Below are 57,671 nucleotides of genomic sequence, written 5' to 3'. Positions count from 1 at the left end.
TTTTAACTGGTGTGTAATTAAAATTATTCATTGAACACCAATCATATTGTTTTTGAATTTCCTGACTAATCATCATACTCACTGACTCAACAGGCCATTTTTTAAGCCATTTTTTATGAACCATTCTCTTAATGTACCAATCAGAAATTGCCTCTACTGTTTTTCCAGGCGTTGTTCTATTAATAGTTAAAAGTCTTTCAACAACTGCCTTATAAGGATTGTCGTTGTTTTCTGGATTAATATTAAAAAGAACGTTCAAATATATTTTATCCGGAAACTTTAATACTAGATCAAAAGCTTCCTGAAAAGTTTTATAACAGTGTCCGCAGCTTGGGCTTAGTATAATAGAAAGCTTTACGGCTGCATTTTTATTTCCAAAGTTCAACCCTCTTAAATCTTCAAATCCTTTTGTGTATTTTACTTTCTTAGACAAGAAGTTTAATAAAGAATAATTTCTTTTAAACTTTTTAAGTTCTTTTAATGAACTTTCATTATCGAGCATTTTTCTAATCATCACTTTAACTGCTGCCCAAATCGGGATTAAAAGCAATAAAGAAAATACATAAGGAAAAATAGCACTTAAACTAAAGCTCAATGTAAATAGGTCTGATGAAAACCATAAAACACTTTGAACTACAATTAAAAATGATACTGCTAAACACATAACACACCATTTTTGAATTTCAAATTTCTGAATCCAAATAGAACAAACTACTACTGGAATTGCCAACAGACTTAAAAACCCAACAAAAACTGCTGAACTCAATGGCTGTACCAAAATTGCAATAATGCTTGAACTAAAGAAAAGCAATGGTAAATCTGAAAAACTCAACCATCTATTTGCTATATCGTCATTAAAACTAATTACTGAGTGACAAGAAGAGTTAGAACTTAAATTACAAAATTTTGAAATTACAGTGTTTTTAACACCCCATTTCTCCTGAACAATAAATATGCTCACGATTAAACCCAATATTGATGTTACTAAAAAAATAGTACTAAATAAATCAAAGCCGTTATAGAAAAAAGATAATCCTGTAAGAAGGGCAAGAGGCAGAAAATATTTTAACCAATTATATTCTACTTTTAAATTATCTCTCGAAACTACATTATTTGGCTCAATAGCAACAATTACTCCATTCCAGTCCAAAAGAAATTTATCATAAGATAACTTTTGAGTTCCTTTTTTGTTAGTCGTAATTCGAACACCACTTTTAGTCTTTTCAACCAATATCAATTCATCTTTAAAATACGCCAAAAAATTAGACGGTAAATCTACAATTTGCTCTTTCGAAACTCTTACTGCTGCATTCTCTACAGAAAGCAAATCGAATGAATCTGTAATCGCAAATAAACTCGGATAATTGGGATGAGACAAAAACAGATCCTTGAACTCATTTTTTATATCTGAGTATCGATTAATTTGTAGAAATTTTTGGACCAGTTTCAACATCGCTTTTGATCGTTTTTAAATCATAATTACACTGCAAATATTGTAGTTTTTATTGATAAAAATCGCATGCATATATACAATTTATTAATTATACCACATACAATTTATAAATTATACCAAGTATAGTACACAACATAAATTACTGTAAAACAATATATTATGATTGATTATCTAGTATAAAAAGCTCAGAAAGGCTATTTTCGATTAACGGCTTTACTTTTTGCCTAGTTTTGGAAAAGCAATAATCTAAATACCGAAAAACATGAAAAACATGGTATCAAAATCGAATGGTTTTGAAGAAGAAAAAACAAAATAGAAGAGATTAAAATGACTCAAAAAAAGTCTAAAATCAACCTCAAATTCGCAGCAAAAATCCCCCCAAAAAAGCAATGCTTAAAAATAATTTGACAAGATTTAACTTATAAATAAAGTTCAATTTTATTGTTTTTTTTAAGTAAAATAACAACCCAAAATTCTTAACGTAAACCAATTTTTAGCGCTTTTTCATCGCAATATGACAAAATTGCTTAAAAATTTTATGAAAGATTAATCGTATTAAATTTAAATCCAAAAAAATTAAAAGACATGAAAAATTCAGCATTCACATTAGAAAATTTTGAAACAGAAACAATTTCTAAACAACAACAGCAAGCTATTAAAGGCGGAGGTAATGACAGCCAAACACCACCACCTACTGACACAAACAATCCTGTAAAAGGTACTGGAGGAAACGGAAATGGTTAATTCTTTCTACAAAATTAAAATACATAGTAAATAGTATAAAAAGCAATCCAAAAAAAAAGAAACATGAAAAATAATTCACTGAAAATCAAAGATTTTGAAATAGAAAAAATAAGCACAGAAGCTCAAAAAGTTATAAAAGGCGGTGATGGAGAAGATGTGGATCCGCAGAACAATCCAGCTAAAGGTACTGGAGGAAACGGAAATGGTTAACTCTCATTTATAATAGTGTAAATAATAATTAAAAAACATACGACATGAAAAATATAAAATTGGCAATTAAAGATTTTCAATTAGAAAAAATAAATAAAGAAGCTCAAAAAGTTATAAAAGGCGGTGATGGAGAAGATGTCGATCCGCAGAACAATCCAGCTAAAGGTACTGGAGGAAACGGAAATGGTTAACCCTCATTTATAATAGTGTAAATAATAATTAAAAAACATACGACATGAAAAATATAAAATTGACATTTGAAGACTTTCAATTAGAAAAAATAAATAAAGAAGCTCAAAAAGTTATCCGAGGCGGTGATGGAGAAGATGTTGATCCAAAAAACAATCCTGCTAAAGGTACTGGAGGAAACGGAAATGGTTAATAGTACAGCTTTAAATATTGTTCGCAAATTGAGCTGGAGATACTCCAGTTCTTTTGCGAAACGATTTTGCAAATGAAACCGCATTCTTAAACCCAACACTTTCTGCAATTGCCTGTGTTGAATATTTACGATATAAGTGGTTTGTAATCATTTGATTAATAACATAATTAATTTTTAACTCATTAGAATATTCTCCAAAAGATTTACCAAATCGTTTATTTACAACATAAGACAAATAAGTTGTATTAGTTTTGATTTTTTTGGCAACATAAGACAATGTAAAATCAGGATTTAGGTATTCTAATTTTTCTTCTAGTGCCAATAATTTTTCTACAATTTTATTTTCTTTAGCTTCATCAATACTAAGGTTTGCATTTTCCTTTTTAAGTAATGTATCTTCTAGTTCTGGAGTTTCAACAAGTATATTTTGTTCTGCAGCTGCTTTTTCGATTTCAGCTTTTTCAATTTCTTTTTTCTCCAGATTAGCTTTAAATTCTTCAATTAAAGCATTCATTTTTTTCTGTGCTTTATTTTTGTCGCGAATATTTTTAATTAGGAAAAACACAATTCCAACAACCAAAATAACATATAAAACTTTAAGGGCTTTATTCCATAAAACCTCGTACTTATACTTTTCTTGAATGCTTATCATCTCATCGCTAAGATTCGCCGTACCCAGTTTGTAATTGACTTCTAAAGCTTCTTCTCTTAATTCTCCTTCGTACTTTTCATAAGAATCTAAATACATTTTAGAATATTTGAAAGCTAATTCGGGTTCATTTTTTGCACTATAAATTTTAGCCTGAAGATAATTGGACTGAAAAGAAATTCTATCTGTTTTTTTTTCTTTAACAGACATAGAATCAACCTTCTTTAAAAATACCAAAGCTTTATCATAATTTTTTAATGAATGATAAAGGTCTCCTAAATTATAATTTGCAATCCTATAATAATAATCATCATTATTTTGCTTAGCATACATCGAAATATCGAAGTAGGTTCTTTCTGCATTTTTAAAATCTTTTTTGTATAGATAAATATTTCCTAAACTAAGAGTAGAAGTAATTTTATTGTCTAAATAATTTTGCGAATAATTGATTGCTCTTTTATAAAAGTATTCGGCAGAATCTAATAAAAATAATTTACCTCGAGCTTTCATGAAATAGCCTTCATAGACATTTCCTAAATTGGTATAAATATTACTTTTACTATTTTGAAATTGATCTTTTTCGTATAGACTTTCATTTTTATCTAAAAAAATACTATTCTGCCTTAGATTTCTAATAGCAAGTTCATAATTCCCTACTTCTTCATTAACTAAAGCTATATTGCTTTTAAACTTAACGATCTGTATAACATCCAATGTTTTGGTAGAAAGTTTTATTCCTTCCTGGTAATTACTTAAAGCATTACTGAAATTTTTTCTTTTCCATTCCGTTAATCCTCTATAATTATATAAGTAGGCGCGAAGATTTATTTTTTGAACAGATTCGGGAATTCTATTATAATATTCTAGTGCTTTTTTATACCATTCATCACACTTAGCTCTATTGTTCTTTAGTTGATATAAATAAGATCCTGATCCATAAGCAAAAGCTAAATGTTCATTATTACTAGATTTTTGTAATTCAGCAGCATACTTAAGTCCTTCATCAAAATTACCGTTCATGCTGAAACGAATTTTATCCTGCAATTCTAAATACTCTTGTTCAGTAAGCTCTTTTTTAGGTTGAGCCACAGTAGTATTAAGTATCAATAAAAATAAAAAAGAGATGATCAGCCTCATTTAATTAGTTTTTGGTATTCAAAAATAGTCTATAAATTATCAATAAACTACAATTAATTTGCCAAATTCCTATTAATTTTATTTTTGCCTTAAAAAAATATAACAATTTAAGCGTTATTTGTTATATTTTTATTACGTAAATTTGTTTAAGTAAAATTAAAAAACATGAAACCAGACTTATTTCAATCTCCAGATTATTATAACCTAGATGATTTACTAACCGACGAACATAAATTAGTTCGAGAATCTGCTCGTGCATGGGTAAAAAAGGAAGTTTCTCCTATAATAGAAGAATATGCTCAAAAAGCAGAATTTCCTAAACAAATTATTAAAGGACTTGGAGAAATTGGCGGTTTCGGACCTTATATTCCTGTAGAATATGGCGGAGCGGGATTAGATCAAATCTCCTACGGCTTAATCATGCAGGAAATTGAAAGAGGCGATTCTGGCGTAAGATCTACCTCATCTGTTCAATCTTCTTTAGTAATGTATCCAATTTGGAAATATGGTAATGAAGAACAGCGAATGAAATACCTTCCGAAGCTGGCAACTGGTGAATTTATAGGATGTTTTGGTTTGACCGAACCAGATCACGGTTCTGATCCTGGAAGTATGATTACCAATTTTAAAGACATGGGAGATCATTATCTTTTAAATGGTGCCAAAATGTGGATCTCAAATGCGCCTTTTGCTGATATTGCTATTGTTTGGGCAAAAAATGAAGAAGGAAGAATTCATGGTTTAATTGTAGAACGAGGAATGGAAGGTTTTACAACTCCAGAAACGCATAATAAATGGTCGCTTCGTGCATCTGCAACTGGAGAGTTGATTTTTGATAACGTAAAAGTTCCTAAAGAAAATCTTTTACCTAATAAATCTGGTTTAGGAGCTCCGCTTGGCTGTTTAGATTCAGCTCGTTACGGAATTGCCTGGGGAGCAATAGGAGCGGCGATGGACTGTTACGATACGGCATTAAGATATTCTAAAGAAAGAATTCAGTTTGGAAAACCAATTGGAGGTACTCAATTACAGCAAAAGAAATTAGCCGAAATGATTACTGAAATCACAAAAGCGCAATTATTAACCTGGCGTTTAGGTGTTTTAAGAAATGAAGGAAAAGCTACTACAGCACAAATTTCGATGGCAAAACGTAATAATGTAAACATGGCAATTACCATTGCAAGAGAAGCTAGACAAATGCTTGGAGGTATGGGAATCACTGGCGAATACTCTATTATGCGTCACATGATGAACCTTGAAAGTGTAATTACTTATGAAGGAACTCATGACATCCATTTACTAATAACTGGAATGGATGTGACTGGAATTCCAGCATTTAAATAGTAGACAACTATTAAAATATATACAAAATCGATCTAAAAAGCTTCTTCTAACAAAGAAGCTTTTTATCTTTGCACCAAAATTTTTTCCAAAAATGAATATTGAAGCAATAAACAAAAGCATACAACCACAAAAAGACCAACTGTTAAAACATTCTTTATATAATAAGATTCAGAACATAGATGACTTACATAGTTTTTTAGAAAGTCATGTTTTTGCTGTTTGGGATTTTATGTCGTTATTGAAAGCTTTACAAGCCAAACTTACCTGCACAACAACTCCTTGGTTTGCTACTAAAAATCCAGAAACTCGTTATTTAATTAATGAAATTGTTCTTGCCGAAGAAACAGATTTAACGCTTGACGGAAGAAGACAAAGTCACTACGAAATGTATTTGGAAGCAATGGAAGCTTGTGGCGCTGACACAACTGGTATTTTAAATTTCCTATCAGAAGTAAGTTCGCTTCACAATATATTTGTTGCTATTAAACAAAGTCAGCTGCACCCGAATGTGAAAGCTTTCTTAGATTTTACTTTTAGAGTTATTGAAGAAGGAAAACCACACCAAATTGCCGCTGCATTTACTTTTGGAAGAGAAGATTTGATTCCGAGTATGTTTACTGAAATCCTAAAAAATTTCCAAAAGAATCTTCCCGAAGTTGATTTGACAAAATTGCTTTACTATTTTGAAAGACATATCGAATTGGATGCCGACGAACACGGACCAATGGCCATGCAGATGATTACAGAATTATGCGAAGATGATGCTCAAAAATGGAAAGAAGTAGAAGAAGTTTCTATTCTAGCCCTAGAAAGACGTATCGGACTTTGGAATGCAATCGAAGAAGATATTGTGATGAAAACCGAAATGGTTTAATAAATCCAAACCCGCATATTTAACGTAACTATTTGTTTAAAACGACCTCAAGATTTAAACTTAAACAAATTATGAAACCACATTTTAAACAAATAGTTACCATTATACTTTCAGTATTTCTTCTGAGCTGCAGCTCATCAGAAGAATCTGCCCCTATCACAACTACACCGCCAGTTGTAAACCCTCCCAAAACCCCAGAACCACCAATTGCTAGTTCGATCAATTATTTAGCATTAGGTGACAGTTACACAATCGGGCAGAGTGTTTGTGCTACATGTCGTTTTCCAGAACAATTAAAGACCAGTTTAAACGCGATGTATTCCAGTACAATTTCGCTAAAAATAATTGCTACAACAGGCTGGACAACATCCAATTTACTTTCAGCAATAAACACACAAAATCCAGAAGCCAATTACGATTTGGTGACGCTTTTAATTGGTGTAAACAATCAATATCAACACAGAAATTTTTCGGTTTACGAAAAAGAATTTCCAGAATTGGTAACCAAAGCAATCATGCTTGCCAAAGGTGACCGAAAAAATGTTGTAGTCATTTCTATTCCAGATTATGCTTACACGCCTTACGGAAAAAGTCTCGCCGGTGATCAAACCTCAACGATTTCTGCCGAAATTGACCAATACAATTCTTTTGCCGAGAAATATTGTGCCAATAATCAAGTGGCTTTTGTTTCCATTACAGACATTACACGACAAGGACTCAACAGTCCCAATCTTGTTGCTTCAGATGGTTTACACCCTTCAGAATCAGCCTATAAATTATTTGTGGACAAAATGATGCCGGAGGTAAAAAAAGCTTTGCAGAATTAATATTTTTATTTCCAGAAGCAGAAAATTCATTTTCATTACACCTTTAGTCCCGCTATTCACTATATCTTTTGCGGCGAACCCCGCCGCAAAGGATATCGTTTCTATCGGGGCTAGATTAGATAATAAAAGTTTTTCAAGAAAAATATCCCTAATTTTGCTAAACTCATAATTACTTGCAAAATGACATTTCAATTTGCATTCAAATCAATTAGAGTTATGCAGGTTTCGCCATCAAAAGAATTATCACCTTATATCAAACATTATCTGTTTTTAGATAATGCAGAAACTGCTGTCCAAAAGTTTCGTTTGTTTTCTGATGGTAATACTGGTATTGTATTTTCTGTAAAAAGTAAACTCATTTCTGAAATCGGCGAAGTAAAAGATTATTTACCAGCTTCATTTTTGTATGGACAGCTTAACTGTTTTAAAGATCTATATTCTGAGAATAAAATAACATTAATAATTGTCGTTTTCCAACCCAACGGAATTCATCAATTATTAGGAATTCCTGCCCATGAATTTCACGATTCTATTATTCCGGTAGAAGATGTGTTTGACCAAAAAATTATTGAGCTCCAAGAAAAATTATTAGAACAAAATAATCAGGCTCGTGTTAATCTTTTAAATCATTTCTTCAGATCAATCATTGCTTCTAAACCGTCTTCAAATCAGTTCCTAATAAATGGTTCCCTAAATTTTATCATTGACAAAAAAGGTATCTTTTCTATAAAACAATTGGTAGAATACACTGGGTATACCGAAAGACATTTGGAAAGAAAATTCAAAGAATGCATTGGATTAAATCCAAAGAAATTTGGGAATGTTATACGAATCCATCATTTTTTGAAATTATTAAAAAACAAACCTGACGACACCAATCTAACCACAATTTGTTATGATGCTGGATTTTCAGATCAGTCGCATTTAATAAAAGAATTTAGAAAACATACTGGAATTACTCCAACAGAATATGTCTGCACCACGGGAAAACTAACCAATAATCTTATAAAAAGATTTCCCGCATCAACATTCTAAAATGTCGGTTTTATACAATTTATAACGTATTGCTCACACTAATTTTGACCCTAATTAATAGTGACCAATATGAAAAATCTAAAAATAGCTACAGCTCAATTTGAAAACAAAAGCGGCAATAAAAACTATAATTTATCTGTAATTGAAAAGCTTTCGAAAAAGGCATCTGAAGAAGGCTGCGATGTAATTTCGTTTCACGAATGTTCAATAACAGGATATACATTCGCAAGAAATCTATCCAAAGAGCAAATGCTAGACTTGGCAGAATTAATTCCGAGCGGGGAAAGTATTTTAAAATTGACTCAAATTGCTAAAAACAACAACATTGTAATATTGGCAGGGCTTTTTGAGAAAGATGAAAATGATAATTTATTCAAAGCCTATGTATGTGTTGATAAAAATGGTCTAGTTGCCAAATATCGAAAATTACATCCTTTTATAAATCCATATTTAACCGCTGGAGATCGTTATTGTGTTTTTGAAATTGCAGGATGGAAATGCGGTATCTTAATTTGTTACGACAATAATATTATAGAAAATGTCCGCGCCACAAAGCTTCTAGGAGCCGATATTATTTTTATGCCTCATGTAACAATGTGCACACCTTCTACCCGACCGGGCGCTGGTTTTGTTGCTCCGCAGCTTTGGGAAAACCGAGAAGCTGATCCAACATCGTTACGATTAGAATTTGATGGGATGAAAGGCCGTGACTGGCTTATGAAATGGCTTCCGGCAAGAGCTTATGACAATGCGGTTTATACCATATTTTCAAACCCGATTGGTATGGATGACGACCAGCTCAAAAATGGCTGTTCTATGATTATTGATCCGTTTGGAGATATATTGGCAGAATGCAGAACTTTTGATGATTCTTTTGCAGCAGCTATAATTACTCCCGAAAAATGCATTCAAGCAGGAGGAAATCGTTATATAAAAGCTAGAAGACCAGAATTGTACAAAGAAATTATTGGACAAGATCACAATTCTGAACAAAATGTCGTTTGGTTAAACCCTGATAAAAAAAGCATAAATTAAACATTTCACCCGTATAAAGCTGTTGAAAGATTTATCTTTGAAGATTCATTAATTTACAGAATTAGCCCAATAATGGAATTTTTTAAAACTACAACTCAAGATATCGACGCTGTTTTCGATATTTACAATCAAGCTACATCGTATCAAAAAACAGTCAATAATAAAAGCTGGAGAGGTTTTGAAAGAGCATTAATAGAAAAAGAAATTGCCGAAAATCGTCATTTTGTAATCAAAGAAGGAGATGAAGTTGCTTGTACATTTGTAATTACTTTTAATGATGAAATTATTTGGAAAGAAGCTAGCAAAGATCCTGCGGTATATTTGCATCGTATTGCTACGAATCCAAAATTCAGAGGGCAGTCGTATGTTAAAAAAATTATAGAATGGACTAAGGAATATGCCAAAGAAAATGGTAAAGAATACATTCGTCTTGACACACACAGCGGAAACGAAAGAATAAATAAGTATTACACCAGCTGTGGTTTTACATACAAAGGAATCAGCACCATAGAATGGACCAATGAATTACCAGAACATTACAAAGAAGGTTCTTTTAGTTTGTTTGAGATTAAGGTTTAAATTTATTTTTTAGATTTCCAGATAAATCCATCCAGCAGATAATGCGTAAACTGCGGAACACTCAACAACGGAACTAATAAAATCTGCCAACTCGAAAAATCAAAATTGGTTATGTTTATGTTTTCATTCCAAACAAAAAGTTCCCAAAGAAATTCTTCTGAAAAGGCAATTAAAACTAAGATACCAACGTAAACAAGAATGCCTTTATATTGTTTTAAAAAAGACAGACGACCTAATTCTGAATCTGATTTGCCGTCAATTTCCTTAAAATAAACTAGTGCCATATACGGAATTCCGTGCGAAACGACATTTAGTAAAGTAAAAATCAAATCGTCATTAAAATACACAATTCCGAAATACCAAGAAAGTGCTGTTCCTAGAATAATGCTGTTTTTCGGAATATTAAAAAAGTGATTTCGAATTGATTTTATGGCAGTATAAAAGACATACAAAATCAAAATTCCGATATAAATCCAAAATAGGATTTCTAAGATTGTTTGGCTTTCAAACCTAAAAAATTCATTTTCTACAAACCAGTTAAACTTTCGCTTAGACGAAAAAAACCAATACAACATTGGATATCCAGTTGAAGCATAAATTGCCAGATTATCAATCCAAACCGATATTTTAGTTTTGGTTTCTTTTCTGGCGTACAATCTCATAAAACCATACTGCTGTCTGATAAAATGAAAGACAGCAACATAAGCCAAAAACGACCAAAAAATTAAACTGCCAAGAGAAAAAAGTACAATTCCTGTAACAAAACAAATAATCGGTAAAAGAATCAATCTTTGTTTTTGTTTCTTGAATTCATCGGCAACAAAATAGGTTTTGAATAATGTTGCATAAACGTGTGCTACATCAATAAAAACAATTAAAAAAAGCCAAGTATAAAAAGAATAATTTTCTTCAATTCTCGTAATATAACCTTGAAAAATAAAAATTATGGCCAGCACAAAAAATGACGGACCTATAATGAATGCTAAATCTGTTTTTGCTTTATGAATCCACGGTTGTTCCATCTAAAATCTCATTTACAACATTAATTCCTTGGTGAAAAGCTTCTTCAAAAATCGAAATTCCCGATAAATCGCTATGTGCAAAATAAACAGCATTCTGAATATTCTGTTTGGCTAGTTTCTTCGATTCTCCAAAAATAAACCCCGGCGCAGGCGAAATCATGCCGTGCCCTAATAGAAAAACTTCAATGTCTTCTGTATATTCTTCAATATCAGGATGCGCAATTTTTAAATCATTCAAAACAAACTGTTTCCAATATTCTTTGTCTTTTTTATACAGCTCTTTTCTCGTTTTTCTTAAATCTGCAGAAGAAAAACTAAAGTAATACGTAATTACTTTTTTCTCCTGAACCTGATTTAAATTCTGATGCTGATCGTAAACATAACCCAAACCTTTGGAACCGTAAATTACATTATCCCAAGCCAGTGGAAAACTGAAATCATCGGGCAAATCCTCTACAACCAAAGTTGCTAAAAGCCAAGGCGTGTAATGAAAATCTTTGGTAAACGTTTTTCTGTCCTTGATCAAATATTGATTTACAAATTGCGGAGAAGCCATTATTACTTTATTGGCAATGATTTCAACAGCTGTTTTGCTGACATCATCAAAAGCTTTTGCAATTACTTTGTTGTTTTCGATTTTTACTTCATAAACCAAATGGCTTTTTAAAGCTTTATCGTTTGTATACTTTTTTAAATGATTGGCAAGACGCGAATTTCCCTCGGGCCAAGTTAAAACGCTGTCGTGTTTTTCGGCTGTGCTGTCTTGTTTTCTTCCTGCAAAATAATGAATCCCTGCCCAAGCCGAAACAAATTCAATTCCTAAACCAAAGTCATCTTTACAGCAGTAATCGATATAATTGAATAAAGGTTCAGAGGTAAAATGATTATCTTTAAACCATTTCTTCATTGTAATTTTATCTAAAGCTCTCGTCTTTTCATCTGACGATGAAAGATAAAGCGGAATATCAAATAAGTATTTCTGATCTTCTCCTTTTGCTGTTCTAAAAACATCCATTTTTTTGAAGAATTTCTGAAACTCCAAATCATCAGAAGCCGTGTTTCCGTCTTTTGGAACAACGCCTTCCTGCCAATTATTTTTGTAAAACAAACGCTCGTCTGGTGCAAAAGTCAATTGTAATTCATCGAAAACAGGAAAACCTTTTGGATCGTAACCCAGAATTATTTTTTCTTCTTCGAGAAAACCAAGCAATTCTTTATCTTGAAAATTAGGGAGTGGCAGATAATGCGCACCCAAAGGATATTTGGAATATTTGTTTTCTCCGTTTGAAGAATTTCCTCCCAAATGATTATCTAATTCTACGATTAAAAAATTTGTTATTCCTCTTTTTTGAAATTGGCGTGCTGCACTTAAGCCAGAAATACCTCCTCCGACAATTAGATACGGAATCTCAACTTGTCTGGTTGGTTTAGGAAAATCTTTGATCCACAAACGATGTCCGAGCAAATGTTTGGTGCCGGATAAACGAATCATTAGTACCGCAATTTTATCAGAACAAAACTGCAGAAACGGAATCAGCAGCAACGAAGCGCCGACACCTTTTATAAAATTCCTTCTGGATTTATTGCAGTCTTCCCCACTCTTCATCAAAATAGCGTACTAAAATCTGGTTATCTAAACGATTGATTTCGATTTGATTTGAAATCATATCGTTGGTAAAATAATTAAAACGGTCAAACTGATAATTGTAAAATTTCAATCCGTCAGCTTTTCGGTTTACGGTATTAAAAGTTGTTCCAAAACCATTTATAGCGATGGTATAACCCCACTCTCCAAACGACGGAACATAGGCATGATACGCATCGACCTGCGGAAAAACCTGCATTACCGTTTTATTGATACACCAAAAAGATTTTGGCGCAAAATAAGGCGAAGTAGTTTGTATAACAACCGCAGCGTCTGGCTGCAAAATGGTTTTTATAGTTTGATAAAAATTAAGCGAATACAATTTCCCTAAACTATAATTGGACGGATCTGGAAAATCGATTATCGCAACATCATATTTCTCTTTACAGCTTTTCGCCCAAATATAAGCATCGGTATTAATAACGGTAACTTTAGGGTTATTAAGCGAATTTTTATTGAAATTGGTCAATACCGTATTGGTTTTAAACAGTTTTGTCATTCCCTCATCTAAATCAACCAAAGTCACTTTTTGCACTTCTTTGTATTTCAATATCTCGCGAACTGCCAAACCGTCTCCGCCCCCCAAAACCAAAACGTTTTTTACACTTTTTGCCATCGACATAACCGGATGAACCAAAGCTTCGTGATAACGATATTCGTCTGCCGAACTGAATTGCAGGTTATTATTTAAATAAAGCCTATAATCGCTTTTATTGTGCGTTAAAACAATACGCTGATAAGGTGTCGAATTGGTATAAATAATATTTTCTCCGTACAATTTCCCTTCTGAATAAGCTAGAATATCATTCGAAAAAACAAAAACAGTCAGCAATAATAAAAATGAAAAAACGGCTTTTGCACGCAGTAAAGCGGGTTTCTTTAGTTCTCTTTTCAATAAAAAACATAAAGCAATAGCAATACTTACATTAATCATTCCGAAGAAAAGAGAGGTTCCCATAATTCCCAATTTTGGCACTAAAACCAACGGAAATAAAATTGAAGCTAATAATGCTCCGATATAATCAAATGTAAAAACATTCGAAACCAAATCTTTAAACTCGACTCTGTCTTTTAAAATATTCATTAAAAGCGGAATCTCTAAACCAACCAAAAATCCGGTTACGAAAACAAATAAATATAAGATGAATTGAAAAGAGCCCACACTTTCAAACAGTAAAAACAAAACTACCGAACTCAGACCTCCAATAAGTCCAACCAGTATTTCTATTTCTACAAAAGTGTTAAGCAGATTCTTGTGAAAAAACTTTGAAAAAAAAGAACCTATACCCATAGAAAACAGGTACACGCCAATAATAAATGAAAACTGTTTTACCGAATCGCCTAATAAATAACTCGCCAGAGTTCCTGCAACCAACTCATAAATAAGTCCGCAAGTGGCAATTATAAATACGGCAAAGAGTAAAAGAAATTCAAACCTAAGAAACTTTTTACCCATGAATTGCGGCGCTAATAATCATTGAAATTCCAATGATAAATGCTGCTAAAACAATGGCAACAGCAATATTATTCTTTTCTACAACTTCTTTCCAAGTATTTTCTGGAGTAAGTTTCTCAATAATATAATAACCGATTAATAAAATGATAATGCCTAAAAAAGAATAAATAATTGAATTTACTATTGGCTGCGCGTGAATTAATTCCATATTGTTTGAGTTTTTATTTGTGGTAAAAATGATTATAAGAGGAACGGCTTCCTGTCGGTTTGTAATTTTCTGTGGTTTCACAATCGCAGATTCTGTTTCCTGCTAGAGCAAAATAAATATAAACTCCAAAGCAAAAGAATCCAATTGCTAATGGCGCCCAATTATTGATAAAGAAATCTGAAATTCTTTTCATATTATTATTCGTAAGTCGAGTAGGAACTGTCTGACCATCTCTGTTTTTCAAATTGATTTTTAAAATATCGTATTACGAAATAAATCACAACCATACCGATGATAACCAGCCATAGATTTCTATTCGAAGGCTGATTCCAAACCACATTAACATTCATTTCACTATTATTAGCATCTTCAGGAGCTTTCATTGGTGTTATTAGAAGATGGTATTTACCTGCTTTTACGCCACAGATATTAAACTTCTCAGACTGACTCCCTTCTGTCCAAGATTCTCCATCAGAATAACCGTAATAGTATTCTATATCTTTGTTGGCATAAATCTCGTCGCCATTATCTTCATTAATTAAAGCAACATTCAAATTTGCCCATGAATTATTAACCCCTGTTGAAACCTTAATCGTCATAGGAGCAGAAGCACCATTGAGCACAAAAGATGGACTGGTAATTTCTTTATTATCAAATTCGCTAAATTTAATAGCACTATTGAAAACATTTTGCTCCACCTGATCTTTATAAATATACCAGTTTGCCATTATAATCAATAAGGCGAAAAGACAGAAAATAATGGCTGTATTTCTAAGGTCAAAGCGAGATGGCTGAATCATATTAACACCAGACTGATATGGCATTGTTCTTTTTGGAAAAGCTTTCTGAATGACACTTTTGCTCACATATTCACCATAATATGCCGTTTGTACGTTATTCATCTTTTCAACAGAAATGATATTAGGCGGATTTATAAATTCAGCAAGATGAATTAATTTGTTTTGAGGAAGTTCAAAATCAAAAAAACCTTGTGCATCTATAATCTCAGCATCCGAATGTTCAAACAGATCATAATCTACATCATCATGCTTTAGAACTTTAACACCTTTTTTTAGTTCTTCAATACTTTCCATTTCGGTAAGCATCATCCAATGTCCATTAGAAACAGAAAGATATAGAAATTCTTTAGCGTCATTCTGTAGAATAAACTCTGTCCATGTATAATTAGGATGTACATTTTTCCTTAATAAGCCTGTAACTTTGTATTCACTCCCTTTCAGAAATCCTACATCACCAATTTCTAGCGGATAATCTCTGAGAACGTTTCTATATTTGGATCTTCTTCGAAACTTTCCCTCTTTGTCAATAGCATATAAACTCTGACATTTCGGACAGACAAAATTGATTACTTCAAAACCAACCTCTAATTCGGTTTCTGTATTACAATCGTAACAAGGAATCTTCATATCTTATCGGTTAATTTCAAAATCTTTAATAATTTCTGCATCAAAATAGGCAATATAGTCGGCCATTACAGCACGTACTTTCTGTGAATTGTCCTGAAGATAATTGCATAAATAAACATCCAAAGTAAGCTGCTTGTATTCTGGCCAGGTGTGTATACAAATATGAGATTCTTTAAGGCAGAATGAAATTGTAAAACTTTCGTTTTCAAAATCATGCACTACAACACCAACCTTTTCAAGTTCATATTTTTCTAAAATAGAATTGGTAACCGCAACAAAACCGCTGCTATTGGTAAGCTTAGAAATTTCGTCGACATGTAAAGTAACCAGTTTATGCAAACCTGGCGAATAAGGAGGTAAATCCATCAAATTATTTATATTACACAGCAGCCAAATATATAATAATTTCTGTAATAAAATAATCTAAAGAAAAGCATTTTTAGCATAACTTATCAGGACTATGTGTTGCTGTTTTTTGTTTTTTTGAAAGGCGAAGTTTTGTTTCGTAAGGCACAAAAAAAATCCGCAATTTCATTTTATGAAACTACGGACCTTAACTTTTAGCAGAGAGGAAGGGATTCGAACCCTCGATACAGTTACCCATATACTAGCTTTCCAGGCTAGCTCCTTCAACCACTCGGACACCTCTCTTTATTGGTTTGCAAAGAACACAAAAAAATCTGAGTTACAAAAACAAAATGCAAGTTTACTTTAAATGCTTTTTTTAAATTCTTCCATAAATAGTTTAACAGCTTTCTTTTGGTAACTCCCAAGCGTTAGCATATACGAATCTCGTTTAGTGACAACTCCTGTAATTTGAATAGCTTTCAGATCGTCCCAATCTTTTAGAGCCATCTCGGCAACAATTGTTGCCCAATCGCTATTTTCTACCATTTGCAATAATGCGTGAATGGACTGGAGCTCTATTGAAATTTTAGGTTTCATATTAAACTTTTTAAATAGTTCTTCGACATATTCTCGCGAATTGGATCCTTTCCCTGGCAATATCAGCGGAATCTCTTCTATTTTCTTAAAAGCGATCTTATCTAAATGTGCTAAAGCATGATTTTTAGAAACCACCATAACCATATTTGAAGTAAATAATGGTACTTTCTGAATCGGCATTTCAATTTCGTGTGACGAAATAACGAATACTAAATCTAATTCGTTATCAAGTAATTTCTGTTCTAAAACCTCGGTAGTTCCATACTCGACAATAATTTTGAGATTTTGGTATTTCTTAGCAAATGCATTTACAACAGGCAGAATCAATAATCCGAAGATATAGGTTACGCCAATTCGGAGTTCGCCGCCAATCATTTCGTTTAAATCCTCAATTGCCTGTTTTCCATTTTCTACGTTTTCTACCACTTTTTTAGCATGAATTAAGAAAACAGCTCCAGCTTCTGTCAATTGTACTTTTTTCCCAATTCTTTTAAACAAAGGCATTCCGAGCTCTTCTTCCAGCTTTTTAATTTGTTGCGAAAGTCCCGATTGTGTTACAAAGCACAATTCGGCAGCTTTGGTAAAGTGCAAAACCTCAGCTGTTTTGATAAAATACTGCAGTTGATAAATTTCCATATTGATAAGTTTTACTACTTATTATAAGTAAAATTATTAATTTTTCTAATGAAATCATAATCCCGACCTTTGTATCAAATATTTCAAGGTTATGTTTAAAGCGTTAAAATCAAAAAATTTCAAGTTATTCTTTTATGGTCAATCTGTTTCCGTAATTGGAACCTGGCTGCAAAAAACCGCCGTAAGCTGGATGGTTTACAGTATAACAGGATCTGTTTTTCTATTGGGATTAGCGACTTTTTTAAGTATGATTCCTTCACTGTTTTTAGCTCCTTTGGCAGGAAGCATGATCGGACGTTACGATAAACACCGCGCCATGATTGTTTTACAGTCTCTTGCAATGCTTCAGGCTGGAACTTTAGCTTTGCTTATTTACCTGAAAATTTACAATATCAACTTTATTCTGGCTTTGAGTCTTGTTCAGGGAATAATCAATGCTTTTGACATGACCTGCCGTCAAACGATGATGATCGATATTGTCGACAAAAGAGAAGATCTTCCAAATGCCGTTGCGCTTAACTCTACAATGAACAACTTTGCCCGTATTGCCGGACCTGCACTTGCGGGAATTATTCTGCACCAATATGGAGAAGACATTTGTTTTATCGGGAACTTCATTAGTTATGTTCCGGTTTTGATTTCATTGCTGATGATGAAAATTACTCCGCACATTAAAGCCGAAAATAAGTTAAATATGCTCGACGATCTTATTGAAGGTTTAGATTATGTAAAAAAAGAAACCGAAATGGCGAGAATGCTTCTTATGCTTACCTGCAGCAGTTTGTTTGTAATTTCTTTTAATACTTTGATGCCAGTTTTTGCCAAAGATATTTTTAGCGGAAATGCACAAACTTTCAGCTGGTTTGAAAGTGCTGCCGGAATTGGCTCGGTTTTATCTGCCATCTATTTAGCCAATTTAAAATCGGCTGAAAACATGAATAAATTGATGATCGCAGCAAGCTTACTTCTTGGTTTCAGTATTATTATTTTGGCAGTTTCTAGCAGTTTGACGATTGCCTTAATCTGTATGACCTTAAGCGGAGTGGGAATGATGGGACAAACTTCTTCTATCAACATTTATATCCAGACGCAGAGTACAGTCAATATGCGTTCTAGAAGCATCAGCTATTACATGATGGCTTATCAAGGAATGATTCCTGTGGGAAGTTTAATTATTGGTTACGTTTCTCACTTTATCGGAACTCGAAATACTGTTGTTATTCAAGGAATTATCTGTATTATTTCTGTAATTGTGTATGTCTATTACAAAAATCACAAGGCTTCAGAAGATTTGGAAACTTGTCCGGTTCCTTATCAAAATTCCAAAAATTAAAATTCCAAATTCCAATTTTAGAGAGAAGTTCCAATATAAAAATTCCAAATTCCAATTTTGAGATTCACTCAGTTTGGAATTTGGAATTTTTTATTTTGGAATTTTCATCTACGATATCTCCCCGCGTAAAGCAGTTTCAAAAATATCTTTAAATTCGTTTTGTGGAATATTATGACCAAGCAGATACATTAATTTTGTAATTGCTGCTTCGGTAGTAATGTCTTTTCCTGAAATAACTCCAAGCGATTTTAAAGCTGTACTAGTTTCGTATTGTCCCATGTTTACGCTTCCGCCTGAGCATTGTGTAACATTTACAATATGTAATCCTGATTGAATTGCTTTTTCAATTAAATTTAAAAACCAATCTTCTGTTGGAGCATTTCCTGAGCCGTAGGTTTCTAAAACAATTCCTCTTAAATCTGGAATAGCAAGAATTGAAGCCAAAACTACTTCGCTCATTCCTGGAAACATTTTGATTATCGCTACATGATTATTCAGATTTTTGTGAACGATCAAATCGGCGTTTTTATTTATAGGAAGAAATAAATGTCTGTTTAGTTTTAAGTGAACACCAGATTCTACTAATTCAGGATAATTTGGTGCTGTAAAAGCTCTAAAATGTTCTGCATTTACTTTAGAAGTTCGGTTGCCACGGTACAATTTGTATTCAAAATACAAGCAGACTTCGGTAATAACTGGTTTTCCGTTTTCTTGAAGTGAAGCAATCTGAATCGCTGTAATCAGGTTTTCTTTTGCATCGGTACGTAAATCTCCAATAGGAAGCTGAGAACCTGTAAACACAACTGGTTTAGCTAAATTCTCCAGCATAAAACTCAATGCAGAAGCCGAATATGACATTGTATCTGATCCGTGAAGCACCACGAATCCGTCATAAGCAGCGTAATTTTCCTCGATAATTGTGGCAATTTTTGTCCACATTTCGGGATTCATATTAGAAGAATCAATTGGGTGCTCGAATGAAATAGATTCGATTTCACAGTCCAACTGCTTAATTTCTGGAATCTTTTGTATTAATTTACCAAAATTGAAGGCTTTAAGTGCCCCTGTTTCAAAGTCTTTGCTCATACCGATTGTTCCTCCGGTATAAATCAATAATATTTTAGCTTTAGATGACATCTTGGTATTTTAATTTATTGACAACAGGATTGGCATACATTGCCAAAAATCCTTGTCTGGTAACAGGATTATCGCTTCCGATACGCATTTCTAAACGACGCTCAAAAAGCGATTTTTCGCTCTCTTTGTACTTGTGAGCAAATTTATCGGTTTCGTTTAAAATATCGTATGCAATAAAATTGGTCGGCCATAATTGGTAGTTTTTCAAAACAACATCATCAATAGTTTGTGCCAAAGCCTGAACTTGCTTGTTAACATTGTCATTTTCAGCCACAATCTGATCGATTTCTTTGTCTAAAACATCTCCAACAGAAATATGGATTCTCTTTTTAGTTCCCATGATACCGCTTAAAATGGTCATGAAATCTTCGTTTTTATCTTTAACGTAAACTTCGTTATTTGCTTCTGCCATTAATTGCGGCATTTTCAAAACATCTGTTGGATCGTATTCATAAGAAATCGAAACTGGAACGATTTTTAATTTCTTAAAATAATCCATTAAGTTTTCTTCATCAGAACCCATTCCGATCATTTTTAAAACTCCTGGATTGGTTTCGTCGTTTCCATCTTTAGTTCTTCCTTCTCTTTGGGCAATCCAAACCGAACGATTTTCGCGAAGCAGCAGTTGTCCGATATATTCGGCTAATAATTTTGAACTTTGAAGCATTTCACGAGGTGTTAATCCTCTTAAAACTAAAAAGTTTCTATTCAGTTTTGCCAAAGTAGCCAAGAAAGCTTTTTTAACGAGATTATCTCCAATTGCCGATGCCGTCATGACCAAACCATGTTCGAAAAGACAGACATTTAATAATGTTGTATCTAAAAGAATATCTCTGTGATTTGAGATAAACAAATAAGAAGTGTTTTTTTCCAGTTTCTCAAAACCCGAAGTTGTAAGTCCTTCAGAACTTTTTTCTAAAACCTTTTGTATTGTATTATAAATAAAGTTGCATTGAAAATCACGAATCGAATGTGTCTTCTTTAATTGATCCTTCCAAACCTCATCTTCTACTTCCGGAAAAGTAAAGTTCATCATGGTTTTCATCATCGGATGGTTTACCACATCATGAAGTGCTTCATTTATTTCGGAATCATAAAACGGTCGAATGGCATCAAATTTCTGCATTATTTTTATCGATTTTAAGTGGGCAAAAGAACAAAAAAAAAATTAGATTAAAGTAACGATTATATTAAATCCCAAAAACGTCTTTGGAGTTTTGAGTTGTAACTGCTGCAATCTCTTCTTCAGAAACATCGTATAGAGCTGCCAGTTTAGAAATTACATTGACTAAATAACTGCTTTCATTTCTTTTTCCTCTGTATGGAATTGGCGCTAAATAAGGCGAATCTGTCTCCAAAACAATATGTTTTAAATCAATTTGATTTAAAAACTGATCAATTTTTCCGTTCTTGAATGTTACCACACCACCAATTCCTAATTTCATATTATAGGAAATTGCCTGCTGTGCTTGTACTAAAGTTCCGGAAAAACAATGAAAAATCCCAAACAAATCTTCAGATTTTTCTTCTTCTAAGATTTCGAAGATCTCGTCAAAAGCTTCTCGACAATGAATTACGATTGGAAGTTTGTATTGTTTTGCCAGTTGAATTTGCGTCTTAAAAGCGATTTGCTGTTCTTTAAGATGTGTCTTATCCCAGTACAAATCGATCCCGATTTCTCCAACTGCGTAAAACTTTCTTTTAGACAATTCAGTTTCTACATGTGTTAATTCGTCTAGATAATTATCTTTCACGTAAGTAGGATGCAGCCCCATCATCAGGAATATATTTTCAGGATAATTTTTCTCTAAATCGTACATAGACTGTGTCGCAGCCGCATCGATTGCCGGAATAAAAAAACGAGTAATGCCGGCATCAATAGCGCGCTGAATCATTTCGTCGCGATCCTGATCAAATTCTTCAGAATATAAATGCGTGTGTGTATCTGTAATAATAGGTTTCAAATTCAAGGGTATAATTTTAAAGCTGTCAAAATTACGACAATATTAAAAGAATAGCAATTTTGTAGAATTTGTATAGAACACAAAAACCTTTGACAAAGTTTTTAACTTTGACAAAGGTCTAATTATTAAATTGTGTCAAACTGAGCGAAGTCGAAGTCCAGCAAAGAAAAGCCCCCAATCTTTTCGAATTGCTTTTATGTCCTTCGACTTCGCTCAGTTGACAAACTTTACTTATTTCCCAGTTTCGATAAAACTTAAAGCTCTATCTAAAACCTCATCTTTTCCTTCCTGAATTCCTTTTATGGTTGGTTTTACTTCAATATCAGGAATGATGCCAATTCTTTGGGTTTCGCGTCCATCAGGATAATAAACTCCAATTCCTGTATATCTAGTATGAAAATACTTGAAATCGATATCAATCGCATTTCCATCTGTCCCTGCTGTCTGGCTTCCAATAATGGTTGTATTTCCTGCTGTTTGAAAACACATTGCTGTCCATTCTGATTGGCTGAAAGCATCTTCATTAAGCAAAACAATGACTTTTCCCTTATAATGATCTTTGTTTTCAAAACCAGCCTTTCGTCCTTCTACCCATTCATATCTTCCTGGATATTTTAAATACGGTTCTGTATAATCACAAAATCTCTTCTCCTCTGCATTCAAAAAATCTGAAATCTGTTTCCAAGTATCATTGGGATAATTTCTCATATCAAAAACAATTGCTTTTGTAGATTTTAAAGCCTCTATCATATCTGGAATATTTCTCGGTTTAATAATGCCCATGTCAACATACCCAATATTATTATCCAAAAGTTTAAACTTTTCTTTTAGTTTTATTGCTCCTTTTTTAAATTCATTTCGATGTGAATCGTGATAATTAGACCAAATCATTGCTTTTGTTTCGTATTTTCCGTCTTTAAGAAACTCTACTTGAACATTTTCAGAATTACTGCTTAAAATTCTTTTAACCGCTTTATCCAAATATGCTGCTTCGTTTGAAGCACAGATTAAATCTCTATTCTCTTCGATTAACTCTTTTATCGTTTTACCATTTATTTTATTAATTACAGTTCCTATTTTAATATTATCTGCATCAGCGAGACTGTCTCCCAAAATCTCTGTAACAACTAATTTTTCATTAATTATCTTACCCGTTGCAGGGAAATAATTTGACGCCTTCTTACCCGCTCCAACACCGTAAATCGGAGTTTCTACATGACTATCATTAAGTTTAGAGGTTAGTTTTTTAAACGCAAAATAAAAATCGTCTTCACTCTTAGCATCTGCAATAGACGGCAATATATGTTCTAAGCTCAAATCCCATTTTTGGTCCATTACATATTTATATGGAAAATAATATTCAATTAAATTCCAATAGGCAGACAACATTAGAATCCTTGAGCCTTTATTTGTATAATCGAGATCGAAGTAGTTTTTAACATATTTTAAACCATCAAAACTATAATCAAATTCCTCATCGCTTTGAAATCTATTTTCCTCAATAAATTTTAATTTCTTCGAAAGCTTTTTAGAAAACAGCTTATAATTAAACCAGCTTAAATCGAAATTCTTGTCAAAAAACTTTACATCTTTTGGCACTGCAATTGGCGCTATTTCTTTTATTGGTCCGAGATCGTCGATCCAGTTTTCCAATATTAATGAAAACTCTTCTTTTGTTTTCGCGTTTTCTATTTTCGGAAGTTTTTCTAATAATTGATTGTCCCAATTAACTTCTCCTCCAGCAACTTTTGGATGATAATACTTTAAAAATCCCCAAACTTTGCAAGTGGCAAAAAGCTTTTCGGCTTCTGTAATTTTAGCAGCACTAAAAATGGTTTGAGAAAAAATGATAAAAAGAAACAATGTGATTTTTTTCATCGACTTGGGTTGGTTAGTTTTGGTTGTTTTGGTGGCAATTCTTATAAAAACAAAATCGAATTTAGAACTAAAAATCTAAATTCGATTGAGGTTTCACGTAAAAGCAGGAAATTTTTTAATTTATTTTCAAATTTGCTTTTATTTTTAATTAATTCAACTCATCTAAAAGCTGTTCTACTTCATCATAATCTTCATAATCCTGAGAAATAGTCTGAAGAATCTCTTTGCAGGCTTTATAATCTTTTTGTTTTAATTTGGATAATGCCAGATTCCATTTTGCTTTTTCCTTGTAAGCAGAATTCCCTGCTTGCAATTCTTTAAAAATACTTTCTGCTTTATTGTACTGACTTTCTTCAACCAAAGAAATACCATAAAAATATTGAATTTCAGGAGATGTATTTTCTTTTAAAATTGCTTCAAAAAGCGGAATTGCTTTTGCATATCTTTTTCCGTTAAAATTATCCTCTGCTTGTTTTAAAGTTTCTTCAGAAACACCTCTTTCAGTAAAATAGGCACTTTCTGGATGATTATAATCATCAAACGACGGATTCTCATTATAATCAAAGAAAAACAATCCGAATAAAATAGCTGCCGACGCTGCCGCAACGTAGTACCAAGGTTTAAGGGAAGCTACTTTTCCTTTATTTTTATTAAAATATTTATCTGAAATTCGGCTTAGGTTTTCTTTAAAAATTTCTCGATCCTGCTCTTGTCCGAATTTATTTTCCAATTGAAAATGCATTTCTTTGAAACTCTCTAATGCCGATGCCAATTCTGGATCTTCAGCTAATTGTTTCTCCAAATTAGCTCTTTCATCAACGGTCAGTTCGCCTTGAAGATATTGATCAAATAAGATATAGCGTTCTTCGTTCATGATTACTTGTTTTTTAAAGAGTTAAAATTTTTCGCTTCCTGAATCCATTGCGTTAACTGCCCAACACATAACGATTTCTTTTTCCGAACATAGCCGTAAGTTACATTGAGTTTTTCGGCCACTTCTTCCATTGATTTTAAAGTAAAACTGAGTTTTAAAACTTCTTGGCATTTTTCTCCCAGTTTCTGAAACATGGTGTCAAAAAGCTTTTGTTTTTCGTCAAATTCTTCCGTTTGTGCAATCAAGTCATGCGCAGATTCATTGATAGATAAAACATCTTCTAGAATTGTTACCCCTTTATTCGATGATTTTTTCAGCTCATTGAGCCAGCGTCTTTTGCATAGTAAGAAAAAGTAAGCATCAAACGGACAAGTCAATTGAAGTGCATTGGCTTTCGCCTGATTAAAAAGCAGTATCATAATTTCCTGAATCACATCCTGCGCCTGATCCTTATCTCCAGAATTGTTGGTTATAAACAAAACTACTTTTGGAGCGAACTTTTTATATATCATTTCAATAACCACCGAATCATTTGCGGCAAGTCCAACGATATATTTTTGGTCAGGATGAATTTTATTTTGATCCATAGAAAGCTATTTTAATACTAATGTAAAAAAAGAATCTCATAAAACTTCAAAACAAAGGGTAACAATAATGCAATGAATTGTATTTATGAAAACAAAAGTCTTTTAAAAACCTTTAAAAAATTAAAAGAAATGGAAAGTTACCAATTTGTAAACGAAAAAAACACAGATCGATTCTACGAGATAATCGCAGCCAAAACTCGCAGCGGTTTTGTAATTACAGAACATAATGAGAAACTGCCTTATGTGGTTTTGTCTAAAGAAAAAAAAGCCATAAATCATTCCCTTCATTTATTTATCAGTTGTATGACTTTAGGTTTCTGGATAATTGTCTGGATTTATCTCATTCTAAATTTCTCTCAAAAGAAAGATATTCTCGTAGCTGTTGACGAAGACGGAAATCTATTTGAAGATAAATGCCTTTCTGCCTAAATAAAAAAACAAATAAATGGGTAACAAATTTTAAAGCCAATTGATATAACCATATAAGCTTAAAAAATAATTCAAAACTGAGGGTAACAAAATTAAACCCAAATTGATTTAACTATAAAATTAATAACCAGAATCTGAAAACCACTTGAAACAATCAAGCCAGATTTATAAAACTAGAAATTATGAAAACAAATTTTAAAAAAATCGGTCTTTTAATAATAGCAATGACAACTTTCGCCAGCTGCGATAACAGCGACGGAGATGATATTAAACTTTCACCTCCAACTTCGGCATCGTTTAAAAGCATTAATGAAAAAGGTGTAAAAAGAAATACTCAAAATTTTACCATGACCGCGGGAAATGGAGTGGTAACTTTAACTTCCGCAAAGGGTGTAAAGCTTTACATTAACGGAGATTGTTTGACCAAAAACGGAAATCCCGTAACTGGACAAGTAGATATTGAATATATCGAACTCTTTGACAAAGGAAATATGCTGGTTACCAATAAACCAACAATGGGAATTACTTCTGATGGAAAGAAAAATTTATTAATCTCTGGCGGTGAATTCTTTATTAAAGCAACGCAGGGCGGTGTAGAACTTCAAACTTCTTGCTCATTAAATATGATTGTTCCAACAGCTTTAACTGACGGTTTTGACAATTTAATGACTTTGTGGACTGGTGTTATTGACGAAGCTGGAGAATTGGCTTGGAGAGAAGCTAAACCAAACGCTGACGGAACTGGAGGAAAAGGCGGCGTACAAGGCGAAGGAAACAATTATTATGTAACATTCGGAAACTTTGGGTGGACAAATGTTGACCGTTTTTACAGCGATCCGAGACCAAAAACAACAATTTTAGCCAAAGCACCAGAAGGATATGATAATAACAACAGCGCCATTTACCTTTCTTACGATGGCGAAGGAACAAATGCACTTGCTAAACTTGATACTTTTACTCCTGCAGGTTTATTTAGCGAACATTACGGACAAATTCCTATTGGATTAGCTTGTCATGTAATTTTTGTGACTGAAGATAACGGCCAATGGAGATATGCGATAAAATCCGTAACCGTTGCTGCCAATGACGTTTACACTTTTACCCTTGCCGAAACAACAGTCGGTACCGAAGCTCAGCTGGTTGCTGCAATTAATGCCATTCAGTAACTTACAAATGCTTTTTTAAGAAAAAGTGGTGATTTGCTCATCACTTTTTTTTACATTTAATCCTGTTTTAAGATTGATTCTGATGATTTTAAAACCCAAAACTGTCTAGTTATGAAACCACAACTGTCTATTTTCTTTATTCTATTCAGCATTTATTCTATTGGACAAACAAAAGTTAAAGACACCATAACCCGAAGAGCCAATATTGGTTTTACACAAAACGGAAATCAGGTTATTTTTAAGCCTGAAACACCGCCTTTGATTCCGATTGCTGGTGCACCAAAACCAAGTTATTCTTATTTATGGGAACTTGGCGACGGACATTACAGCAAAGAAGCAGAACCCAAACATGTGTACAAAAAGAAAGGAAATTACACCACAAGACTTGCTGTAACAAACAATTACGACAACGGAAAACCGCCTGCAACCCGCCCAAAGAAAGTCGCAGTAAATGATATTACGGATACGAATTTTAACGATGTCGCTTCAATTGCCGATCAGAATGGGTTTGCGATTATTAAGAATTGTGATCCTATTCCAGATCAGGAAATGGTAGTCGTAGTAAGTTATCAAAATCTGGAAAATTATGTTTCTAACGGAAAGCTTTATTTATTTTATAATGAAAAGCAATTCAAACACAACAATTTCGAATTAAGCGACTTTAGAACATATGCAGGCGAACGTGAAATAAAAGAAAACTTAGTTGCTGCGGTTGATGATCTTAACGATTCGAATAATTTTATGGCTTCCGCCGAAGGAAATTTCAAAACCAAAAAATACCGAAATACAACTACAGAAGAAGATTTGGATGCCTCGTTATTAGACGCCAATAAAACATATCATAATGTTTCTATTTTAGAATTTGATGATGCCAATCCAGGAGAAACACGAAATGTTTTTTATACTTTCAAAACTACTCCTGAAATGATTAAAGACACGAGTGCAACGGTTACGATGCGAGGTATTTTTGTTCCGAATCGAAGTTATAAAAACCATAAAGTAAAAAATCTGGAAATGGAAATCGTAACTTCTCACGATCCAAACAAAATGGGATCTAACGGAAGGTTTATGAATTATAGATTGGTGCGTTTTAAAAGGGTAAATTTTAAAACCCGTTTTCAGAATAACGGAGAAGGTCCGGCACGAAAAATTCGTTTAGAAACTGATATCCCAGATATGTTTGACAAGAAAACTTTCCAGATTGAAAGCATGTATCCCGAATGTCCAATTTGCCCTAAAGGCGAAGAACCCACTATAAGCTGTCTTGACACGATTATCAAACAGAAACAAATCATTTTTACCTTCAAAAACATTTATCTTCCAGGAAGCGAACAGAAAAATGTGCACGAAAAAGATTCTACAAAAGGTTTTGTAAAATATTCGATGAAGTTTGGAGAAGATTTTCATAAAGTAAAAACCAAAAGCAGAACCGCCATTATTTTTGACAAGAATGAACCGATAATTACCAATTATGCCACTACCCGATTCTTACCTGGAATTTCGATTGGTGCCAAAGCGGGTTACAATTTATATCCAGATTTAGAAAATTCGACCAGTTATTTTGTTGGCGCTACAATTTCGCCTTTTAAATCGTATCGCTTTTATTGGCAGGTTGAGTGGGAAAATGCATTAAATAAATACGACAGCGATATTTCTGTACTAACTGAGACTGTACTGAATCCTAACGGACAAAAACAATTGCAACGTGTTACGACCTCAACAGAAAACAAAAATGTCAATTGGGAAGTTCCTGTTTTAATTCGTTACAACATTAATAATTACTTTGGAGTCGGGGCTGGAATTCAGGCTAATTTTGATGTTTCATCCCAACAAAATTACAATCGAACAATAGATCTTTTTGAAGGCGACAGCGATAAATATATTATCAATACCCGCTCAGAATCGAGTTCGTCTAAAGAATCTTTTACCAATTTTAAAACTGGATTACTGCTTGATTTTACAGCTGGTTTTGCCAGAATTGGTCCGAGTTTGGGCGCGCGATATGTGATTAATTTTGAACAGAATTTCAATTATTTTCAGTTTTATGGAATTTGGAAGTTTTAGAGATTGTGCCGCAGAGATACGCAAAGTTTTTTCGCAAAGACTTACAAAGTAAATAAACGTATTTTGTGCCTCTCTGAGCTCTCTTTGCGAATATCTTTGAAATAAAAAACAGCTTAATATGAACTTATATCGCTTATATGGTTTTATTTTCCTTTTCCTGAGTCTAAATGTTTTTGGACAAAATCAGGCTGAGAAAATTTATAATGCGATTGATGGTTTTACGGCTCATCCTTCCGCGGAAGCGTTACAAAATTTAAGAAATATTGAAAGTGATTTTTGGAAAAGCGCTAAACCTAAAACCAAAGATGAATTACTGGCCATTGTGATTCTAAACTGCAATAAAGCATATTATGAAAATCAGTTTGGGCAGACTCAAAATGCGATTTCGAGTTATGAAAAAGCGTGGCAAATCTATCAAAAATATAAACTAAGCGATTACGACATTATTGAGTTCTGCTTAAAACCTTTGGGAAATTTATATACCGTTTTAGGCGACTATGACAGTGCAGAAAATACCATAAAACAATACTTTTTTATCGTAAATTCTTCTAAAAATTATCCTGACGCAAAAAAACAAAAGTTTGCCGCAATTCTTAATTTATCAAATGTTTATCAGAGTTCAGGCAAAATTTCTTTGGCTATTGAACTTTTAGAGAAGACTTTAAAAACGGAGAAATTATCCAATTTGCAAAAGGGAATTTTATGGAATAATCTGGGGAATAATTATCTGCTAAGTTCTACAGGAGATTTAATGAGACCAGAAACTCATCAAAACGCTACGAAAGCATTTGAATCTTCGATAAAATATCTTCAAACCGAAAAAAATCAATCGGAAACCTTATCAAGTTCCTATCGAAATCTTGCTGCTCTAAATCGTCAAAGACAAAATTTTGATGCTGCAAAATCTTATTTAGAAAAAGCTGAAAAATTATTTTTGCAGACAGCAAATCAGCAGCCTAGAAAACTAGCTAAACTTTATTATGAAAAAGCTTTACTGCTTTTTGATGAAGAAAAATATGAAGAAAGTACAAAGCAAATTGCTGTCGTTTTTAAAACATTGATTCCAAATTACAATTCAAAAAATGTTCTTCCAGCGAAAAATCAATTGTATGCAGAAACAGTCTTGGTTGATGCGCTCGATCTTCAAGCCGAAATTTTAAGGATAAATCAGCCCAAAAAGGCTCTTATAGCTTTTGATATGTCTTTTTATATCGAAGATCTAATGATGAACAGTTTAGTTTATGAAAATTCTAAAATCCTGATGCAGCTGCGATCTCGAAATCGTACCGAAAAATGCTTTTCTATTTGTAATGAATTGTTTAAAAAAGAAGGCAAAACTTCATATTTGGAAAAGGCTTTTCAATTGGCTGAAAATACAAAAGCTGGGATTTTAAAAAGTTATCACTCTACTATTAAAAATGCTTCGACAGATGAAAAACAACTTTTATACAAACTTCAAAATCTAAATAATAATATTATAAAAGAACAGCAAAAAGGAGATTCTGCTGATATTTTGAAGATCAATCAATTTATAAAAAAGCAAAATGAATTGATGATTTCACTAAAAAAAATCCAATCTGAAAACCCAGATTACATTCCTGAAAAATGTGATTTGAAAGCATTATTTAAGAAATTGGAAAATGATAAAGCGATGATGGTTTATTATCTTATGGGATCCGAAAACCTCTATTTCTTCATTTTACAAAACAACCGAATTGCTTTAAACCATATTAATATTACTGATATTGCAATTCCAAAAATTGTTCAATTCATAAACTATTTTAATAGTCCTGAAGCAATTACAAATGATATTTCAGGTTATAATCATTATGCTAAAATAGCTTATGATGTATTGAAATTGCCTACGAATCATGTTAATCAAAACCTTATTATTGTTCCTGACGGAATCTTAAATTTTCTTCCTTTTGAAGCTTTAATTACTCGAGAATCAAATACGACGAATTTTAGCAAAATGAATTATTTATTGAACGATTTCAAGATTGCTTATAATACGTCGGCAAATATTTACCTCAACTCAAAACCAATTTCTAACTCGAAAAAAACGGTTTTAGGAATTTTTCCTGTTTTTGAAAAATCGGCTTTTGAACTTCGTTACTCCAAGAAAGAAATGGAATCTATCCGAAGTAGTTTTAGCGGAAAATATTTAGAAAATTCAAATGCAAGTTTTACTAATTTTACAAACAATGCCTCTCACTATTCCATGCTTCATTTGAGCACACATGCATCTTCTGGCGATATTGAAACTCCTGCAAGTATTAAATTTTACGATCAGGAAATTCTGTATTCTGAATTGTATAATCTTCATATCAATCCAGATTTAGTGGTTTTAAGTGCCTGCGAAACCGGTATTGGTAAATTGTATAAAGCAGAAGGCGCAATGAGTATTGCGAGAGGTTTTCAATTTGCAGGAGCACAAAATTTATTATTTTCTTTATGGAAAGTAAATGATTTTACGACTTCGGTTTTTATGTCGGATTTTTATAAAAACATTCAAAAAGATGTTCCTTATTTTGAAGCTAATACCAATGCAAAACTGGATTATTTAAACAATAAATCAATTCCCAATGCAAAAAAGTCACCTTATTATTGGAGTGCTTTTGTGTATTACGGAACTATTGAAGAAGCAGAAAAACCAACAAATTATATCTTCTATATCATTAGTTTTTTGGCTGTAATTGGCTTATTTTTGGTTTTCAATCATTACAGAAATGGAAAATCTTCACGAAATTCTCAAAACAGAGAATTACAAAAAAATAAAATTCAAGATAACTAAAACGCAGCATTTACAGATAAAAGCCAAAATTAATGGTGTCTCTGGCAATTTCATTTTAGATACCGGCGCATCTAATACGTGCGTGGGTTTTGAAAGTATTGAACTTTTTGAATTGGCTGCAAAAAATTCAAAAACAAAAGCATCTGGAGCAGGCGGAAGCGGCATGAAAACGCAGATTTCGTCTCAAAATAAATTGCAGTTAGGATCTTGGAAAAACAAGGATTTCAGTATTGTTATTTTTGATCTTTCTCATGTAAACGAAGCTCTAGAATCTTTTAAAGCTAAACCTGTTCATGGTATTATTGGTGCCGATGTTTTATTGGAAGGAAAAGCTATAATTGATTATTTTAATCATTATTTGTACCTTAAATAGAANTCCAAATTCCAAATTCCAAATTCCAAATTCCAAATTCCAAATTCCAAATTCCAAATTCCAAATAAAAAAGTCTCCATTAGAATGAAGACTTTTTTAGTTTTATACTGTTTCTTGATTATCAATTTCTATTTTGGGAACAGTATGTTTTTTCAACGAAAAATAAGCTACAACAGTACTTAGCAGCATTAAAGCTCCACCCAAAATAAATGGCGCTCCGGCAAATTTAAAAGGTGCATCACTATGTGTAAAAAAATAAAAGGTATTCGCCATCATAGGCGGACCAATGATTGAAGACGCGCTCATTAAACTGGTCAAAGTCCCTTGAATTTCTCCTTGTTCGCTTGGCGCAACTTTACTCGCCACAACAGATTGTAGAGCTGGACCAGCGATTCCGCCAAGACAATATGGAATTAAAAATACGAACATCATCCAGCTTTCTGTTGCAAAAGCAAACAACAGCATTCCAATTGTATATAACGCCAAACCAATGTAAATACTTTTTTCGTTTCCTATTCTCGGGTTGATAAAACGAACCAATCCACCTTGCACAACTCCAACTAAAAGACCAATTATTCCTAATGAAATTCCGATCATTCGTTCATCCCAATTGAACTGATAAATGGTAAAAAAACTCCAGTTGCTTTGTACGGCATGAGAACCAACGTATAATAAAAATATAGCTGCGATTAAACCTATTAGTGTTGGATGTTTTCTTAAGCCTAAAATAGCTCCAACAGGATTAGCACGTTTCCAGTCAAAAGGTCTGCGGTTTTCTTTTTTAAGTGATTCTGGTAAAATGAAAAATCCGTAAAGGAAATTGACCATACACAAAACTGCTGCTGCGTAGAAAGGAACTCTTGATCCGTATTGTCCTAATAATCCGCCAATAACGGGACCAATAATAAATCCTAATCCAAAAGCGGCACCAATCAATCCAAAGTTTTTAGCTCTGTTTTCTGCCGTACTGACATCTGCAATATATGCAGAAGCAGTTGTAATACTCGCGCCCGTAATTCCTGCAATAATTCTTCCTATAAAAAGCCAGATAATTGTAGGCGAAAAAGCCAGTAAAATATAATCTAAAGAAAATCCGAAAAGTGAAATTAATATAATTGGTCTTCTTCCGAATTTATCACTTAAATTTCCAATTACTGGAGCAAAAACGAATTGTGTGATCGCATATGCGAAAGTTAACCAGCCGCCAATTTTTGCGGCTTCGCTGATATCTCCATGAATCAATTCTTCAATCAATTTTGGAATTACGGGAATTATAATTCCCCACCCTGTAATATCAATTAACATGGTTATGAAAATAAAACCAATTGCTGCAGATTTATCTTTTTGTAGCATAGTAAGTTTAGTAAGGTGATGCAAATAAACATATTTTTAAATTAACAATAGAAAAAATCCAAATCTCAAGGTTAAAATTCCAATACTAAAATTCCAATTTCCAATTTGAAAGACTTGAATTTCATTATTGAATGATTTAAAATTATCTCTATATTTTTCAAGAATCAAAAAAATCCCAAATTCCTAATTGAAGGAACTTGGGATTTTAATGGGGAAATTCCAATTTCGGACTTTGGAATTTCTATTGAAAATCAAAACTATTAATGAGTATGTTTCGGATTAAAACCGTCTTCGCTTAATTCTGTATGCTCATAATCGGCAACCATTTCAGCTTCGTAATCGATTTTTTCTCCTTTAGAGAATTTTCTAATGATTTTCTCCATGATATCATAGATTACAGGAACTACAATTAACGTTAGGAATAATGAAGAAATCAAACCTCCAATAATTACCCAAGCTAATCCATTTTTCCATTCTGCTCCAGCTCCAGATGCTAATGCAATTGGGAACATACCAAATACCATCGCAATTGTTGTCATCAAGATCGGACGTAAACGTGCGTGGTTTGCTTGGATTAATGCTGTTCTGATCGATTCTCCAGCAGCTCTTCGCTGATTGGTATAATCGACAAGCATGATCGCATTCTTACACACCAGACCAATCAACATGATGACCCCTAAGATTGTAAAGATATTTAATGTGTTGTTTGTTAATGCCAGTGCAAATAATACTCCAATAAATGAAAGCGGAATTGCAAACAATACAACAAACGGGTGAACGAAACTATCATATAAACCAACCATTACAAGGTAAACCAAAATAATAGCCGCTAATAATGCGATTCCTAATGTACCAAAACCTTCTGATTGGTTTTCTTGGTCACCACCCCAGATGTAGTTAACACCTGTTGGTTTTTGTAATTTATCTAATTTTTCCTGCCATTGTGTTACAATTGTTCCGGCTGGCACCCCAACGTTCTGTCCTTGTACGGTTACAGAAGCTGTTTTATCTCTACGCTCTAATTTACTCGGTCCAGAACCTTCTGTAATTGTAGCAAACTGATTTAATTTTATTTGCTGACCTGCGTTGTTTATAAAAATCAAATTACTAACATCGGTAATGTTTTTTCTATCAAATTCGTTGTATTTGATATTGATGTCGTATTCGTATTCACCTGCTCTAAATTTACCGTCAGTATTACCGCTGTAAGCTGTCTGCATTGTTAAACCTACCGTTTGAAGTGTAAGTCCTAAAGCAGCCATTTTATCTCTATCAACCTGAACGTTAATCTCTGGGTTTCCGTCTTCAACTGTTAATTTGATCTCAGTTGTTCCAGGAATTGTACGTAATTCAGCTTCAGCTAATTTTGCAAATTTCATGGCACTTTCTACGTTTGGACCTGTAACGATCAAACCTAAAGTTGCATCCTCAGCAGTACCTAAGATACCTACAGGAACTGTTTTTACTTTAGCTCCAACTAAGATTTTCTCCAGCTTACGCTTTGTTTTAGCAGCATAAACGTTCGCATCATCTGTACGATCTTTTTGCTCGATCATTTTAACATCGATCTCAGCTTTGTAAGCAGTTGCCTGAGCAGCTCCTAAACCTTCACTGGTTTGTCCTACAGTTGTAATTTGACTGAAAACATACTTCTCTCCTTTTAAGAAAGCTTCTGCTTTTTGCGTCATAAAGTTAGTCTGCTCTAACGAAGCATCTTTTGGCATCTCGATTTGTACTAAGAATTCACCACTATCAGATGATGCGAAGAACTCTCCTCCAATATATCCACCTCCCATTAACCAGAAGATAGAACCAAAGAACATTACTAATACAATTACAATTGTTTTAACATAATGATCTAAACACCAGTTTAGTAAGTTTGATACCCAGTTCGTAAAACGAGTTAAATAGCTTTCAAATCCAAGGATAACTTTACCGAAAAGATTTTTCCCTTCAATATGCTCTAATTTTCCAAAACGTGAAGATAACCACGGAATAATAGTAAATGAAGCCAACAATGAGAACATTGTAGATATAATTACCGTAACACAGAATTGCGTAATAATGTTTGATACCAATCCTGTACTCATTGCGATTGGCAAGAATACCACCACAATTACTAATGTAATCGAGGTTACTGTACCGCCAATTTCGGCAGTTCCGTCGTAAGACGCACGAATTCGGCTTTTACCCATCTCCATGTGTCGGTAAATATTCTCCAATACCACGATGGCATCATCCACAAGAATACCAACAACAAGAGATAAACCAAGTAAGCTCATTAAGTTAAGGGTATAACCTAATAAATAGATTCCAATAAATGTAGCGATCAAAGAGGCAGGAATAGATACCATTACAATCAATGAGTTTCTAATACTGTGCAAGAAGAACAACATCACAAATGCTACCAGAATAACCGCAATTAATAAATCGTGTACAACAGAATCTGCTGCTTCAAGTGTAAATATAGTACTGTCTTTTGCGACATCTAACTTCAATTGAGCTGATTTGTAATCGCTCTCTAAGGTTTTGATTGTTTTAACCAACTGCTCACTTACCGCAACGGCATTTGCATCTGATTGTTTTACAATTTGAAGTACAATTGCACTTTTTTGATCAACACGCGCAATTTTTTCCGCGATTTTTTGTGTATCCTGAACATCAGCAATATCTCCTAAACGAACTTGAATTCCGTTTTGTGAAGAAACTACTAAATTTCTTAATTCATCAACATTTTTATATTTACCCGCTAAACGAATTAATATTTTTTGGTTACGAGTTTGGATGTTACCTGTAGGGAAATCCAGATTCGAAGTTAAAATTGTCTGCTGTACTTGAGGAACAGAAAGTCCGTAACCCTGCATTTTAACAGCATCAAGATTTACCTGAATCTCACGTTCCTGCCCACCAATAATGTTTACCTGGGCAACACCTTGCACACGAGATAAAACTGGAGCAATCTTTTTATCAATCAAATCATAAAAAGCAGCTTCGTCCATTTTACCATTCGCACCAAGCGTCATAATTGGTAAATCACTCAAAGAGAATTTGGTTAACGAAGGCGGATCAGCATCATCTGGTAAATCACTCAAAATCGCATTAATTTTTCGCTGCGCATCATTCATCGAAATATCAACATTTGCAGTAGAAAGCAATGTAATTGACACTACAGATAAACTCTCATAAGATTTCGAGTCAATTTTTTTGATATTTTCCAAAGACGCAATCGCGTCCTCAATTTTCTTTGTTACGGTATTTTCAACCTCACTTGGAGAAGCGCCCGGATAAACAGTTGAAACCGTAATAACATTGGTTTCGAATTTTGGGATCAGCTCGTAGCCTAATTGGCTGTAACTGAACAATCCACCAAGAATCAGAATTGTAAACAATACAATTACTAACGACGGACGTTTTATGGATATTTCGGCTAATTTCATATATGTTGTTTTTTGCTGTAGGCTATACGCTGTAGGCTTTAGGCTTTTATTAAGGCTTAAAGTTTATTGCTTACGGCTTAAAGCGTACAATTACTTAATAATTTCTACTGTATTTCCGTCTTGTAAATTGATTTGACCTGTAACAATTACAGTATCTCCGTCATTCAAACCATTGATGATTTCAACCTTGTCTCCTAAGATTCTTCCAGCAACCACTTTTTTCAATTTTGCCACGTTATTTTCAACTACGAAAATTTCGTTGCTGCTTACACTTCCAACAAATGCATTTCTCGGAACCACTTTCAAGTTTTGTTTTTGGTTGTTTGAACCAAAGTTTGCAGTTCCATACATACCTGCTTTTAAGTCGTTATTAGCATTGTTTGTGATTTCAATTTCAACTGGGAAATTTAATGAAGCATCTGCTTTTGAAGCAATGAAAGTGATTTTTCCAGAGAATGTTTTATCAGGATAAACACTTGCTGTAATGTTTACTGTATTTCCTAATTTTAAACTTGCTACTTGGCTTTCGTTTACTGTAACTGCCAATTTTAATTTAGAAACGTTTACGATATCAAACAAAGCAGTTGCAGGCATTCCAGCTAAAATAGAACCTGGCTCAATATATTTTTTATTGATGTATCCATTAATTGGTGCTTTTACTTTAGTATCTCCAACATTAATATTTGCTTGTGTCAAATTAGACTGAGCATTTGTCAAAGCCAATTTTGCCTGATCTAATTGTTGTTTTGTAACACCACCTGTTTTAAAAGCATTTTCGTATCTCGCATAATCAGATTTTGCATTTTGATAAACTGCCTGAGCTTGTTGCGCGTTTACATTAATAACGTCACCTCTTACTGTTAAAAGAGTTTGTCCTACTCTTACGTAGTCACCTTCTTTTGCTAAAACACTAATTACTTTTCCAGATTTTTCTGCAGAGAAAGTTAATTCCTGAATTGGTGCAAAGTTTCCGTTTGCAGTAAAACCAAGATTAACATCTTCTGTTTTAACTGTTGCAACTTTTACGGAAACAGCAGCATTTTTCTCTGCTACGATTGCAGTTTTACCTTCGTTTTCTTTCTTATTTTTATTTAATATGTAGCTAATCCCGAAAAATGCTACGGCTATGATTACGATTGTTATAATTATTTTCTTCATTGTAATTAGTTATTTAATAAGAGATTTAAGTTCGCCTTTCGATTTGATTAGAGATATTTCGGCAATTTTATAATTTAAAACTGCTCTTGTATAATTGTTTTGAGCTTCAAGTGATGCATTTTCAGCGTCTAACAAATCGGTTAAAGATGCTAAACCTTGAAGGTAATTGTTTTTAGTATTGCTAAGGATCTCAGATGCCAAACGCATGTTTTCTTTTTGATTCTCGATTGTTACCAAATTATTATTGATTTGTGTAATGGCGTTTCTATAATCTAAATCAAGTGAAAGTTTGGTGTCTTTAATATCTTCCTGAAGTTCTCTAATTTGAACATCAGCTTGTCTTACTTTAGCACGAGTTCCAAAACCTGTAAAGATTGGCACATGCAGATTTAATCCAATTGCTGAGAAATCTGACCAGTAAACTCCTTTATCTGGTTTTGCAAACCAAGGAAATTCCGGACCTTGACCGATATAGTTGTACCCAGCAGTTAATGAAAGTGTTGGATAATATCCAGCTTCAACAGCTTTTTTATTATAGACTAAAAGCTCTTCTTGTTTTTTCAAAAGCAGATATTCTGTTCTGTTTTCGATATTTGGTTCTTCAGTTAATGCAGCAGGAACAACTTCAAATTCTTCTTTTGGCATCGCGATTTGAGTTTCAATAGGCATTCCCATATAAAACTTCAAAGCATTTTCCTGTAAAGCAATTTGGTTTTTAATCTGCTGACGTTCTGTATCGATATTTGACATTTTTACAATAATACGATCTAAGTCAATTTTCTTAGCCAAACCGTTATCAAATTGCCCTTTTACGATATCACGAACTTTAGTTGTGTTTACGTAATTGCTGTCTAACAAAACCAATCTTTCTTTTTGTACATAAACAGAATAGTAATTATTTGCAACTCTTTCTATAACTTGTTCTTCTGTTAACTGATCGTTTATTTGATAAAACTCACGTGTAGTTCTTGCTGCTTTTAATCCTGTAAAAACAGATTGATCAAATATTGCCTGAGTTAAAGAAAGCCCTGCAGTCGAAGTCCATTTTTGACCAAATGCTGCCTGAATTGTAGTTCCTGGTGCATTAAAAGCGGCTCCGTCAATAACAGTTGTTTGAATTACCGGATTATAAGTTAGGTTTCCATTTGCGCTAATTTGAGGTAACGCTCTAGAACGTACTTCTTGAATTTGGTATTCACTGTTTTCAACCTGAAGTTTTGCTTTTTTAGCATCGGCTTTATTTACAAGCGCGTAGCTAACAGCGTCTTTTAAGGTTAAAGTGGTTACTTGTGCGTTGGCCGATAAGCCAATTGTGCACAAAACTATAAGAACTATTCGTTTCATATGTAGTTAAATATTTATTTTTAAATTTTGAGATAGTATCGCCATTATTATCTTCCCGCTCTCTAACAATAATGACAAATAGTTTTGAATAATAATTAATTGATAATTTTTTTAAGCTGTTTTTCTAATTCTTGCACTCCTTTTTCTGTTGCCATTGCACGAGTGTGATATTCTAATGCTTCTAACTCTATTCTTTGTGCTTCACTTTCAGAAACTGTATTTTCATTAATATGAAAGATCAATGTGTAATAAAATCTCACATAGATTTCTACATTTAAATCTGGTCTGTAAAGCTCTTCTCGTATTCCCTTTTCAATATTATCTCTAAAACATTGTGTGCATTGCTCAATTTCGTGAGATAAAATATTTTGATAAATCTCTGGATAATGTTTTTTTAACTGATAGATAGGCGAAGTATCCGTATTGTTTTTAAACATATCACGAAACATTTCTCTAATTTCAAAATTCTCGTGTATAGCATTATAATTCTTAGCAACAATGGTATCCATAATTTCATGAACCTGTCTGTGTACCATTGAAGTGCTCTCTTCAATCAAAACCTCTTTATTACAGAAATATTTGTAAATCGTTTTCTTCGAAATACACATTTCTCCTGCAATATCATCCATTGTAACACTTTTAAAGCCGAGCTTTAAAAAAAGCTCACTGGCTTTTGCTATGATTTTCTCTTTCATTTTAATTTTCCCAATTGCCATACAAATATAATTAGGAAACTAAAATTTAAAAAATAGTTTCCGTAATATTTGTAATAATTTTACATTAAATTATTCCTACATGTAAGATTTATATGCTAAATTCAAGATTAGCGATTAGCTTAATGTCTTTTCCAAGAGCTAAGCCCCCATTATGATGAAAAGAATTATAATCTAAGCCAAAGTCCTGACGCTTAATTTCACCTTTAATTTCAAAGGCTACTTTTTTCTCTCCATTATAAGTATTCACTCCTATAAATTCTGCATCAAGTTCTACAACTCTCGTAACATCTTTTATCGTTAAATCTCCCTTAAAGAAATTGATATTGTTATTTACTTTTTGGAATGAAGTCGATTTGAAACTAATGATTGGATGCTCATCTACATCAAAAAAATCCTGAAGCTGTAAATTGGTGTCAATTTGCTGAAAGCTTTCAGTTTTATTATTAATATCAAGTGAAAATTCAACCGATGCATCTTCAATTTCATTGTCTTCTAAGCTCACATAACCGCCAAATTTGTTCGTAGTTCCTCCTAAATAGGCAATTATCGAATGTCTCATTTTAATTAAAACATCTGATTGAGTAGAATCTAAAGTCCATGTTGTTTTCATAAATAACTGATTTTAATGAGTTTATAAATTATCCAAACTCTTACGGAAACTTTCACAGTGTTTCAAGTTTCCATTTTGATGCTGCAAATATAGACAGGAAACTGTAAATACCAAAAAAGTTTCCAAGTTTTTTAAAAAATATTTTAACAAATTCATTCTTAGTCCTTTTTATTTTAAATTTTAATGTTTTCTCAGCAAATGAAATTTAGAAAGCGAAAATTCATAATTGAATTGTATCTTTGAGGCTCGTAAATCAGAATTTCATTATGCACGATATTAGCCAGTACCATGATTTTTTTATTAGTTATCTTAAAAAACAAGACATACATAAAGAACCTAAAAACCTTTACGAACCTATTGAATATATTTTAGGACTTGGCGGAAAACGCATACGTCCTGTTTTAACTTTAATGGCTGCTGAAGTTTTTGATACCGAGTACGATGCTGCACTTCCAGCTGCAATGGCCGTTGAAGTTTTCCATAATTTTTCGCTGGTTCATGATGATATTATGGATGATGCGCCTTTGCGAAGAGGACAAGTTACAGTTCATGAAAAATGGGATCTAAATACTGGAATACTTTCAGGAGATGCCATGCTTATTTTAGCTTATCAATATTTTGAACAATACGAACCGATAGTTTTTAGAAACCTGGCAAAATTATTTAGTAAAACTGCTCTTGAGGTTTGCGAAGGACAACAATGGGATGTTGATTTCGAAACTCGTAAAGATGTTACGATTCCCGAATATTTAAAGATGATTGAATACAAAACAGCTGTTTTGGTTGCCGCTGCCATGAAAATGGGTGCAATTGTTGCCAAAACTTCTGAAAAAGAAGCTGATTTAATCTATGATTTTGGACTTAATTTAGGATTGGCTTTCCAATTGCAGGATGATTATTTAGATGCTTTTGGTGACCCTGAAACTTTTGGAAAACAAGTTGGAGGCGATATTATTGAAAACAAAAAAACCTATTTATATCTAAAAGCTTTAGAGTTTTCTTCTACAGAAAAAGCTCAAGAATTAGAAAAATTATTCAGTTTACAATTAGAAGATAATTCAGAAAAAATAGAAACTGCAAAAGCCATTTTTAATGAATCTGGAGCTTCAAAAGCAACACAAGAAGCAATCGAAATGTATACGTTTAAAGCTTTTGAAACTTTAGAAAAAATGGAAATTAATGCTGAAAAGAAAAATGTTTTAAGAACTTTCGGCGAAAATTTAATGGGCCGTAAGGTTTAGTAATCAGTTTTCAATAAATCTAAAATCAACAATCTAATATCTAAAATCTCATGTTTGTAGCACCAACTAGTACAGAAGCACTTTTAGAGCAAGCTCAGGCAGAGACTTTATATTTAAACTTGATTGAGCAGATTAATAAAGATTTTAATTTGGCAAATGAAGGAATTGATTTTCCGCTTAGCATTTCACCTGACGAATTAAAAATCCAACTTCACGAAAAAATCTACAGAATGATTCAGTACAAGTTTGCTGAATATTTGAACCTTCTTTATATAATTGATGTTTCTGAAATCGAAATCAAAAAACTTGACGGTTCAGATTTAGTCATTCTTGCTGAACAAGTTGCTTTCTTAATTTTAAAAAGAGAATGGCAGAAAGTATGGTTTCGAAATTTTTATAAGTAAGGTTCTGAGTTACTAAGATTCTAAGCTGTTAAGGCTTTTCTTCTTTGCGAACAATTTTATTTAATTTATCTAATTCGTCGGGAAAACCAAATACGCTTACGTCTATTTTACTTCCTATAATCTGGAATCGATTGCATACAAAGCAAATTTTTGAAATACCAATTATTCTTCCTCTCTTTTTAAAAATAAAAATATCCCTATATTCTGCAATACAAGCAGCTGCATCTGGAATTGGCAAATCTTTTTCACTAAATACAGATTCAATCTTTTTCTGTTGTTTAATGCTTAATTTTGACTTCTTATAATTGTGTTTCAGTAAAATTTTCTCAAAATCTTCTGTTGGAATACTATCGGGATAATAACCCGAAAATAAATCGCTTAATTCAAGCTCTTTTTCAGTTTTATTATCTTTCCTTATAAGTTTGAAAAAATCATCTTCAGAAAAATTCAAATAATAATGTTCAATTTGATCAGAATCAAAAAAAGGTTTTAATTCTTTTTTTACTTTTTTTATATTTTCAGTTCTATTTTTAGTATCCTTTTTTGCAGAGTCATTACAACTCAAAAGTAAAATTGAAGCAATTATTAAAATATATTTTTTCATTAATGTCAGAATAAAAATCTTAGAATCTTAGCATCTTAGAACCTTAGCGACTTAAAAATACACCCTCACAAAAGGCATAAATCCAGATCCGTAAAGACTTCTGTCTGGATCGTACAAAACATCGTAGCGCGCACCAATAGTTACATTTCCAGTTCTGTAACCTGCACCTAGATAAAGAGCGGTGTTCCAAAAATTATCAGAATAACTTGGCCTGTATGGTGTAGAATCATAATCTGTGTTAACACGAACCTGCTCTAACTCTGCGGATAATTGAAGTTCAGGAATCGGGTTTACAAGCGTAATTACGCTTCCGCCATAAACATACGATTCATAATAGTTTCTTGAGTTTAAGTAACCAAATTGTAAACCAAGACCAACGGCAACAATTTCGTTAACATTGTAAATGGCACTTGGCATTACAGAAATATCAGTATAACCAGAACCAATTCCTAAACCTAATCCGCCGCCAAATTGTACTTTTTCCCAGAAATGATTACTGTTGTCAATAACATATTTTTGTTGTGCAATAGAATAACTTGAGAATAAGGCTGTCAAAATCACAAATAAATATCTGCAATCGATTGAAAATTGAATTTTATTCATAGTTAACGTTTATTTTAACAAATTTTTACGTAAAAGTACGTAAAAAAAAGATTTAAATAAATGTGATTGTTGTACTTTTGCCTTTCTATATAACAAAAAGTATATTCACTCATATTATGGATAGGTTTTCATTTTTAAACGCAGCGCATACCGAGTTTTTTGCACAATTATACGATCAATATCTAGTAAACCCAGACAGCGTTGAGCCTAGCTGGAGAAGTTTCTTTCAAGGTTTTGACTTTGGAATGACTACTTATAACGACGAAAATCCAGTGCAGACTATAGTTGAGTACGTGACTAGCGACAACACAGATTACAGTCAGATTTCTGAAAAACTAAAGAAAGAATTCAACGTTCTTAAATTAATTGACGGATACCGTACGCGCGGGCATTTATTCACAAAAACAAATCCAGTTCGTGACCGTAGAACTTCATCTCCAACTTTGGATATCGAAAACTTCGGATTATCTACAGCAGATCTTTCGACTGTTTTTGATGCTGCACAAACAATTGGAATGGCACCATCTTCTTTACAAGATATCGTAAATCGCCTTAAGGCTATTTACTGCCAGCATATTGGTATTGAATATATGTACATTAGAAATCCTGGTGTTGTAAAATGGATTCAGGATAAATTAGCAGTTGATAATAATCAGCCTAATTTTTCTACAGAAGAAAAGAAAACGATCTTAAATAAATTAAACGAAGCTGTTTCTTTCGAGAACTTCCTTCATACTAAATATGTTGGACAAAAACGTTTTTCACTAGAAGGTGGAGAATCTATTATTCCAGCTTTAGATGCTTTAATTGAGCAGGCTGCAGAAAAAGGTGTTGAACAATTCGTAATGGGAATGGCTCACCGTGGCCGTTTGAACGTTTTGGCAAACATATTCGGAAAATCTACTCAAGATATCTTTGGTGAGTTTGACGGAAAAGATTACGATCAAGAATACTTTGATGGTGACGTAAAATACCACTTAGGTCTTACTGCCGACAAAAAAACAAGATCTGGAAAAAGCATCAATATCAATTTAGCACCAAACCCTTCTCACTTAGAAACTGTTGGAGCTGTAATTGAAGGAATTACAAGAGCAAAACAAGATAAATATTTCCCAGAAGATTTTTCAAAAGTACTACCTATCGCCGTTCACGGAGATGCTGCAATTGCAGGTCAGGGTATTTTGTATGAAATCATCCAAATGGCCCAGCTTGACGGCTATAAAACTGGAGGAACAATTCACATTGTAATTAACAACCAAGTTGGTTTTACGACTAACTATTTAGATGCTCGTTCTTCTACTTATTGTACAGACGTTGCTAAAGTTACACTTTCACCAGTTTTACACGTAAATGCTGATGATGCTGAAGCTGTTGTACATGCAGTATCTTTTGCATTAGATTACAGAATGCAGTTTGGACGTGACGTCTTTATCGACTTATTAGGATACAGAAAATACGGTCATAACGAAGGTGACGAACCTCGTTTCACGCAGCCGGTTTTATATAAAATCATCGCTAAACATAAGAATCCAAGAGATATCTATGCTGAAAAATTATTGTCTGACGGCGTAATCGATGCATCTTATGTAAATGCTTTAGAAAAAGAATACAAATCTGCTTTAGAAGAAAATTTAGAAGCTTCTCGTAAAAAAGATTTAACAATCATAACTCCATTCATGAAAAACGAATGGGATGGATTTGTTCAGGTAACTGATACACAAATGCTTCAAAAAGTAGATACTACTTTTAGTAAAGAAGGATTAGATTCTATCATCAATACAATCTCAACATTACCAGAAGACAAGAAATTCATTAACAAGATAACTAAAATTGTTACGGATAGAAAAGCAGGATACGACAACAACACTATCGATTGGGGAACTGCAGAAGCTCTAGCTTACGGTTCACTTTTAACAGAAGGATTTGACGTTCGTATTTCTGGTCAGGACGTAGAGCGTGGTACATTCTCTCACCGCCATGCTGTAGTTAAAGTTGAAGATTCTGAAGAAGAAGTAATTCTTTTAGATGCTATCGAAAACAAAAAAGGAAAATTCGGCGTTTTCAACTCTCTTTTATCTGAATATGGAGTTCTTGGTTTTGATTACGGATATGCATTGGCTAATCCAAAAGCATTAACTATTTGGGAAGCACAATTTGGAGATTTCTCTAACGGAGCCCAAATCATGATTGACCAATATATTTCATGTGGTGAAGACAAATGGAACAACCAAAACGGTATTGTTTTATTATTGCCTCACGGATACGAAGGACAAGGTGCAGAACACTCTTCTGCAAGAATGGAACGTTACTTACAACTTTGTGCAAGACAAAATATGTATGTTGCAGATTGTACAACGCCAGCTAACTTCTTCCACTTGTTAAGAAGACAAATGAAAACTAATTTCCGTAAACCTTTGGTAGTTTTCTCTCCAAAAAGTTTATTAAGAGATCCAAGATGTGTCTCTACAGTTGAAGAATTGGCAAGCGGAAGCTTCCAAGAAACAATTGACGACAATACAGTAGATAAAAAAGCAGTAAAAACTTTAGTTTTTGTTACTGGTAAATTCTACTATGACATTACTGCAGAAAGAGAAAACAATGGTAGAAATGATGTTGCAGTTGTTCGTATCGAGCAATTGTTCCCTTTCCCTGTTGAGCAGATTAAAGAAATCATTGCAAAATATCCAAATGCTGATGATTATGTTTGGGCTCAGGAAGAACCTAAAAACATGGGAGCTTACAGTTTTATGTTAATGAACTTTGATCTAGTAAAATGGAGATTAGCTTCGTTAAAAGCTTACGCTGCGCCAGCATCTGGAAGTTATACACGTGCAAAACGTCGTCATGCAGATGCAATTAGAATGGTATTCGATAAAAATTTATTTAGATAAAAAAAATGTTTCAAGTTTCGGTCCCGATAGCTATCGGGATTAAAACCATAAAAACCTTAAACAAAAACAAAGATGATTTTAGAAATGAAAGTCCCATCACCAGGGGAGTCAATAAAAGAAGTTGAAATTGCAACTTGGTTAGTAAAAGACGGAGATTATGTAGAGAAAGATCAGGCTATTGCTGAAGTAGATTCAGATAAAGCTACTCTTGAATTGCCTGCTGAAATGAGCGGTGTAATTACACTAAAAGCTGAAGAAGGTGATACAGTTGCAGTAGGTGCTGTAGTTTGTTTAATTGATACAGATGCTGCAAAACCAGCAGGTGATGCAACAGCTCCAGCGGCTGAAGCTCCTAAAGCTGAGGCACCAAAAGCGGAAGCTCCGAAGGCTGAAGCGCCAAAAGCTGAGGCACCGAAAGCGGCTCCAGCAGCAACAAGTTATGCAGCCGGAACTCCATCTCCTGCGGCAAGAAAAATATTAGACGAAAAAAATATTGCTCCAGCAACAGTTTCTGGAACTGGTAAAGGCGGAAGAATCACTAAAGATGACGCTGTAAATGCAGTGCCTTCTATGGGAACTCCAACTGGTGGAAGCCGTGGAACTGAGCGTACAAAATTATCAATGTTACGTCGTAAAGTAGCAGAAAGATTAGTTTCAGCTAAAAATGAAACTGCTATGCTTACTACTTTCAACGAAGTAAACATGACGCCAATCAACCAAATTCGTAATGAATACAAAGATGCTTTCAAAGCGAAACACGGTGGTTTAGGTTTAGGTTTTATGTCATTCTTTACAAAAGCAGTTACAAGAGCTTTACAATTATACCCAGATGTGAACTCAATGATGGATGGTGATTACAAAATCGCTTATGATTTTGCTGATATCTCAATCGCAGTTTCTGGACCAAAAGGATTAATGGTTCCTGTGGTTCGTAATGCTGAATTATTGACTTTCCGTGGTATCGAAGCTGAAATCAAAAGATTAGCTTTAAGAGCTCGTGATGGTCAAATTACAGTTGATGATATGACTGGAGGAACTTTCACAATCACTAACGGTGGTGTTTTCGGAAGTATGTTAAGTACTCCAATCATCAACCCTCCTCAATCAGGAATTTTAGGAATGCACAACATCATCGAGCGTCCAATCGCTGTAAACGGTAAAGTTGAAATTCACCCAATGATGTACGTAGCACTTTCTTACGATCACAGAATTATCGACGGACGTGAGTCTGTTGGTTTCCTGGTTGCTGTAAAAGAGGCTTTAGAAAATCCAGTAGAATTATTAATGAATGGCGATGCTAAACGTGCTTTAGAATTGTAATTATAATAATTTTCTGCTATACAAAAAACCTGTTCATTAATACGAACAGGTTTTTTTTGCTTAATATTAGCTTAAAATCTCCTTAATTTGTTAATTTTTCAAACAAATGTAAATTTTACCCTTTAAAAATATTTTATTTAGAATAAATAAAAACAAACTTGCATGATTTATATTCAACATGTAAATTTGCGCTATTAAAATCAATTCTAAATAAAAATGAAATCTAAATTTACAATTTCTTTTTTGAGTTTTTGTTTTTTCTTATTAGCGGGCACAATAGCTTCTGCACAGGAAAAAGCAACTATTAAAGGTCAAATTAGTTTATCCAATGATGAAGCTGCTGATAATGTTTCGGTATCATTAAAAGGAACCAAAATAGGAACCAATACAGATAGCAATGGTTTTTATGAAATTAAAAATCTTAAACCAGGAAACTACGTAATTAGAGTTTCTGCTGTCGGGTACTCATCAAAAGAAAAAAGTATTACCTTAAATAACGGTGATGATTTAGTTGAAGATTTTATTATTAGCTCAAATTCAGAACAATTAGATGAAATTGTTTTAAATGGAAATGCTAAAAAAAACACATTTGCTCGTAAAGAAACACAACAAGTTTCAAGATTACCTCTTAAAAATCTTGAAAATCCACAAGTATATACTACAATTACAAGCGAACTTTTAAAAGAGCAAGTTGTTACAAATATTGATGACGCTTTAAAAAATGCTCCAGGATTAACACCGCTTTGGGCCTCTACGGGTCGTGGAGGTGACGGTGCAGGATATTTTTCGTTAAGAGGATTTGCTGTACAGCCAACTATGATTAATGGATTACCAGGATTATCAAACGGAGGTTTAGATCCTGCAAACATTGATAAAATTGAAGTAATCAAAGGACCATCTGGAACTTTATTTGGAAGCAGCTTAATCTCTTACGGAGGTTTAATTAACTTAACTACAAAAAAACCTTACGATCATTTTGGTGGAGAGGTTAGTTATACTGCTGGAAGTAATGGTTTAAACAGAGTTACTGCAGATGTTAATACTCCAGTAGACGAAGAGCACAAAATTAATTTCCGTGTAAATACAGCTTACCACACAGAAAATAGTTTTCAAGATGCAGGATTCAAAAAATCATTCTTTTTTGCACCATCATTATCATACCAAGTTAGTGACAAACTTTCGTTTTTCATCAATACAGAATTTATGAACAACAAACAGACTAACCCTACTATGTTATTTTTAGATAGAGGTGCTGTATTGAGAGTTCATAATATGGATGAATTAGGTTATGATAATAAACGTTCTTACACTAGTAATGAACTTGCAATTGAAACACCATCATACAACTTACAAGGTCAAATGATGTACAAATTTAATGATCAATGGACTTCGCAGACTGTAGTTTCAAGAGGTTCATCGTCATCTGAAGGATACTATTCTTACATCTACGAAGGCACGCAATATGCTCCTGATGAGATAAGTGAAGGAATTGTTTTATCACGTTATATGAATTACCAAAATTCAACAACACTTACGACTGACATTCAGCAAAACTTCATTGGCGATTTCAAAATTGGAAACATGAGAAACAGAATCGTTGCTGGTTTGGATTACTTTAATAGAGGATTAATTGACAATAGTTCAAATTATGTAACAAATGGTAATATTTACATTGGTAATCTAGATGTAGCAACTGTAAATCAGTATTTATACCAAATTACAGACCCCGCTAAATATATTACAAATGGAGATAATGGAAATCTAACTAAAGCAGGAACTGACGCTCTTATCGCTAATGCAGGAATTAGCATGAATAGAACAAAGCAAGAAGTTTACAGTGCTTATGTTTCTGATGTATTTAACTTTACTCCTGCTTTGTCTGCAATGGCAAGTTTACGTGTGGACCGTTTTATTACTGCTGGAAATGTAGCAACAAAAGATGATGATTTTAATCAAACTTCTTTTTCTCCTAAATTTGGTTTAGTGTACCAGCCAATTCTTGATAAAGTTTCGATTTTTGCAAACTATATGGATGGTTTCGCTAATTCTGCTCCAGTAACAGAAATTTTAGCTGATGGATCTACACGTCCAAGAACTTTTAAACCAGAGCATGCTAACCAATTCGAAATTGGAACAAAATTAAACGTGTTTCAAGATAAACTTTACGCAACATTCAGCTACTATGACATTCAAGTAAAAGATCAAGTTTACGTAATTTACGGTGCAACAACTCAAACAGCTTTCCAAGATGGAGCACAAAGAAACAAAGGTTTTGAAGCAGAATTCGTGGCAAATCCAGTTGCTGGTTTAAACATCGTTGCTGGTTACAGTTATGTTGATGCTATCTTAAACGCTGGAGATCCATCGTTTGTAGGACAAAGACCAGAAAGTTCTGGACCAAGAAATTTAGCAAATCTTTGGGCAAGTTATAAATTCCCTCAAGGAGATTTACAAGGTTTTGGTTTAGGTTTTGGAGGAAACTATGCTGATAAAAACTTAATCATGAACAGAAATGTTATAGGTCAGTTTGCATTACCTTCTTACACTGTTTTAAATTCATCAGTATTCTACGGAACTGAAAAATATACCTTGACATTAAAATTAGACAATATTACTAATGTTGACACTTACGATGGTTGGTCTACAATTCATCCAAGAAATATGAGAACTGTTGCAGCAAACTTCTCATACAGATTTTAATAAAAACATTCAACCACCTTTTTTGCAAGAGAAAGGTGGTTTTTAAATTTCTAAAATTATGATAACAATTGCCAGCCTTATCGTTTTTCTAGCTTTTTATACGCTTTATTATACTTCAAAAAGAGCGGTTTTGTCTTATGATTTAGGTTTTGAAAAATGGATGCAGAAAAATCCAAAACAGACAAAAATCATCGGACTAGCCCTTTTATTATCTGCTTATTTGATGTGGCTTTTTACTCAGTCTTTAGGCTGTGGTACTTTGATGTTTTTTGTTCAGCTAATGACAGTTGGAAGTTTAATCATCATACTTACACCATTAAAAAAAGTAAACAGTAAAGCACTTCTAGCAATCTTGATTATAGTTGCATTCCTAGAACTTTATTATAATTAGAAACCTTATTAAATTAAAATATGCCGGCAAATTCAAAATATTTAAATCCTTCATTTTGGCCTCGTTTTACCAAAATAACAGCTGCTATTTTAGGAGGTTACTTTGTTTCTGTTACATTTCATTTGGCTTTAGCTTCTTGGTTTAGTCGTGCAGATGTTTTAATAACAATGGCTTTTACTGGTTTTATTGTTTGGGTTGCTTTAATGGTAATTGCATTTTTAGCCAAAAGCGGCTGGAAAATCTGGGGAATTTACATCCTGCTGACTTTACTTTTTTGTCTTTTTATTTATCTGGGTCAAACTTATAACCATACGGCAAAATAATATTTATGAACAACCGTCATTACAATATCTATTTTCATACTCATACTGTCAGCGGAATCGTTATCAGTGTAGTCCTTTTTGTAATTTTCTTTGCTGGATCTTTTTCTTTTTTTAGAGATGATATCATTAATTGGGAAAGAAGTGAATCTACAGCAATTACAAGAGAAATTCAGTTAGACTACGATAAAGCCCTGCAGCATCTTGATAAAAAATATGTTTTGCACGGAAGAAATATTACTATTTCTAAGCCTTCTACAGAAGAAAGAGTAGCTGTTTATATGGAAGGGACCAAAGATACTCTGGCTCCAGCCAAGCAAAAAGAAGGACAGTTTTTTTATTTAAACACAAAAAACTTTAAATCTTTTACTTATGAAGAATCCTATTCTTTAGGTGAGCTATTATATCGTTTGCACTTCTTAGCACAAATTCCTTATCCAATAGGATATTATCTTTCAGGTTTTACAGCTCTATTTTTCCTATTCGCAATTGTAACTGGAGTATTGCTTCATTGGAAAAAAATTGTATCTAACTTTTATATGTTCCGTCCGAAAGAAAAATTAAAAACACTTTGGACAGATGCTCACACGGCGCTTGGAATGATTGGTTTACCATTTCAATTCGTATATGCAGTTACAGGTGCTTTCTTTATGATCAAACTTTTGATCGTAGCTCCCGCAGTAATGGCTCTATACAATGGCGATCAAGATAAATTGTATAAAGAATTAGAATATAAAGACCCTGATTATAAATTTAAAAATAAGAAACTAGCAGCTCCTTTTAACATTGATGAACTGGTTGCAAAAACAAAAAAGAATTGGTCTGATTTTGAAATCACACGCGTTTTTATTCAAAACTACGGCGATGCGAATATGCATGTTTTAGTTGAAGGAGAACTTTTAAGTCACAAAAAATTTACTGGAATTGGAAAGGTCATTTACCGAATTGCTGATGAAAAAGAAATTGCTAAAAAAGATCCAATCTCTCAAACCAATTATTTAGACATCGTAAAAAATGTTTTATACCGAATTCACTTTGGTGATTATGGCGGATATGCTTTAAAAATCGTGAGCTTTATTTTAGGAATTATTACCTGTTTTGTAATTATCTCTGGAGTTATGATTTGGCTGATTGCAAGACAGAAAAATAATATGCCTGAAAAGAAAAGACGATTCAATGCAGCTGTTGTTCGCATTTATCTGGCTATTTGTTTGAGCATGTATCCAATTACTGCTTTGGCTTTTATTGGAAGTAAAATTTTCTATCCGTTGAGCCAATCGAATCTATTTATGCTTTATTTTGGCGGATGGTTATTACTTGCAATCTTCTTTATCATTAAAAAGAACGATGCTTTTACCAATAAATTCTGTTTAATTTCAGGAAGTGTTTTAGGGTTTTTAATTCCAATTACCAACGGAATTGTTTCAGGAGATTGGTTTTGGACATCTTTCTTAAACAACAAAATTCAAATTTTCTTTATTGATGTTTTCTGGATTTTCCTGGCTTCGATTTCATTATACGTTGCCTACCATTTAAAACCTAAAAAAGCGGTTGCTTAATTATTTTTTTTTCCACAGATTATAAGAATTATAGTTTTTTTTTAATTAAAGTGAACAAAACAAAAATCTGTAGAATCCGCGCAAAAAACTTTGTGCCTTAGCGTCTTTGCGCTATCTAAATCTTTTGCATAAACATCCATAACAAATAAAATAATCTACAATAATTTGTCCCATATAAGTTTTGAGCCTACTTTTACGCTTTTAATCAAAAATGGGATTCAAAACCAAAATACGTTTTCTGCATAAATGGCTCGGATTAATTTCTGGGCTTATTGTTTTTATAATCAGTATTACAGGCTGTATTTTTTGCTTTCATGATGAAATAAAAGATGTTACAAGAAAAGAATGGCGATTGGTTGAACCTCAAAACAAACCATTTATACTGCCTTCTGTTTTAGAAAAAAAAGCAAAAGAGATTGTTCCGAAGAATAAAACGAGCATGGTTTCTTATTACGGCAAAAACCGTTCAGCGATTGTTTATACTTATTCTGAAACTGAAAATTTATACCTCTATTTCAATCCTTACACAGGTAAATATTTAAAAACCGAAAATCCAGAAACAGATTTTTTTATTATTGTTGAATACATTCATTTGTATTTACTCCTTCCCGATTATATTGGAAAACATATTATTGGCGGCGCGACCATTATTTTTATTCTGTTATTAATTTCTGGACTTATCCAATGGTGGCCTAAAAAGAGGTCTGACCTTAAAAGAAGTCTTACGGTAAAATGGTCTGCAAAATGGCGTCGGGTAAATTACGACTGGCATAATACTTCTGGTTTTTACATTTTGATTATAGCATTAATTTTAGCCATTACCGGACTTACCTTTACTTATGAATGGGTTGGCGACGGAATTTACAAAACATTTAATTTTGGCGGCGACAAAATACTCGAAACAAAACTTCCTGTAATTGACACAACTCAATTAAAAACCAATTCAATTACAGCAATAGACCGTGCATATCTTCAAACCACAAAACTACAGCCAGATGCCGAAATGTTTTTTGTATTAATCCCGCAGCAAAAAGGAGATATTATTAGTACAGGCGCTTATCCGCACACGTTAAGATACGATCATCAAAGCAATTATTACTTTCATCCAAATGATGGGAAATTAATTGATAAACAACCTTTTGAAAACAAAACTCTGGGATTACAGATTGTCGAAATGAATTACGGAATTCACACCGGCCAAATATTAGATTTACCCGGAAAAATTATTGCTTTTATAGCAAGCTTATTTGTTGCAGCGCTTCCTGCAACTGGATTTATTATTTGGTACGGAAGAAAATACAAAAGCAAAAAATCTAAAGCATAAAAAAACCGCTCTGAAAAGAACGGTTTTATTTATCTCAATAAATCTTTTTAATTAATTTCTATTGGCTACAGGGTTTTTCTGTAAATTCTTAACAGAACTAACTTTACTGTCTACATAAGCTACTTCAGAAAGATTTTTTTCATTGAAAAACATCCATTTTCCAGTTTTTAATCCATCTGCATATTCACCTACTACAGTTTTATTTCCGTTTTCATCATAAGATACCCAAACACCGTCCAATTTTCCATCTTTAAAAAAGCCTTCCTGCTGTATTTTTCCATTGTCATAATAGTAAGTAGCTTTTACTTTATTTCCAACAGCTTCCAATTCAGGTTTTGTTTCTTGTGCTGTTAGAATTCCAGAGAATAACACAGCCGCTAAAATCACACACTTTTTCATATCTTTAGGTATTAAATGTTATTGAATGTTATCAAATTGTTATCAAATATAGTTAATACTTTACATTAAACAAACTTTTGCTTAACAATTTGGTAACATTGAATAAAAACTTAACATTGGAAAAGTATTAACAATAAAAAAACCAGCGCTCAAGCACTGGTTTTACTGGTGTTTTAGAAAAAACTCTAATTTACGATAACGTTATAAATTTCGTAAATAATTTAGTTCAATAATGCACTTAGCTGTTTATCAAGTTCAGGATCAGATGGTCTAGGCGCTTCAGACTTCACAACATTTCCTTGTGGATCAATTAAGATAAATCTCGGAATTCCAGTTACACCATAATTAACGACAAACTCAGATTCCCAGTCTTTATCTGCAAAAAGCTGTGTTCCTCCCAGATGTTTATCTGTCACAAACTTTTTCCATTTTTCATTGTCTTTCAATTTATCAATAGAGATACTTACAAATTCAATGTTTTTCCCGTGATATTTTTCCTCAATCTTTTGAAGATACGGAATTTCAGCTCTACAAGGCGCGCACCAAGTTGCCCAAAGGTCGATGTAAACATATTTCCCTTTTAAGTCAGACAGTTTTGTTTTTCCGCCTTTAAAGTTGTCGTAATTAAAATCTGGAGAAGCTTTTCCAACCATTTTATTAGCTTTTGCAGCTCTTTCATATTCTTCAGCAGCATATTGGTGGAAACCGTCAAAACTACGTTTTAGTGCTGTTTTAAATTCTGGGTCAAAATTTCCTTTTTCAAGACTTTCTGTATCTGCTTTTAATTTAGCATCAAGTAATGCTGTAAATTCCCCTGATTCTTTAGAAAAAGCATCTTTCTGAAAGTTTTCATCTTTTAAAGCTTGCTGCGCCAAAAAGTTACTTTCATCTACACCTTTACCTTTATATATAATAGTCTCATCAAATTCTTTAGCGTTCATGGTCAGATTAACTTCAGAATTTGGTTTTAAATATAAATTTGAAGATTCTGTTCCATCAGAAAACATATAAAATCCTTTTGGAGCATCAAAAGCCGCAGTAAAAACCTCTTTTTTATTGATTGGAATTACTTGCTTAAAATTATCTTTTCCTTTAATAACTAAAGTGTCACTGTTTCTATTTGATATTTTAGCCGTGAACTTAATCGAATTTTTACTTTGACCAATAACATTCAAAGCATTAAAAATTACCAACCCTGCAACAAAAAGTTTTTTCATAGGTATTTAAATTTGTTTTTAATGATTCAAAACTAAAGAATTTAAAGCTTCGTGATTTAAGAATTAACAAAATATTTAAAATTATTCTACATCAACTTATCACTTTACTATATTAATTTGAATTTTGTGTTTACTTTTGCAGTCTAAAATTTGCATCATGTATAGAAGTCATAATTGCGGCGAACTAAATGCCTCAAATATTAATACGGAAGTTACTCTAGCGGGCTGGGTACAAAAGTCACGCGATAAAGGATTTATGAATTGGGTTGACTTACGTGACCGTTACGGAATTACACAACTTATTTTTGATGAAAGCCGTACCGATAAAACAGTTTTTGAATTGGCTAAAACTCTAGGAAGAGAATTTGTTATTCAAGTAAAAGGAACTGTAATTGAGCGTGAAGCTAAAAACAAAAACATTCCAACTGGTGAAATCGAAATTTTAGTTTCTGAACTAACGATTTTAAATACTGCTTTAACTCCTCCATTTACAATTGAAGATGAAACTGACGGTGGAGAAGATATTAGAATGAAGTATCGCTATTTAGATATCAGAAGAAATCCTGTAAAAAACAGTTTATTATTCCGTCACAAAGTGGCAATGGAAGTTCGTAAATACTTATCAGATTTAGATTTCTGCGAAGTAGAGACTCCTTATTTAATTAAATCTACTCCAGAAGGAGCAAGAGATTTCGTTGTACCAAGCCGTATGAACGAAGGTCAGTTTTATGCTTTGCCTCAATCGCCGCAAACTTTCAAACAACTTTTGATGGTAGGAGGAATGGATAAATATTTCCAAATCGTGAAATGTTTCCGTGATGAAGATTTACGCGCAGACCGTCAGCCGGAATTTACGCAAATCGACTGCGAAATGGCATTTGTAGAACAAGAAGACATTTTGAATGTTTTTGAAGGCTTGACAAGACATTTATTAAAAGAAATTAAAGGTATTGAAGTAGATAAATTCCCTAGAATTACTTACGACTATGCCATGAAAACATACGGAAATGATAAACCAGACATCCGTTTCGGAATGAAGTTTGGCGAATTAAACGAATTTGCACAGCATAAAGAGTTTCCAGTTTTTAATAGTGCCGAATTAGTTGTCGGAATTGCAGTTCCTGGAGCAGGAAATTATACTCGTAAAGAAATTGACGGGTTAATTGACTGGGTGAAACGTCCGCAAGTTGGAGCATCAGGAATGGTGTATGTAAAATGCAACGAAGACGGAACGTTTAAATCATCTGTAGACAAATTCTACGATCAAGAGGATTTAACAAACTGGGCAAAAGCTACAGAAGCAAATCCGGGAGATATGATTTTTGTACTTTCAGGTCCTGCAAACAAAACACGTGCACAGCTTTCTGCACTTCGTATGGAATTAGCAACTCGTTTAGGATTGCGTAAACCAGAAGAATTTGCACCACTATGGGTTGTAGATTTTCCATTATTAGAATTAGACGAAGAAAGCGGACGTTATCATGCTATGCACCACCCATTTACTTCTCCTAAACCAGAAGACATGGCTTTGCTAGAAACAGAACCAGGAAAAGTTCGTGCAAATGCTTATGATATGGTTTTAAACGGAAACGAAATTGGCGGAGGATCTATTCGTATTCACGATAAAGCTACGCAGCAGTTAATGTTTAAATATTTAGGGTTTACCGAAGAAGAAGCAAAAGCGCAATTTGGTTTCTTAATGGACGCTTTCCAATTCGGAGCGCCTCCTCACGGTGGTTTAGCTTTTGGATTGGATAGATTAGTTGCTATTTTAGGAGGTCAAGAAACTATTAGAGATTTTATTGCTTTCCCTAAAAACAATTCTGGACGTGATGTTATGATTGATGCACCTGCAGCAATTGACGATGCACAA

General features: G+C 33.2%; 52 protein-coding genes and 1 tRNA gene (1 of these 53 running past the window's edge). 26 read left to right on the top strand and 27 right to left on the bottom strand.

The features are described 5' to 3' along the window. A protein-coding gene (locus ASE40_RS05100) for a vitamin K epoxide reductase family protein (RefSeq protein ID WP_241774322.1) crosses the window boundary here: on the bottom strand, positions 1-1,378 show its 5' portion. The gene continues 104 nt to the left of window position 1, outside the view; 1,378 of the gene's 1,482 nt are visible here — the first part of the coding sequence; it begins with the start codon at positions 1,376-1,378; its stop codon lies beyond the left edge, outside the window. A 660-nt stretch (positions 1,379-2,038) separates the two neighbouring features. Between ASE40_RS05100 and ASE40_RS21850 the strand changes: the two genes are divergently transcribed. The 4 genes from ASE40_RS21850 (at position 2,039) to ASE40_RS21845 (ending at position 2,789) form a co-directional block, all read left to right on the top strand. Continuing rightward, positions 2,039-2,197 carry an rSAM-modified peptide gene (locus ASE40_RS21850; RefSeq protein WP_128414931.1) on the top strand — a complete coding sequence of 53 codons (159 nt, stop codon included), beginning with the start codon at positions 2,039-2,041 and terminating at the stop codon, positions 2,195-2,197. A 63-nt stretch (positions 2,198-2,260) separates the two neighbouring features. Then, on the top strand, positions 2,261-2,407 hold the full coding sequence (locus tag ASE40_RS21970) for a hypothetical protein (protein ID WP_157848500.1): 147 nt from the start codon (positions 2,261-2,263) through the stop codon (positions 2,405-2,407). Positions 2,408-2,451: 44 nt separating this feature from the next. Next, positions 2,452-2,598 carry a hypothetical protein gene (locus ASE40_RS21965; RefSeq protein ID WP_157848499.1) on the top strand — a complete coding sequence of 49 codons (147 nt, stop codon included), beginning with the start codon at positions 2,452-2,454 and terminating at the stop codon, positions 2,596-2,598. Positions 2,599-2,642: 44 nt separating this feature from the next. Then, positions 2,643-2,789, top strand: a complete 147-nt coding sequence (locus ASE40_RS21845; RefSeq protein ID WP_128414930.1) for an rSAM-modified peptide — start codon at positions 2,643-2,645, stop codon at positions 2,787-2,789. A gap of 10 nt (positions 2,790-2,799) precedes the next feature. Here the strand turns inward: ASE40_RS21845 and ASE40_RS05095 are convergent, their stop codons facing one another. Continuing rightward, positions 2,800-4,575: a helix-turn-helix domain-containing protein gene (locus ASE40_RS05095; protein WP_057115820.1), complete on the bottom strand. Its 1,776-nt coding sequence runs from the start codon at positions 4,573-4,575 to the stop codon at positions 2,800-2,802. A gap of 165 nt (positions 4,576-4,740) precedes the next feature. Here ASE40_RS05095 and ASE40_RS05090 point away from each other — a divergent pair, with 165 nt between their 5' ends. The 6 genes from ASE40_RS05090 (at position 4,741) to ASE40_RS05065 (ending at position 10,269) form a co-directional block, all read left to right on the top strand. Beyond that, positions 4,741-5,919, top strand: a complete 1,179-nt coding sequence (locus ASE40_RS05090) for an acyl-CoA dehydrogenase family protein (RefSeq protein WP_057115817.1) — start codon at positions 4,741-4,743, stop codon at positions 5,917-5,919. A gap of 91 nt (positions 5,920-6,010) precedes the next feature. Next, positions 6,011-6,793, top strand: a complete 783-nt coding sequence (locus ASE40_RS05085; RefSeq protein ID WP_057115815.1) for a DUF3050 domain-containing protein — start codon at positions 6,011-6,013, stop codon at positions 6,791-6,793. Positions 6,794-6,864: 71 nt separating this feature from the next. Further along, positions 6,865-7,620 (top strand): SGNH/GDSL hydrolase family protein, encoded by a 756-nt coding sequence (locus tag ASE40_RS05080; protein WP_057115813.1) that lies wholly within the window; start codon positions 6,865-6,867, stop codon positions 7,618-7,620. Between the two features lie 180 nt (positions 7,621-7,800). Then, the gene (locus ASE40_RS05075; protein WP_241774321.1) at positions 7,801-8,655 is read left to right on the top strand and encodes a helix-turn-helix domain-containing protein; all 855 of its coding nucleotides are present in this window, start codon (positions 7,801-7,803) and stop codon (positions 8,653-8,655) included. 69 nt (positions 8,656-8,724) lie between these two features. Beyond that, positions 8,725-9,690 (top strand): nitrilase family protein, encoded by a 966-nt coding sequence (locus ASE40_RS05070; RefSeq protein WP_057115811.1) that lies wholly within the window; start codon positions 8,725-8,727, stop codon positions 9,688-9,690. A 72-nt stretch (positions 9,691-9,762) separates the two neighbouring features. Beyond that, positions 9,763-10,269, top strand: coding sequence for a GNAT family N-acetyltransferase (locus ASE40_RS05065; protein WP_057115809.1), 507 nt, complete (start codon positions 9,763-9,765; stop codon positions 10,267-10,269). Positions 10,270-10,271: 2 nt separating this feature from the next. Here ASE40_RS05065 and ASE40_RS05060 read toward each other — a convergent pair whose 3' ends face one another. From ASE40_RS05060 to ASE40_RS05020, 9 genes are all read right to left on the bottom strand, one after another. Next, entirely contained in the window at positions 10,272-11,291 is a 1,020-nt protein-coding gene (locus ASE40_RS05060) for a hypothetical protein (RefSeq protein WP_057115806.1), read from the bottom strand. Then, the gene (locus ASE40_RS05055; protein ID WP_082586746.1) at positions 11,269-12,897 is read right to left on the bottom strand and encodes an NAD(P)/FAD-dependent oxidoreductase; all 1,629 of its coding nucleotides are present in this window, start codon (positions 12,895-12,897) and stop codon (positions 11,269-11,271) included. The genes ASE40_RS05060 and ASE40_RS05055 overlap by 23 nt, the downstream gene beginning before the upstream one ends. After that, positions 12,872-14,392, bottom strand: a complete 1,521-nt coding sequence (locus ASE40_RS05050) for a polyamine aminopropyltransferase (protein WP_057115804.1) — start codon at positions 14,390-14,392, stop codon at positions 12,872-12,874. Before ASE40_RS05050 ends, ASE40_RS05055 begins: the two co-directional genes overlap by 26 nt. Next, a complete protein-coding gene (locus ASE40_RS05045; protein WP_057115800.1) occupies positions 14,385-14,600 on the bottom strand; it encodes a DUF350 domain-containing protein in 216 nt (71 codons plus the stop codon). Before ASE40_RS05045 ends, ASE40_RS05050 begins: the two co-directional genes overlap by 8 nt. Positions 14,601-14,613: 13 nt before the next feature. Then, positions 14,614-14,793, bottom strand: coding sequence for a hypothetical protein (locus ASE40_RS05040; protein ID WP_057115798.1), 180 nt, complete (start codon positions 14,791-14,793; stop codon positions 14,614-14,616). 4 nt (positions 14,794-14,797) lie between these two features. Beyond that, positions 14,798-16,027, bottom strand: coding sequence for a DUF4178 domain-containing protein (locus tag ASE40_RS05035; RefSeq protein ID WP_057115796.1), 1,230 nt, complete (start codon positions 16,025-16,027; stop codon positions 14,798-14,800). A gap of 3 nt (positions 16,028-16,030) precedes the next feature. Further along, positions 16,031-16,393, bottom strand: a complete 363-nt coding sequence (locus ASE40_RS05030; protein WP_057115793.1) for an S-adenosylmethionine decarboxylase family protein — start codon at positions 16,391-16,393, stop codon at positions 16,031-16,033. A 198-nt stretch (positions 16,394-16,591) separates the two neighbouring features. Next, positions 16,592-16,678, bottom strand: a tRNA-Ser gene (locus ASE40_RS05025). A 60-nt stretch (positions 16,679-16,738) separates the two neighbouring features. Then, entirely contained in the window at positions 16,739-17,608 is an 870-nt protein-coding gene (locus ASE40_RS05020) for a LysR substrate-binding domain-containing protein (RefSeq protein WP_057115790.1), read from the bottom strand. A gap of 91 nt (positions 17,609-17,699) precedes the next feature. On the opposite strand from ASE40_RS05020, the gene ASE40_RS05015 reads away from it, so the two are divergent. Next, on the top strand, positions 17,700-18,941 hold the full coding sequence (locus ASE40_RS05015; protein ID WP_057115787.1) for an MFS transporter: 1,242 nt from the start codon (positions 17,700-17,702) through the stop codon (positions 18,939-18,941). Between the two features lie 108 nt (positions 18,942-19,049). Here the strand turns inward: ASE40_RS05015 and ASE40_RS05010 are convergent, their stop codons facing one another. The 6 genes from ASE40_RS05010 to ASE40_RS04985 all read right to left on the bottom strand — a co-directional run bounded on the left by ASE40_RS05010 (position 19,050) and on the right by ASE40_RS04985 (position 25,381). After that, the gene (locus ASE40_RS05010; RefSeq protein WP_057115785.1) at positions 19,050-20,078 is read right to left on the bottom strand and encodes an asparaginase; all 1,029 of its coding nucleotides are present in this window, start codon (positions 20,076-20,078) and stop codon (positions 19,050-19,052) included. Further along, positions 20,068-21,204, bottom strand: a complete 1,137-nt coding sequence (locus ASE40_RS05005; protein WP_057115783.1) for a 1-acyl-sn-glycerol-3-phosphate acyltransferase — start codon at positions 21,202-21,204, stop codon at positions 20,068-20,070. Before ASE40_RS05005 ends, ASE40_RS05010 begins: the two co-directional genes overlap by 11 nt. Before the next feature lie 64 nt (positions 21,205-21,268). Further along, positions 21,269-22,048: a TatD family hydrolase gene (locus ASE40_RS05000; RefSeq protein ID WP_057115781.1), complete on the bottom strand. Its 780-nt coding sequence runs from the start codon at positions 22,046-22,048 to the stop codon at positions 21,269-21,271. 225 nt (positions 22,049-22,273) lie between these two features. After that, positions 22,274-23,920 carry a S41 family peptidase gene (locus ASE40_RS04995; RefSeq protein ID WP_057115778.1) on the bottom strand — a complete coding sequence of 549 codons (1,647 nt, stop codon included), beginning with the start codon at positions 23,918-23,920 and terminating at the stop codon, positions 22,274-22,276. A gap of 148 nt (positions 23,921-24,068) precedes the next feature. Next, a complete protein-coding gene (locus tag ASE40_RS04990; RefSeq protein WP_057115775.1) occupies positions 24,069-24,794 on the bottom strand; it encodes a hypothetical protein in 726 nt (241 codons plus the stop codon). A 2-nt stretch (positions 24,795-24,796) separates the two neighbouring features. Continuing rightward, positions 24,797-25,381: an RNA polymerase sigma factor gene (locus tag ASE40_RS04985; RefSeq protein ID WP_057115773.1), complete on the bottom strand. Its 585-nt coding sequence runs from the start codon at positions 25,379-25,381 to the stop codon at positions 24,797-24,799. A gap of 129 nt (positions 25,382-25,510) precedes the next feature. Between ASE40_RS04985 and ASE40_RS04980 the strand changes: the two genes are divergently transcribed. The 5 genes from ASE40_RS04980 to ASE40_RS04960 all read left to right on the top strand — a co-directional run bounded on the left by ASE40_RS04980 (position 25,511) and on the right by ASE40_RS04960 (position 32,207). Further along, the gene (locus ASE40_RS04980) at positions 25,511-25,810 is read left to right on the top strand and encodes a hypothetical protein (RefSeq protein ID WP_057115994.1); all 300 of its coding nucleotides are present in this window, start codon (positions 25,511-25,513) and stop codon (positions 25,808-25,810) included. A 182-nt stretch (positions 25,811-25,992) separates the two neighbouring features. Then, complete coding sequence (locus tag ASE40_RS04975; RefSeq protein WP_057115771.1) at positions 25,993-26,976, top strand: hypothetical protein; 984 nt, start codon at positions 25,993-25,995, stop codon at positions 26,974-26,976. 111 nt (positions 26,977-27,087) lie between these two features. Next, positions 27,088-29,040: a PKD domain-containing protein gene (locus tag ASE40_RS04970; protein WP_057115768.1), complete on the top strand. Its 1,953-nt coding sequence runs from the start codon at positions 27,088-27,090 to the stop codon at positions 29,038-29,040. Positions 29,041-29,158: 118 nt separating this feature from the next. Continuing rightward, on the top strand, positions 29,159-31,834 hold the full coding sequence (locus tag ASE40_RS04965) for a CHAT domain-containing protein (RefSeq protein WP_057115766.1): 2,676 nt from the start codon (positions 29,159-29,161) through the stop codon (positions 31,832-31,834). Next, entirely contained in the window at positions 31,770-32,207 is a 438-nt protein-coding gene (locus ASE40_RS04960) for a retropepsin-like aspartic protease (RefSeq protein ID WP_057115763.1), read from the top strand. Before ASE40_RS04965 ends, ASE40_RS04960 begins: the two co-directional genes overlap by 65 nt. A gap of 102 nt (positions 32,208-32,309) precedes the next feature. Here ASE40_RS04960 and ASE40_RS04955 read toward each other — a convergent pair whose 3' ends face one another. The 6 genes from ASE40_RS04955 to ASE40_RS04930 form a co-directional block, all read right to left on the bottom strand. Further along, a complete protein-coding gene (locus ASE40_RS04955) occupies positions 32,310-33,560 on the bottom strand; it encodes a TCR/Tet family MFS transporter (protein WP_057115761.1) in 1,251 nt (416 codons plus the stop codon). Between the two features lie 260 nt (positions 33,561-33,820). Further along, positions 33,821-36,997, bottom strand: a complete 3,177-nt coding sequence (locus ASE40_RS04950) for an efflux RND transporter permease subunit (protein WP_057115758.1) — start codon at positions 36,995-36,997, stop codon at positions 33,821-33,823. Positions 36,998-37,087: 90 nt separating this feature from the next. Continuing rightward, positions 37,088-38,155: an efflux RND transporter periplasmic adaptor subunit gene (locus ASE40_RS04945; RefSeq protein WP_057115756.1), complete on the bottom strand. Its 1,068-nt coding sequence runs from the start codon at positions 38,153-38,155 to the stop codon at positions 37,088-37,090. Positions 38,156-38,164: 9 nt separating this feature from the next. Continuing rightward, complete coding sequence (locus ASE40_RS04940) at positions 38,165-39,499, bottom strand: TolC family protein (RefSeq protein WP_057115754.1); 1,335 nt, start codon at positions 39,497-39,499, stop codon at positions 38,165-38,167. A 95-nt stretch (positions 39,500-39,594) separates the two neighbouring features. After that, entirely contained in the window at positions 39,595-40,194 is a 600-nt protein-coding gene (locus ASE40_RS04935; RefSeq protein WP_057115993.1) for a TetR/AcrR family transcriptional regulator, read from the bottom strand. Between the two features lie 109 nt (positions 40,195-40,303). Then, the gene (locus tag ASE40_RS04930) at positions 40,304-40,825 is read right to left on the bottom strand and encodes a YceI family protein (RefSeq protein ID WP_057115752.1); all 522 of its coding nucleotides are present in this window, start codon (positions 40,823-40,825) and stop codon (positions 40,304-40,306) included. Between the two features lie 266 nt (positions 40,826-41,091). Between ASE40_RS04930 and ASE40_RS04925 the strand changes: the two genes are divergently transcribed. After that, positions 41,092-42,066 carry a polyprenyl synthetase family protein gene (locus ASE40_RS04925; RefSeq protein ID WP_057115750.1) on the top strand — a complete coding sequence of 325 codons (975 nt, stop codon included), beginning with the start codon at positions 41,092-41,094 and terminating at the stop codon, positions 42,064-42,066. A 50-nt stretch (positions 42,067-42,116) separates the two neighbouring features. Beyond that, complete coding sequence (locus ASE40_RS04920) at positions 42,117-42,470, top strand: hypothetical protein (RefSeq protein WP_057115747.1); 354 nt, start codon at positions 42,117-42,119, stop codon at positions 42,468-42,470. Positions 42,471-42,498: 28 nt separating this feature from the next. Here ASE40_RS04920 and ASE40_RS04915 read toward each other — a convergent pair whose 3' ends face one another. Next, entirely contained in the window at positions 42,499-43,074 is a 576-nt protein-coding gene (locus ASE40_RS04915) for a hypothetical protein (RefSeq protein ID WP_057115743.1), read from the bottom strand. Positions 43,075-43,125: 51 nt separating this feature from the next. Next, on the bottom strand, positions 43,126-43,677 hold the full coding sequence (locus tag ASE40_RS04910) for a hypothetical protein (protein WP_057115741.1): 552 nt from the start codon (positions 43,675-43,677) through the stop codon (positions 43,126-43,128). Between the two features lie 116 nt (positions 43,678-43,793). Here ASE40_RS04910 and ASE40_RS04905 point away from each other — a divergent pair, with 116 nt between their 5' ends. From ASE40_RS04905 to ASE40_RS04875, 7 genes are all read left to right on the top strand, one after another. Continuing rightward, a complete protein-coding gene (locus tag ASE40_RS04905; RefSeq protein WP_057115738.1) occupies positions 43,794-46,568 on the top strand; it encodes a 2-oxoglutarate dehydrogenase E1 component in 2,775 nt (924 codons plus the stop codon). Between the two features lie 72 nt (positions 46,569-46,640). Then, complete coding sequence (gene odhB, locus ASE40_RS04900) at positions 46,641-47,888, top strand: 2-oxoglutarate dehydrogenase complex dihydrolipoyllysine-residue succinyltransferase (protein WP_057115736.1); 1,248 nt, start codon at positions 46,641-46,643, stop codon at positions 47,886-47,888. A 216-nt stretch (positions 47,889-48,104) separates the two neighbouring features. After that, the gene (locus tag ASE40_RS04895) at positions 48,105-50,588 is read left to right on the top strand and encodes a TonB-dependent receptor (RefSeq protein WP_057115734.1); all 2,484 of its coding nucleotides are present in this window, start codon (positions 48,105-48,107) and stop codon (positions 50,586-50,588) included. Between the two features lie 58 nt (positions 50,589-50,646). Further along, a complete protein-coding gene (locus ASE40_RS04890) occupies positions 50,647-50,979 on the top strand; it encodes a hypothetical protein (protein ID WP_057115731.1) in 333 nt (110 codons plus the stop codon). Between the two features lie 20 nt (positions 50,980-50,999). Beyond that, entirely contained in the window at positions 51,000-51,302 is a 303-nt protein-coding gene (locus ASE40_RS04885) for a hypothetical protein (RefSeq protein ID WP_057115728.1), read from the top strand. A 5-nt stretch (positions 51,303-51,307) separates the two neighbouring features. After that, positions 51,308-52,858 (top strand): PepSY-associated TM helix domain-containing protein, encoded by a 1,551-nt coding sequence (locus ASE40_RS04880; RefSeq protein WP_057115726.1) that lies wholly within the window; start codon positions 51,308-51,310, stop codon positions 52,856-52,858. A gap of 211 nt (positions 52,859-53,069) precedes the next feature. Then, complete coding sequence (locus ASE40_RS04875; RefSeq protein WP_057115724.1) at positions 53,070-54,182, top strand: PepSY-associated TM helix domain-containing protein; 1,113 nt, start codon at positions 53,070-53,072, stop codon at positions 54,180-54,182. Between the two features lie 51 nt (positions 54,183-54,233). On the opposite strand, the gene ASE40_RS04870 is transcribed toward ASE40_RS04875, so the two are convergent. Together ASE40_RS04870 and ASE40_RS04865 are read right to left on the bottom strand one after the other, a co-directional pair. Then, on the bottom strand, positions 54,234-54,581 hold the full coding sequence (locus ASE40_RS04870) for a toxin-antitoxin system YwqK family antitoxin (protein ID WP_057115722.1): 348 nt from the start codon (positions 54,579-54,581) through the stop codon (positions 54,234-54,236). A 221-nt stretch (positions 54,582-54,802) separates the two neighbouring features. After that, entirely contained in the window at positions 54,803-55,798 is a 996-nt protein-coding gene (locus tag ASE40_RS04865; RefSeq protein ID WP_057115720.1) for a TlpA family protein disulfide reductase, read from the bottom strand. A gap of 157 nt (positions 55,799-55,955) precedes the next feature. Here ASE40_RS04865 and aspS point away from each other — a divergent pair. Then, the coding region (gene aspS, locus ASE40_RS04860) for an aspartate--tRNA ligase (protein ID WP_057115718.1) at positions 55,956-57,671 on the top strand (1,716 nt) is incomplete at its 3' end.

The sequence above is a fragment of the Flavobacterium sp. Root935 genome, assembly GCF_001429295.1.
Taxonomy (GTDB): Bacteria; Bacteroidota; Bacteroidia; order Flavobacteriales; family Flavobacteriaceae; genus Flavobacterium.
Note: the sequence above shows the minus strand (reverse complement) of the source record. Positions and strands in the feature narration are given on the sequence as shown.

Coding starts and splice junctions, on each gene's coding strand:
- ASE40_RS04935 (WP_057115993.1), bottom strand. CDS start 40,194: ATGAAAGAGAAAATCATAGCAAAAGCCAGTGAGCTTTTTTTAAAGCTC.
- ASE40_RS04945 (WP_057115756.1), bottom strand. CDS start 38,155: ATGAAGAAAATAATTATAACAATCGTAATCATAGCCGTAGCATTTTTC.
- ASE40_RS04970 (WP_057115768.1), top strand. CDS start 27,088: ATGAAACCACAACTGTCTATTTTCTTTATTCTATTCAGCATTTATTCT.
- odhB (WP_057115736.1), top strand. CDS start 46,641: ATGATTTTAGAAATGAAAGTCCCATCACCAGGGGAGTCAATAAAAGAA.
- ASE40_RS04880 (WP_057115726.1), top strand. CDS start 51,308: ATGAACAACCGTCATTACAATATCTATTTTCATACTCATACTGTCAGC.
- ASE40_RS04965 (WP_057115766.1), top strand. CDS start 29,159: ATGAACTTATATCGCTTATATGGTTTTATTTTCCTTTTCCTGAGTCTA.
- ASE40_RS21965 (WP_157848499.1), top strand. CDS start 2,452: ATGAAAAATATAAAATTGGCAATTAAAGATTTTCAATTAGAAAAAATA.
- ASE40_RS04890 (WP_057115731.1), top strand. CDS start 50,647: ATGATAACAATTGCCAGCCTTATCGTTTTTCTAGCTTTTTATACGCTT.
- ASE40_RS05060 (WP_057115806.1), bottom strand. CDS start 11,291: ATGGAACAACCGTGGATTCATAAAGCAAAAACAGATTTAGCATTCATT.
- ASE40_RS04865 (WP_057115720.1), bottom strand. CDS start 55,798: ATGAAAAAACTTTTTGTTGCAGGGTTGGTAATTTTTAATGCTTTGAAT.
- ASE40_RS05005 (WP_057115783.1), bottom strand. CDS start 21,204: ATGCAGAAATTTGATGCCATTCGACCGTTTTATGATTCCGAAATAAAT.
- ASE40_RS05095 (WP_057115820.1), bottom strand. CDS start 4,575: ATGAGGCTGATCATCTCTTTTTTATTTTTATTGATACTTAATACTACT.
- ASE40_RS21970 (WP_157848500.1), top strand. CDS start 2,261: ATGAAAAATAATTCACTGAAAATCAAAGATTTTGAAATAGAAAAAATA.
- ASE40_RS05050 (WP_057115804.1), bottom strand. CDS start 14,392: ATGGGTAAAAAGTTTCTTAGGTTTGAATTTCTTTTACTCTTTGCCGTA.
- ASE40_RS05045 (WP_057115800.1), bottom strand. CDS start 14,600: ATGGAATTAATTCACGCGCAGCCAATAGTAAATTCAATTATTTATTCT.
- ASE40_RS04930 (WP_057115752.1), bottom strand. CDS start 40,825: ATGAAAACAACATGGACTTTAGATTCTACTCAATCAGATGTTTTAATT.
- ASE40_RS21850 (WP_128414931.1), top strand. CDS start 2,039: ATGAAAAATTCAGCATTCACATTAGAAAATTTTGAAACAGAAACAATT.
- ASE40_RS05090 (WP_057115817.1), top strand. CDS start 4,741: ATGAAACCAGACTTATTTCAATCTCCAGATTATTATAACCTAGATGAT.
- ASE40_RS04950 (WP_057115758.1), bottom strand. CDS start 36,997: ATGAAATTAGCCGAAATATCCATAAAACGTCCGTCGTTAGTAATTGTA.
- ASE40_RS04905 (WP_057115738.1), top strand. CDS start 43,794: ATGGATAGGTTTTCATTTTTAAACGCAGCGCATACCGAGTTTTTTGCA.
- ASE40_RS04995 (WP_057115778.1), bottom strand. CDS start 23,920: ATGAAAAAAATCACATTGTTTCTTTTTATCATTTTTTCTCAAACCATT.
- ASE40_RS04975 (WP_057115771.1), top strand. CDS start 25,993: ATGAAAACAAATTTTAAAAAAATCGGTCTTTTAATAATAGCAATGACA.
- ASE40_RS05080 (WP_057115813.1), top strand. CDS start 6,865: ATGAAACCACATTTTAAACAAATAGTTACCATTATACTTTCAGTATTT.
- ASE40_RS04960 (WP_057115763.1), top strand. CDS start 31,770: ATGGAAAATCTTCACGAAATTCTCAAAACAGAGAATTACAAAAAAATA.
- ASE40_RS04875 (WP_057115724.1), top strand. CDS start 53,070: ATGGGATTCAAAACCAAAATACGTTTTCTGCATAAATGGCTCGGATTA.
- ASE40_RS04925 (WP_057115750.1), top strand. CDS start 41,092: ATGCACGATATTAGCCAGTACCATGATTTTTTTATTAGTTATCTTAAA.
- ASE40_RS21845 (WP_128414930.1), top strand. CDS start 2,643: ATGAAAAATATAAAATTGACATTTGAAGACTTTCAATTAGAAAAAATA.
- ASE40_RS04870 (WP_057115722.1), bottom strand. CDS start 54,581: ATGAAAAAGTGTGTGATTTTAGCGGCTGTGTTATTCTCTGGAATTCTA.
- ASE40_RS05020 (WP_057115790.1), bottom strand. CDS start 17,608: ATGGAAATTTATCAACTGCAGTATTTTATCAAAACAGCTGAGGTTTTG.
- ASE40_RS05035 (WP_057115796.1), bottom strand. CDS start 16,027: ATGAAGATTCCTTGTTACGATTGTAATACAGAAACCGAATTAGAGGTT.
- ASE40_RS05030 (WP_057115793.1), bottom strand. CDS start 16,393: ATGGATTTACCTCCTTATTCGCCAGGTTTGCATAAACTGGTTACTTTA.
- ASE40_RS04985 (WP_057115773.1), bottom strand. CDS start 25,381: ATGGATCAAAATAAAATTCATCCTGACCAAAAATATATCGTTGGACTT.
- ASE40_RS05055 (WP_082586746.1), bottom strand. CDS start 12,897: ATGAAGAGTGGGGAAGACTGCAATAAATCCAGAAGGAATTTTATAAAA.
- ASE40_RS05075 (WP_241774321.1), top strand. CDS start 7,801: ATGACATTTCAATTTGCATTCAAATCAATTAGAGTTATGCAGGTTTCG.
- ASE40_RS05010 (WP_057115785.1), bottom strand. CDS start 20,078: ATGTCATCTAAAGCTAAAATATTATTGATTTATACCGGAGGAACAATC.
- ASE40_RS04955 (WP_057115761.1), bottom strand. CDS start 33,560: ATGCTACAAAAAGATAAATCTGCAGCAATTGGTTTTATTTTCATAACC.
- ASE40_RS04915 (WP_057115743.1), bottom strand. CDS start 43,074: ATGAAAAAATATATTTTAATAATTGCTTCAATTTTACTTTTGAGTTGT.
- ASE40_RS04980 (WP_057115994.1), top strand. CDS start 25,511: ATGGAAAGTTACCAATTTGTAAACGAAAAAAACACAGATCGATTCTAC.
- ASE40_RS04920 (WP_057115747.1), top strand. CDS start 42,117: ATGTTTGTAGCACCAACTAGTACAGAAGCACTTTTAGAGCAAGCTCAG.
- ASE40_RS05015 (WP_057115787.1), top strand. CDS start 17,700: ATGTTTAAAGCGTTAAAATCAAAAAATTTCAAGTTATTCTTTTATGGT.
- ASE40_RS04990 (WP_057115775.1), bottom strand. CDS start 24,794: ATGAACGAAGAACGCTATATCTTATTTGATCAATATCTTCAAGGCGAA.
- ASE40_RS04885 (WP_057115728.1), top strand. CDS start 51,000: ATGCCGGCAAATTCAAAATATTTAAATCCTTCATTTTGGCCTCGTTTT.
- ASE40_RS05065 (WP_057115809.1), top strand. CDS start 9,763: ATGGAATTTTTTAAAACTACAACTCAAGATATCGACGCTGTTTTCGAT.
- ASE40_RS04910 (WP_057115741.1), bottom strand. CDS start 43,677: ATGAATAAAATTCAATTTTCAATCGATTGCAGATATTTATTTGTGATT.
- ASE40_RS04895 (WP_057115734.1), top strand. CDS start 48,105: ATGAAATCTAAATTTACAATTTCTTTTTTGAGTTTTTGTTTTTTCTTA.
- ASE40_RS05070 (WP_057115811.1), top strand. CDS start 8,725: ATGAAAAATCTAAAAATAGCTACAGCTCAATTTGAAAACAAAAGCGGC.
- ASE40_RS05085 (WP_057115815.1), top strand. CDS start 6,011: ATGAATATTGAAGCAATAAACAAAAGCATACAACCACAAAAAGACCAA.
- ASE40_RS05040 (WP_057115798.1), bottom strand. CDS start 14,793: ATGAAAAGAATTTCAGATTTCTTTATCAATAATTGGGCGCCATTAGCA.
- ASE40_RS04940 (WP_057115754.1), bottom strand. CDS start 39,499: ATGAAACGAATAGTTCTTATAGTTTTGTGCACAATTGGCTTATCGGCC.